Origin of the sequence: Halobacterium jilantaiense (assembly GCF_900110535.1) — an archaeon.
Taxonomy (GTDB): Archaea; Halobacteriota; Halobacteria; order Halobacteriales; family Halobacteriaceae; genus Halobacterium; species Halobacterium jilantaiense.
In genome coordinates this window covers 2,361,444-2,414,469 of the sequence record NZ_FOJA01000001.1, presented here as the reverse complement: position 1 = coordinate 2,414,469, position 53,026 = coordinate 2,361,444, and the positions used below count along the sequence as shown (strand labels likewise).

Below are 53,026 nucleotides of genomic sequence, written 5' to 3'. Positions count from 1 at the left end.
CTCGTCGCTGCTGCGGCGCGTGTCCCTCGACTGGAAGTCGACCATGGCGGGAGTAGGGAGGCCGACGGCAAAAGCGTAGACCCCACAGTTTTGGTCGGTCGCCCCGAGTCGTCGCGCATGGACGCTGTCACGTTCGACGGCCACGGCGACACCGAGGTCATCGGCTACGACGAGGTCCCGGACCCCGAGGTCGGGCGGGACGAGGTACTGGTGGACGTGAAGGCGGGCGCGCTCAACCACCTCGACGTGTGGACGCGCCGCGGGATGCCCGGCCTCGACCTGGAGATGCCCCACGTGCCGGGCAGCGACGGCGCGGGCGTCGTCACCGAGGTCGGCGCGGCCGTCACGCGTTTCTCGGCGGGCGACCGCGTCGCGCTCTCTGCAGGCGTCTCGTGTGGGGACTGTGAGTTCTGTCGGAACGGCGAGTACCCGCTGTGTGCGTCCTTCCACGTCATCGGCGAGCACGTGCCGGGCGTCCACAGCGAGTACGCCGCGATTCCGGCGGACAACCTCGTCCCGGTGCCCGACCACGTCGACTGGGAGACGGCGGCGGCCGCACCGCTGGTGTTCCAGACGGCGTGGCGGATGCTGAACACCCGAGCGGACGTCTCGCCCGGCGAGTCAGTGCTCGTCTTGGGGGCGAGCGGCGGCGTCGGCCACGCGGCCGTCCAGATTGCCGACCACGCCGGCGCGGAGGTGTACGCGACGGCGAGCACCGAGGAGAAACTCCGGTACGCCGAGGAACTCGGTGCCGATCACGTCGTGAACTACGAGGAAGCGGACTTCGCCGACGAGATTCGCGCGGAGACCGGCAAGCGCGGCGTCGACGTGGTCGTCGACCACGTCGGCGAGGCGACCTGGGACGACTCCCTGCAGTCGCTGGCGAAGGGGGGCCGGCTCGTCACCTGCGGCGCGACCACCGGTGGCCGGCCCGAGACTCACGTCCAGCGCGTGTTCTGGAATCAACTGGACATCCTCGGGTCGACGATGGCGACCCCGGGCGAAGTGGACGACGCCCTCGAACACGTCTGGGACGGCACCTTCGACGTCCGAATCCGGGACGTGTTGCCGATGAGCGAGTCGGCGCGCGCCCACGAACTGCTGGAGAACCGGGAGGGCTTTGGGAAGGTAGTCGTTAGACCCGACAGCGAACTCGACTGATGGTCCAGACCCACGAACCCCAGGAGGCCGCCGGTACCGACGACATGAGCAAGCGCGCGCAGTGGCTTCTGGTCGCCGTCCTCGCGCTCTGCGGGCTGGCCGCGCCCGCGTTCATCTACTGGGTGGGGCCCGGGAGCTTCGGGCTCGGGTTCCGCGACACCTACCTCACGATTCCGATGATTCCCGCGGTTCTTCTGGGCCTGGTCGGCGTCTGGACGGCGATTCGCGGCTGACGCGACGCGGTCAGTCCGCGGTCGCGTCGGGCGCGCGGCGCGGCGACACCGACCACGTCTCCTGCGTGTACGCCATCTCCCAGAAGTCGTGTTCGAGGCGCGCGCTCCGGTGGAACGCCGCCCGCATGTCCTCGCGAGCGCCCGGTCGCTCGTCGGCGAGTCGGTCGACCAGTTCTCGCATCCACGCGACGGTCTCGCGGAACGCGTCGCTGGTGTACTTCTCGACGAACGGCGTGTAGCGGTGCTCGTCGACCGCCAGTTCCGCCATGTGGTCGGCGACATCGAGGTAGCCCTGACCGCAGGGGTAGACGGCGGCTGCGACCGTTGGCAGTCCGCCCTCACGGGCGGCGCGGACGAGGTGGTCCGTGTACGCCTGACAGGTCGGCGCTTTCTCGACGGTTTCGAGGTCCTCGGGAGTGAGGCCGTAGTCGGCGGCGAACTCGCGGTGGAGGTCGAGTTCGTCCGCGACCACGCGGTGTGCGGTCTCCGCTAGCCGGGTGGTCGTCTGTTCGTCGTCGGCGCGCGCGGCCGCCAGCGAGAACACGTCGGCGTAGTCCAGCAGGTAGCGGTAGTCCTGCTCGACCCAGTGCCGGAAGGCGTCGTCGTCGAGCGTGCCGGCGGCGAGTTCCGTGACGAACGGGTGGTCGTACTGCGCGTCCCAGACCGGTTCGGCCTCTGCGAGGAGCGTGTCGCTGAACGCCATACGTAGCCCGTGAACGACCAGCGGCAAATAATCTAGTGGTATAACCAAGTAATACACATCGGCTCGCCCGCAGAGCATTCGTGTCGGGGCGGTCGCGGCGTAGCCGCTCAGCGCACGGCGACGGCCTGACGCTCGAACGTCTCGCCGGTCCACAGCCACGCGTCCAGCGTCGGCGGCCGGGCGGCCAGCGACGCCACGACGTAGACGTGGTCCGGCCAGCGCGCGTGCTCGCGGTCGGACGCGCTCGGGTGGCTCGGCCCAGACGGGTGAGAGTGGTAGAACCCGACGACCTCCCGGTCGGTCGCCTCCGCCTCGTCGAACACCGCGAGCGTCGTCTCCGGGTCGAGTTCGTACCGCACTCGGGGCGCGTCGGCGACGTTCGGGACGCGGCGAACGGCCGTCACGCGCCGAACGACGCCGCCGTCCTCGCGCTCGACGCGCTCGCCGACGAACGCCCCGCAGGCTTCGAGGGGCGCGTCCGCTCGCGCGTGGTCGAGCACGGCGTCGTAGGCGGCGCGCGTGAGGACCAGCACGGCTCCGCATTCGCGGTCGGCACTGAAAAATCGGGGGGTCGGGCGGGCGCTGCGTTACTCGCGTTCGCCGTCCGGGACCGGGTCGGCGTCGTCCTCGAAGTCCCGGCGCATCGCGATTTCGAACCACGGGCACAGCCGGAGCTGGCGGTAGTACCGGGGGTTCTCGTAGAGGTCCTCGTAGTCGACCCACATCGCGCCGCCGACCTCCTCGGGGTCGCGGTCGAAGCTCGTGTCGTGGAGCGTCGCCTGCAGGACGGCACAGACCTCCCACTCCAGGCCCTGGTCGAGGTACCGGCGCTTGTACTCGAAGCGGTCCGTGACCTCCAGGTCGCCGTACTGGTCGGCGGTGATGCCGAGTTCCTCCTCCAGGCGCTCCCGGGTAGCCTCCTTCTGACTCTGGCCCTCGACGGGGTGGCTGGCGACGGTGCCGTCCCAGTACGTGTCCCAGAGGCGCTTGCGTTCGGCGCGCTGCGCGAGCAGGATGCGACCGTCCTCGTCGAACAGCAGGCAGGTGAACGCGCGGTGGCGGACGCCGTCGCCGGTGTGGGCGTCGAGGCGGTTGGCCAGTCCCTCGCGCTCGTCGAAGGCGTCGACCGCGACGACAGCCTGCTCGGCGTTCTCGGCCGTCTCGTCGTCCCGTTCGGACTCCACGGGGACGCTCGGCTCGGTCTCGCTCATGTGCTCACGGACGACCACCCTCCCTAATAGCGCTTCGACTCAGCCGAGCTTCTCGTCGAGAATCAGCCGCGTGCGCGTGGAGACGACCGACTCCTGTTCGCGGGCTTTGGTCATCAGGTCGTTGACGCCGCCGGTGTCCGCGGCGTCGACGACGAGCACGATGTCGTCCTCGCCGGAGACCTGCCAGACGTGGTCGACGGCGTCCCACTCCACCATCCGGTCGCCGACCTCGTTCGTGTCGACGTCCATCGCGACCCCGATTTCGATCATCGCCTTGACGTTGCCCGTGGAGGTGGCGACGGTGAAGCGCTCGATGACATCGTCCTCGATGAGCTGGTCGACGCGGTTCCGGACGGTGCCCTCGCTGACGCCGATGTCCTCGGCGATTTCGGTGTACGGCGTTCGGGCGTCTCGCCGGAGCGCGTCCAGAATCTGACGGTCGACGTCGTCCATACCCTCCGTTGTGGCACCCACACAAAAAGGATTGCGAAAATCGTAACTCAGCTTCGAAAGGAAGGTTTATACTTCCGAGCTTCGTGTGAATCTCGTAATGACAGACGCCTACCTCGCGCTGGAGACCGGTGACGTCGTCGAGGCGAACGCCCGCGCGCCAGGCGCGGCGCGGGGCGAACTCGTGTTCACGACCGCCTACACCGGCTACGAGGAGAGTCTCACCGACCCGTCCTACGAGGCACAGGTGCTCACGTTCGCGTACCCGCTCGTCGGCAACTACGGCGTCCGCGAGGACCGCATGGAGTCCGACCGCGTCCACCCGAGCGCCGTCGTCGCCCGCGAACTCACCGACGACGTGGCCGACTGGCTTCGCGACGAGGGCGTCCCCGCCGTCGACGGCCTCGACACCCGCGACCTCGTCCTCGACATCCGCGAGGGCGGCGCGATGCAGGTCGGCGTCTCCGCCGGCCCGGACGCCAGCCCCGCGGAGGCCCGCGCCCAGCTCGCTGACTGTCCGGAACTCTCGGACCTCACGGACATCGGCGCGCGCGTCAGCGTCGACAGCGTCCGGACCTACGGCGACGGCGACACCGACGTGGCGCTCGTCGACTGCGGGGCGAAGCGCTCCATCGTCGACTCGCTCGTCGACCGCGGTGCCACGGTCCACCGCCTCCCCTACGACGCCACGCCCGCCGACGTCGACGCAATCGACCCCGACGTGCTGTTCGTCTCGAACGGCCCGGGGGACCCCGCGAACTTCGACGCCGCCGAACGTCTCGTCGACGAGTACGTCGGCGACGTCCCGGTCGCTGGCATCTGTCTCGGCCAGCAGGTCGTCGCCCGCGCGCTCGGCGGCGACACCGAGAAGATGGCGTTCGGCCACCGCGGCGTCAACCAGCCCGTCCTCGACCACGACTCCGGGCGCGTCGTCATGACCACGCAGAACCACGGCTACACCGTCGCCGACCCCGGCGACCTCGAAGTCACGCAAGTCAACGTCAACGACGACACGCCGGAGGCCCTCGACTCCGACGAACTCGGCGTCCTCACCCGCCAGTACCACCCCGAAGCCAACCCCGGCCCGAACGACACGCTGGACTTCTTCGACGACGTGCTCGCGATGCCCGAGACGCGTCGAGTGACACCCGCCGCCGACTGACGGCGTTTTGACTGCGGCGGTCCACTGCCGGGACGCCCGAAGCCGTCCGTGGAGTCGCGCCCTCTTCTCGATACTGTCTGGCTGCCGCGTTCGTCGCAGTGGCGTTTCAGCCGTCAGCTCCGGGCTTGCTGGACCAGATACCATGCTGCGACGGCGGCTGCGATGGCACCGATGAGGGCTGGCACGAACGAGTCGGGGTTGGACCACGACCAGTCGAAGAGCAGTCGTCCGAGGATTGCGACGGCAACGACAACGATTCCGATGACGGTGCCGAGCGAGGACGTGTCTCGTTGGAATATTGGCGTCATACCCAGACAGTATGAACACGCACACAAAATAGTTGTTCGAGTTACACTACACAGCCACTCCATTTCGGCTTCGGCCGAAGCGCCGAGCGCCGGTCGGCCCCGATCCAGTACCCGGATTTAGCCGTCCGAGCCTCGAATCAGGCCACAACTGCTAACTTGTGTCTCGATTATTAATCTGTCCGAGCGACCGCACCGGGTGAAATCTCGCGCCTGCAGATATACCGCCAGCGCGCCTCAACACCCACATGGAACGCACAGTATCACGGCGTGCCCTGCTCTGCGCAGTACCACCTGCGTCGCTGGCGATGCTCGCCGGCTGTTCGTCTATCCTCTCAGAGACGAACCCCGATGTTGTCGTGTTCAACCAGACCGGCGAGAGCGTCGAAGTCACCATCGAAGTCACGGACCGCTCCACCGGGGAGACTGTCCTGTCGGACACGGCCACCATCGAGCCCAGTCAGGCCTCGGAGTACCCTGACGCACTCCCCGACTCAGGGGATTTCAGCGCCACCGTTCAGACGGCCGGGGAGCTGTCAGGACAACACGCGTGGGCGGTCACCTCCGAAGACCAGTCCCTGCAAGTCCGAGTGCAGAACGATACTGTCGAGTTCGATACGGTCACGCCGTGAACGAGCTGTCGGCGGGGAGGTACTCGGAGCCGAATCGTTCGCCGCCAAACCGGGTACTGGGGACAGCGGCACTCGGGGGACGACAACGAGAGGGACTGCTACCCTGACAGTCGTCCGCGTGCTACTCTGACTACACGTAGGCTCCTCGCTCCCGGAACACGGCTTCGACTGCCGACTCGGTCACGAGGTACGTGGTGTTCGTGCGGCCGTCGCCGTCCGCCGACCGCGTCGAGTAGCCGAATGGCTGCTTCACGCGGACGTAGACGCCGGGCTCGTTGCGCGCGAGGACGGTCTCTTCTCTGCCCGTGACTGTCGCCGCGACCACGTAGGGCTGGACCTTCCCGTTCGTTCCCAGTTCGCGGTCGACGTACGCGCGTTCGTGCCGGGCCGCCGCCTCGATTGCCGATTCGTCGGTGAGCCGGTCGGGGGGCTCGGGGTACGGTTCGAAGTCCTGCTGCTGGCCGCCCCCACCGACGAGCGGACCGCTACCGACGAGCAGGTAGCCGACGGCGAGGACGACGAGGACGACTGCCAACCGCCTGCGACTCCGCCTCACGGCGGGTCCGACGGCGCACTGCTACTACACCGTGTGGCCGGTCGCGTTCAGCCCCAGGTCTCGTCGCGAATCGGGCGGTCACCGACCGGCGCGACATCGAGGTCGCCGTCGGCGGCCGCCAGCCCCTCCAGCATCGCCTCGGCCGCAGCAGCCGTGGAGACGTAGGGAATCTCTTCCTCGACGGCCGTCGTCAGCGCGGCCTGGTCGTCACTCGCGAGGAACTCGACCTCGCCGCGACGGATTGCCGCGGGCACGTCCTCGGTCTCGGCGACCTCGAAGTGCTCGTCGAAGCCCTCGACCGGAAGGTCGACGACCGCCGTCGACCCGGGCTCGGGGGCGTTGAACGCGGCGGTCTGTGCCTTCCAGTACGCCATCCCGGGGTCGCTGGCGGTGCCCATGACCTCGCCCGTGGACTTCATCTCCGGGCCGAGCCGGGGGTCCGACTCCGGCAGGCGGTCGAACGGCAGCACGACCTCCTTGACACTGTACTGCTCGGGCACGCCCTCACTAGCACCCAGGTCGGCCAGTGACTCGCCCGCCATCACCCTCGCCGCGAGCTTCGCGATGGGGACGCCCGTCGCCTTCGAGACGAACGGCACCGTCCGGGACGAGCGCGGGTTCGCTTCGAGGACGTACACCTCGCCGTCCTGCACCGCGAGCTGGACGTTCAGCAGCCCGACCGTGTCCAGCGCCTGCGCGATTTCCTCGGTGACCTCCCGCACCCGGCCGAGGGTGTCGTCGTCGAGGCTCCGGGGCGGAATCACGCACGCCGAGTCACCGGAGTGCACACCGGCGGACTCGACGTGCTCCATCACGCCGCCGAGCAGCACGTCCTCGCCGTCGGAGACGGCGTCCACGTCGAGTTCGACGGCGTCGGCGAGGAACTCGTCGACGAGAATCGGCTTGTCCGGGCTGACGCGGACCGCCTCCTCGACGTAGTGGCGGAGTTCGTCGTCGTCGTGGACGACTTCCATCGCGCGCCCGCCGAGCACGTAGCTCGGGCGAACCAGCACCGGGTAGCCGACCTCGTTCGCGAGGTCGAGCGCCTCGGACTCGCTCGTCGCGGAGCCGCCCCGCGGCTGGCTGATGCCCAGTTCGCCCATGAGGCGGTTGAAGCGGTCGCGGTCCTCCGCGAGGTCCATCGCGTCCACGCTGGTCCCCATGACCTCGCAGTCGAGGCCGCGGCGCTCCAGTTCCGCTTCGAGCGGGTCGCCGACGTCGACGCTCGTCTGGCCGCCGAACTGCACCATCACGCCGTCGGCGTTCGTCGTCTCCACGACGTCCGCGACCTCCTCGGCGGTGATGGGTTCGAAGAACAGGCCGTCGGAGGTGTCGTAGTCCGTCGACACCGTCTCCGGGTTGTTGTTCACGACGTGGGTCTCGATGCCCTGCTCGCGCAGCGCACGGACGGCGTGGACCGTGCAGTAGTCGAACTCGACGCCCTGTCCGATGCGGATTGGGCCGCCGCCGACGATGACGACGCTCTCGGCGTCCCGGTCGGCCTGCACCTCGTTCCGGGTGGACCCCGAGGAGCGCGCCGAGTAGTAGTACGGCGTCGAGGCGGCGAACTCGCCCGCGCAGGTGTCGACCTGCTTGAACGTCCGGTCGGGAGCCGACTCCTCAACGTCCCCGACCGCCACGTCACCGCCGTCGGAGGCGAGTTCGGCGACTTCGCTGTTCGTGTAGCCGAGCTGTGCGGGCGTCGCGAAGTCGCCCTCGCTGGCGGCCGCGGAGGCCGCTGCGACGTTCTGGAAGCGTTCGAGGTACCAGTCGCGGTAGCCGGTGAGGTCGTTCACTTCGTCGACGGTGAAGCCGCGCTCGAACGCCTCGAAGACCGCGTACGGGCGGTCCGGTGTCGGCGATTCGAGGTAGTCGGCGCGGAGCTCGTCATCGCCCACCTCGTTCCAGTCGACGCTCGGGTCGTACTCCGAGGACCGCAGCGCCTTCAGCAGGCTCTCCTCGAAGGTGCGCCCGATGGCCATCGCCTCCCCGGTCGACTTCATCGCCGTGGAGAGTTCGAAGTCGACTTCGGGGAACTTGTCGTTCGGCCACCGCGGCACCTTCGTCACCACGTAGTCGATTGCGGGCTCGAAGGCCGCGGTGGTCTGGCCCGTGATCTCGTTCTCGATTTCGTGGAGGCGCTTGCCGAGCGCGACCTTCGCCGTGACGCGGGCAATGGGGTAGCCGGTCGCCTTCGACGCGAGCGCGGAGGACCGGGAGACGCGCGGATTCACTTCGACGACGCGGTACTCGCCGCCCGGTGTGCCGTCGTCGCGCCACGCGAACTGGATGTTGCAGCCGCCCTGGATGCCGAGGTCGCGGATGACTTCGAGCGCGGCGTCCCGCATCTCCTGGTGGCCGTCGTCCGGGATGACCTGACTCGGCGTGACGACCGTCGATTCGCCCGTGTGGATACCCATCGGGTCGATGTTCTCCATGTTGCAGACGATGATACAGGAGTCGCCGGCGTCCCGCATCACCTCGTACTCCAGTTCCACCCACCCCGAGATGGACTCCGTGACCAGCACCTCGGAGTTCCGGGAGAGCCGCAGGCCCTTCCGCACGCGACTCACCAGCTCCTCGAAGTCGTGGACGACGCCGGAGCCGCTGCCGCCGAGCGTGTACGTCGTGCGGGCGATGACCGGCAGCCCGCCGACCGCCTCGACCGCGTCGTCGACGCGCTCGCGGAGCGCGACCTCGTCCATGTCGGTCACCGTCTCGTCGTCGCCGAGGTCGATGGTCGTCGACGCGGGCACCGGTTGCCCGAGGTCCTCCATGCGCTGGCGGAACAGGTCGCGGTCCTCGGTCGCGTAGATGGTGTCCAGCGGCGTCCCCATCACGTCCACGTCGTGCTCGTCGAGGACGCCCTGCTCGGCGAGCTCGGCCGTGACGTTCAGCCCGGTCTGGCCGCCGAGCCCGGCGATGACGCCGTCCGGGTTCTCCTGTTCGATGACCTCGGCGATGGCGTCGGGCTCGATGGGCTCGATGTACACCGCGTCGGCCATCTCCGGGTCCGTCATGATGGTCGCGGGGTTCGAGTTCACGAGCACGACCCGTGCGCCCTCCTCCTGGAGCGCTCGGCAGGCCTGTGCGCCCGAGTAGTCGAACTCCGCTGCCTGACCGATCTGGATCGGTCCACTCCCGATGAGCAGAATCGTCCGGTCGTCCTCGCTCATGTGTTACTCGACCGAAGTTCGGTCATCGTAATAAGCTACACGGAACTGTGCGATGCTCGGAACTCAATTACGAAAATCGTAGCAATCCGCCGCCCGAATCACGCCAACGACAACCACACCACCCAAACGGCCTTACGCTGCGTCCGTGTCTCCGGTCGCATGAAGCTCGTCCGTCGGTGACGCTGGGGTCACCCCGCCGGGCCCGCACAGCGCGGTAGCGCCGGCTACACCACGTTCTCACTCGCCCAGCGACGGCCACCGCGGCCGCAGCGACAGCCACACACCGACGATGACAGACGACAGCACCACGACGACGACGGCACAGCACACCGACCGACTCACCGAACTCGCAACCCACGCGACCGAACTTCACGGGACGGACCCCGAACTCCCCGCGGACGACCTCGACGCGCTCCGCGACCGCCTCGCCGACGTCCGGTTCTTCGGCGTCGACGCACAGTACACACAGGGCCCCGTCGACGCGCTCCGCGCGTTCTTCGAGACGGTGGACCCGGACTTCCTCGACGGCGTGGGCGGCGACCTCGACGAAGCGGCCGACGGCGGCATCCCGCCCCAGCAGGACGACGATGTCGACGAGCGGGTCGCCGCGGCAGACCGTCTCGTTCCCCGAATTCGGGCCCAGCTCGATGCGCACAGCGGCGAGTACGCCGCCACGACCAGCGAGGACCGCGTGGCGCTCGCACGGCGGCACTGCCGCGTGCTCGAACAGGCAACCGAACGCAAGCGCCACGTCCCCGACGACCCCCGGGAGGCCGACACGCTGGCGCACGCACAGGTCCGGGACGAAGCGATGGCCGAGAACGCCGAGTGGGTGCGGGCGTTCACCGGCACGGACACGCTCTCAGTCTGGGCTCACGACGCGCACGTCGCCCGTACCGGGCTCCAGTACGGCGAGCGCGTCCCCTCGCTCGGCCAGCACCTCGCCGTCCGCCACGGCGACGACTACTGGGCGCTCGGATTCGCGTTCGCTCGCGGCGGCTTCCAGGCCATCGACACCGCCGAAGACACGGAGAACGAGCTCACCGGTCACGAACTCGACGACCCGCTGGACGACACCATCGAGGCCGCGCTCGACGACGCGGTCGACTCGCCAGCGGTCGTCGACCTCCGGTCGGCACGCGACGAGGAACGGCTCACTGACTGGCTCGCTCGCCGCCCGCACTTCGAGACCGGCGCGACGTTCGACCCGGACAGGAACGCCACCGACAGGCTGCTGACCTACGATTACACGGACGCGTTCGACGCCCTGTGCTGGATTCCGGAGACCACCCGCGCACGCCCACTCGGAAACTGACCGAGGCCACTTCGGCGCGCCGGCCGCGTCGCCGCAGTCGGTAACAAGCCGGCCAACCAGTGGCCAGCGAGTCTTATCAGCCGGGGACTCCTCTGTTCGGCCATGTTGGAATCTGAGCCAGGCGGCGAGTTCGACCTCGACGACCTGCCAGACGACGTCAACCAAGCGGCCGTCAAGCGCATGCAAGTCGTGGCGTGGGCCCTCGACGACGCCATTCCCGTCCCCGGCACGAACTACAGGGTGGGTATCGACCCGCTTCTCGGCGTACTGCCGGTCGGCGGCGACGCCGCGTCGGGCGCAATCTCCCTGTACCTCGTCGCCGAGTCCGCGCGCCTCGGCGTCTCCCGGGGGAAACTGGCCGCGATGCTCGTGAACGTTCTCCTCGACACCGGCATCGGCTCCATCCCCGTGGTCGGTGACCTCTTCGACGCGGGGTGGAAGGCGAACAAGCGCAACCTCGCGCTCGCGCTCGAGGACCTCTCGGTCACGGAAATCCGCGTGAGCGACGACTAGAGAGACCCAGTCAGCGCGCGTCGGCGTCCCGCGGCCCGGACTCGTCGTCCCACTCGCGGGCACCCCGGTAGGCGTCGACGAACTCGCTCACGTCGAACTCCGCCATCTGCGCCTCGAACTGTTCGGCCGCCGCGTCGTCGGCGTGACTGACGGCGTGGTCCATCAACTCCACCATCAGCTCCACGACGACCTCGTGGAGTTCCCGGCCGTCCATCTCCGTCACCCACAGCATCGCGTAACCGACGCTGCCGTCGTTGGCGGCCTCAACCGCGGTGACTTCCTCGGGCAGTTGCTCCATCACCGCGCCCATCAGGTGCGGGGTGCCGAACTCGTCGAAGTTGTCGCTCTCGGCGGGCTCGACGGTCTCCCGCAGCACGTCCGCGATGGACTCGGGGAAGAACCGAGACGGCGGGTGCATGTCCATCACGACCGCGTGCGTGTCGCCACACGAGCACGCGTACTCCCGCATCCCCAGGTCGAAGTCCTTCATGTGGGCGCGCTCGCCACACGGCAAGTCGACCCAGTCGTCGTCCTCGTCCGTGCCCGGGACGCGTGGCTCCGTCATCACCGACCAGTTGGCGGCCGCGGTGGTTAAGCCCCGCGGAGCGCAGCCGGTGTACGCGCATCGCCGCCCGGGAAACATTCATGCCGGCGGCTGTCGACCCCTCCGCATGGCAGTCATCGAGGTCGACTCGCTCACGAAGCGCTACGGCGACCTCACCGCAGTCGACGACGCCTCGTTCGGCGTCGAAGCCGGCGAAGTGTTCGGGTTCCTCGGTCCGAACGGGGCGGGCAAGACGACGACCATCCGGACGCTGCTCGGGATGCAGTCCCCCACGTCCGGCGGCGTCGCCGTCCTCGGCCACGACACCACCGTCGAGTCCGAGCGCCTCGAGGCGCTCGCCGACACCGGCTTTCTCCCCTCGAACCCCCAGTTCGACGAGCAGGCGACCGGCCGAGAGATTCTCGACCTCCACGAGTCCATCAAGGGCGGCGGCCGGCGCGCGGAGCTACTGGACCTGTTCGACCCGCCGCTGGACCGCAAGATTCGCGAGTACTCCACGGGGAACGTCCAGAAACTCGGGGTCGTCCAGGCGTTCATGCACGACCCCGAGGTCGTCGTGATGGACGAACCCACGTCGGGGCTGGACCCCCTGCTGCAGGCGCGGTTCAACGACTTCCTCCGCGCGGAACGCGACCGCGGTGTCACCGCGCTGTTCTCCAGCCACGTCCTCAGCGAGGTGCGGCGGGTCTGTGACCGCGTCGCCGTCATCCGCGACGGGAGGCTGGTCGCCGTCGAGGACGTCCAGTCGCTGCTCGACCGCAGCGGGAAGGTCGTCCGGGCTCGGGTCGCGGGCGACCTACCCGCAGACGCTTTCGACCTCCCCGGCGTCTCGGACCTCACGATGGAACGCGTCGACGGCGCGACGCGCGTCTCCCTGACGTACACCGGCGGGATGGACGCGCTCGTCGACGAACTCGACCGGCACTCGCTGCTCGAACTCGACGTCGAGGAAGCGCCCCTCGAAGACGTCTTCCTCCAGTTCTACGGAGGTGACTCGAGTGCTTGAACTCGCGCGGTACAGCGCCCGCAGGCGACTGCTCGGGATGCTCGGGCTGGCCGTCGGCCTCTCGGCGTTCAGCGCCATGTACGCCGCGTTCTTCCCGTCTCTGACGGGGAATCTCGACCTCGCCGAGTACGTGGGCGCGCTCCCGCCCGTCTTCGTGGAGGCGTTCGGGCTGCGCGCGTTCAACACCATCGAGGGCTTCCTCGCGACCGAACTCTACCAGTTCGCGTGGGTCATCCTGCTCGGGCTCTACGTCGCGTACAGCGCCGCCTCCCTCGTCGCGGGCGACGTGGAGTCTGGCCGGATGGACGTCCTGCTGTCGCTGCCCGTCTCGCGCGCTCGGCTGGTCGGCGAGCAGTTCCTCTCGCTCGCACCCGGCATCGTGCTCGTCAACGTCGTCGTCGCCGCCGCGACCTGGGTCGCGACGCGAGCCATCGGCCACCCCGTCGGCGCGGTCGACCTCGCCGTCGTCCACGCGCTCTCGCTGCCGTACCTGTTCGCGTGCGCCGCCATCGGCCTCGCGTTCAGCGTCGTCGCGGGCCGCGCGAGCGTCGCCCAGCGCGGTGCCGCCGGCACCGTCTTCGCGCTGTTCCTCCTCGAATCGCTGCTCACCAGCACGGACTACGCGTGGGTCGGGGCGGTCGCGCCGATGCGGTACTTCGACCCGACGGCCATCCTCGTGGACGGCATCTACGACGTCGCGGGGGCCGCCATCCTCGCAGTCGGGACGGTCGTGCTTGTCGCCGTCAGCCAGCTGTACTTCCGGCAGACGGACGTGAACTGACGCGATACAGGAGAACAGCGGCCGGGTCAGGCGTCGCTCATCCGCTGGGCGAGCGCCTCGCCGCAGCGCCGGCACTCCGTGACGCGGTACGGCTCCCGCGAGAACGACGGGTTCGCTGCACCGTCGCTCTCCGTCCGCAGTTCGACGGTGACCGAGTGTGGCGTCTCGCGGTCGCAGTTCGAGCACGGCTCGACCATCGCCTCGGCGTCGGGTGGGTGACCGGACATCTGTGTCGACCGAACACAGGGCTGCCGCCGCCTTGTCTCGGTCGCCTAAACGAATTGGGTCCGGCGGCGACTCGGGCTACGGCCAGTCGTCGCGGTCGGGCTCACCGGGGAGGGCGTCCGGCTCGTCGTCCTCCGCGAGCTCCCAGTCGGCGTTCTCCGCGGCGTCCTCCAGCGAGAGGTACTCCCAGCCGACTTCCTCGGCGAGCGCGCGGTCCTCGTCGCTCGTGCCGACGAAGACGTGGCGCTCGGTGTCGAACTGGCCTTTCACGGATTCGAGGCTGTCCTTCCGGCTCTTCGGCCCGGAGAAGAAGTCCTGGCGGATGCGGCGCTTGCGCGTGAAGTTCGTGACGACGTACGTGGGTTCGTCCGACACCACGCCGACGTACTCGGTCCACTGTCGCGCCCCGGCGAACGCGGTCCCGGGCTTGGCGAGTTCCTTCAGCGCGGACAGCTCGAACGCGAGTGTCATGTCCGTGCTCCCGCCGGATTGGCTCATGACGAACGCTCGGACGCGAACGGGAAAAACGGCTTCGGTTGGGGTAGGGGTGTGGGACTCGGACCACGAGTCCGGCAGTCGGGCACGGGGTCAGCGCGCGACGGTGATGCGGTAGTAGCCGGTGAACTTTACGACCTCGCCGTCTGTGAACGCCGCGGCGTCCTCGTCGTCGATGAGGGCAGTGCCGTCGGCGGCTGCCTCGTGGAGTACGGCCTGTGCGCGGTCGTCGAGTTCGTCGAAGTCCCTGACCGGCGCGTGGGTGCCGCCGTCTGTGGCGGCCGCGGCGGGGGACTCGGCTTCGGTCGCGTGGATTGTTGCGTTCATCCAATCACCGGCACTAGTGTGCCATGATAACGTACCACATATATAGGCATAAGCCTGTCGGCGGTCGTCGCCCGGATGCAGGCCAGAAACGGAGTGAGTCGTACGCGAGAACCGGGTGCCGGAGGCCGCCTACTGCTGGGTCGCGGTCGCGAGCTCCTCGATGTCGAAGTTCTCCTGCAGCAGGACGTCCTGCTGGTCCGCGACGACCGCCTCGTCCTTGATGAGCTGCTTGTACTTCGACTGCGGCGCGAGGTTCCCGATGAGGACGCCGCCGACGAGCTGGCCGTCCTTGAACGCGAGCTGCCGCCACTCCGTGTCGCTGTACTTCCGCTCGCAGGTCTCGTCGCCCAGCGTCGGGAAGCCGAAGGAGAGGAACGGGAAGTCGAAGTGCGTGATGGAGTACGAGGACACCCAGCGGAACGGCTCGATGTCGACGTCGTGGCCGCTGTCCGCGAGCATCGTCTTCCCCGCGAGCGCGCCCTGCTGCTTCGCGGAGCCCCAGGAACCGTTCTGCGCGCGCTGGTCGAGGATGGTGTCCCAGTACTGCGTGATGTCACCGGCCGCATAGATGTCCTCGACGTCGGTGCGCATGAACTCGTCCACGTGGACGCCGTTCTCGATGGTGGCGTCCGTGTCCTGGAGAATCTCGACGTTGAAGTCCAGGCCGATGGCGACGCCGACGAAGTCCGACTCGTGGCGCTCGCCGTTCCCGTCGACGGTCGCGACGACCTCGCCGTCGTCGTTCGTCTCGAAGTGGTCCGCGCCGGACTCGAAGACCGGCTCGACGCCCTTCTCGCGGAGCCCATCGTGGATGATTTCCGCGCCCTCCTCGCTGAGCGCGTACCGCCACCAGCGGTTCCCGCGCATCAGGTACTTCGCGTCCACGTCCTGCCCGCCGCAGATGGCCGCCAGGTCGATGCCCAGCAGGCCCGCGCCCACGACGACGCCGGTGTCGGCGTCCTCGGCGTGCTCGCGGATGCGGCGCGCGTCCTCGAACGTCCAGAAGTGGTGGACGCCCTCCGCGTCGGAGTTCTCCACGGGGAGCTGGTTCGGCGTCCCGCCCGCCGCGACGAGCAGCTTGTCGTAGCCGATTTCGTCGCCCTCGTGGGTCTCGATGGTGTGGGCGTCGGGGTTGACTTCCGTGACCAGGGTGTTCAGCCGGAGGTCGATGTCGCGCTCGTCGTACCAGTCCGGGTCGTGGATACTGATAGGGGCTTCCGGGAGCTTCCCCTTCGCGAACTCCTTGATGAGGATGCGGTTGTACAGCGTCTCGCCCTCGTCAGTTACGACTGTGATGTCGGCCTCGGGGGCCTCTTCGTGGAGGGCTTCGGCAGCGGAACTACCCGCGATACCGTCACCGATTATCACGTACGACTCGCTCATACCCGAGGCCACGCCTTCTGGGTTAAAGTGGATTGCTATCTCCTCGGCGGCCCGAATTCGGGGGCTTCGCGCCTTGCAAACAGTTGCCGATGTGTGCGGAAGTTACCCGACGGCGCTGACTCACCCGGGCGGTCGCCGAGTACGCCGACACTTCGTCACCGTAGGCTCACCCAGACGCGCTCGACCGGTCGGCGGCGCGTTCCAGCTACTGGCCCTCCGCACGCCAGTAATACCACCTTACGAGGCGTGAGACGGCTGAATTCTCGTGAACCATCTGGCCGCTTTATCACCCGTCGGGTCGTCGGTCCGAGTGTCCCCTCGCGGGGACTGATTCCACAATGCAGCGCCAGCCAAGCTTCCAGCAGCCACAGCTATCGACAGTCGAACAGCAGCCCGACCAGATCGGCCAGCAGTCCCAGGTCCAGCAGCCCAGCCAGCAGCGCCAGGGCACACGACAGCCACCACAGCGCGAGGTCGCACAGCCACAGGGCCCCCGACAGACCCAGCAGCCAGAGCCCCAGCTTCAGCAGCCACAGTCCCAGATGGTCGGCCAGCAGCAGCCAGGCGCTCGGAGCATTCAGCAGCCGCAGTCCGAAATCGGTGGCCAGCAGCGACCGCAGTCCCAGATTCGACAGCAGCCCCACACTCAGGGCGGCCAGCAGCCACAGAACAGCCAGCAGCAGCCACAGTCTCAGCTCCAGCAGCCGCAGTCACAGAGCATCCCACAGCCGCAGTCGCAGTTCCAGCAGCCGCAGTCCCAGATGGGGATTCAGCAGCCACAGTCCCAGATGAGCGGCCAGCCGGTCGAAGAGAACCGCCAGACGCGGCAGTACGTCGAGTCGGCCGACACGAAGCTCCTCGCGGAGACGCTGGGGCGGCGGCTCGGCCTCAGCAGCCAGCAGCTCGCACAGGTCGTCCCGCAGCTGGGCGTCGCTCTCGGAGCCGAACAGGGCCGCCAGCGACACTCCGACGGGCAGCAACAGCGCCAGCCAGTGGGCGGTCAGCAACAGCACCAGCAGCCGGTTGGCAGCCAGCAGTCGACGGGGATGCAGCCGCCGGGCGCTCAGCAGTCGATGCGATGACTGACCGCCACCGGACCACGCAGGGCGTTCCGTACACGGCGGCCGCCTGGGACGCGACCGGACGGACGCCGGTCGGAGCGACGACCCCGTCGCCACAGACCGCCGGTTCCGGCGCGGTCGCGAGCCAGCAGCAGGCGGAGCCGGCGGAGTACCAGCCGCCGGCGGCGACACCGAGCGCCGACGTCGTCGAGTCCGACGACGAACTGGTGGTGTTGCTCGACGCGCCCGGCTTCGAGGAAGACCAGATCACCGTCCACGCGGACGCGAACAACGTCTACGTGACCGCCGACCGGAGCGACGACGCCGCTCCCGCTTCGATCGAGGGGGGGCACGCGCTCCTTCAGGAGCGACCGCTCCGACTGGAGCGCGCAATCGCGCTTCCGGGCCACGTCGACCCCGAACAGGCGACGGCCGAACACGACAACGGCGTCTGCCGCATCAGCGTCCCGAAAGACGAGGACGACCGGCGACACGAGATCGGCTTCCAGTAGCCGACCGGCCGCTCCGATTTTTTTCGATTTCTCGCCCCAACACTGGTAAGCACACCCACACGAGGCGAAACGGTCTTGGTAGGGCGACCGTTACGGCAGCCAGAGTCCGGTACCCGCGGCTTACGCGGGCCGGCAGTCAACCGATGCCACAGGATTACCGCCTCGTCTCCGAACTCGTCCGCCCCGGCGACAGCCTCCCGTGCCCCGAAGACGCCGACCCGGTCGTCCGGCCCGCCGGGCGGCCGGGGTTCGTGTGTGTCACCTACCTCAAGGAAGTGACGCGCGTGCCGTTCACCGGGGGCGGCGACGAGGAGCCCGACCTCGGGTACGTCAGGTAACGACTGCGTACGCGCGGCTCCGGCGGCCATCGGCCGGCGGCGAGTGTCGGTGTCGGTGTCGGGACGTTCTTGAGGACACGCCCCCTAGCGGCGGGTATGAAGCTCCGCCAGAACGTCCGCCACTTCGCGTCGAAGAAGGCCCTCGAAGTCCCGGGGTTGCGCGACGTGGTCAACGACAAGCTCGTCGACCTCCACACCGGTATCTTCCTCGACAAAGCGCCCGAGGCGCGCCGCGAGGAGCGCCGCGACCACCTCGACGGCTTCTTCGACGCGACGATGGACATGTACCTCGCCGCGCTGCAGGCCGGCTATCCCGAGGCGGAGGCCCGCGAGATGACCCACATCGTAGCGAACTTCGACTTCTACAACCACGGCTGGGCGGAGATGATGGAGTTCCCGGGCGACGAACTCGGCGACCACTACGACCGCTACGCCGGGTTCTTCGACGGGCACGGCGTCAGCGTCGACGACCCGCTGGGGGAGTTCCGGCCGGTCGACGGCATCCCGGACGCGCCGGCGACGCCCGAGAAGCTGGACGACGCGGCGTTCGAGAACGCGGCCGGGGGCTACGAGGACGACGTCTACGTCGAGACCGACGACGGCAGCGTCGAGCGCGGCGGTGTCGAGGAGCCCAGCGAGGTCGACCCCGAGGACAGCCCGTTCACCGACTGACCGCGGCGTCGACGCGCTGACAGGGAGTTACTGAACGACGCGGGCGAGCGCCGCCCGGCCGCCGGACCGAATCGGGTCGCCGTGCCCGACGCAGGCCGCCGCGAACGCCGGCGCGCGGTTGAGCACGCGCCGGACGCTCCCCGGAAGCTGGCTCGTGTCACTGGACAGCAGCCACGGCGACAGTTCCAGTTCGCCGTCGTCTGCTCGCACCAGATCCCCGAGGAACGCGGCGTCCAGCCCCTCGTGGTAGTAGGCGACGTGGCCCGGCGTGTGGCCCGGCGTCGCAACCACCTCGAAGCCACCGACCTCGTCCCCGTCGCCGAGCGCGCGCACCGGCGTGTGGACGCTCGGCGTCAGGAGGCCCGCGAGCCGCTGGCTGACGCCCTTCGGAACCGACAGCGGCGGCTTCCGGTTGCCGACGACGAGTTCGGCGTCGCCCGCGCCACAGCACACCTCGACGTCGCCCGCCGAGGACAGCAGGGACCGGAGGCCGCCGACGTGGTCGACGTCGTAGTGCGTGAGCAGCACGCGCTCGACGTCGCGCATCGAGAACCCCGCGACTTCGAGGGCTCGGCGGACGCTGTCGGCCTGCCACGGCAGTCCGGTGTCGACGAGCGCGAGGCCCGCGTCGTCCTCGACGAGGTAGGCGTTGACGCCCCGGAGCGCGACCTGCCAGACGCCCGGCCGCAGTTCCACTGCCATGCTCTCCGATAGGCACCCCGTGGGCTTAGTTCCTCAGTCGTCCGTCACCTCGCCGTCCGCTCCCGCGGCCTCCGGGTCCTCGATGCCGGCTGCGGGGCCGGGCCCCGCTCCCGGGTCGTCATCGTCTACGACGCGCTCCTTCCAGGTGCCGCGGGTGAACCACGCGAGCGCGACGACGGCGGTGGCGACGTTCGACAGCGCGGTCGCCCAGAAGACGCCCGCCGCGCCCATGTCGAAGTACGTCAGGAGGATGTACGCGGGCGGCACGCGGAACACCCACAGGGAGAGGATGGTGAACACCATCGCGGTGCGGGTGTTGCCGCTGCCGCGGAACGCCGACGCCGTGACGCGGTAGACGCCGAGGAAGAGGAAGGAGGGCGCGACGATGTAGAGGTACTGCGCGCCGATGGCGATGACGTCCGGTTCCCCGGGGATGAAGACGGCGACGATGGGTTCAGCAAACGTGAACGCGACGGCAGCGACACCGGCGAGCACGACGGCGATGAGGCCGGCCGCGTAGTAGACCGCGCGCTCGGCGCGTTCGGCCTGGTCCGCGCCGAGATTCTGGCCGACGACGGTCGCCGTCCCCTGCGCGAGGCCGATGGCGGGCAGGAAGACCAGCGAGTTCAGGCGGTTCCCGATGCCGAACGCGGCGACAGCGTCGTCGCCCGCGATGGCGACGATGGCGGTGAGGACGGTGATGCCGAGCGCGCGCGTGGACTGGTCGATGCTCGCGGGCAGCCCGATGCGCACGATTTTCCGGACCGTCGCGAGCTTCAGCCGGAGGTCGTCGACCGTGAGCTGGATGCCGAGCCGGCCGGAGAACAGCAGCGCCATCCCGACGAGCGCAGCCACACCCCGGGAGGCGACGGTGGCGATGGCGGCCCCCTGGACGCCGAACCCGGCGAAGCCCGTGGCGGCGTAGAGGCTGTTCTGGAGCCCCTGGAGACCCAGCACCTCGAAGACGAGGTTGTCATGGAAGCCGAGCACGAGGAACGGGTCGGCGACGACGTTCAACACGACGCCGAACAGCATCAGGTACATCGGCGTCGTGGTGTCGCCCCAGCCCCGCAGCAGCGCCTGGAACATGAAGAAGCCGAACACGAAGAACACGCCCAGCAGGATGGTGCGCGTGTACTCGACGGCGAGGACGTACTCCCGGGAGCCGGGCGCGGCACCGATGAGTTCGACGAGCAGCGGCGCGAGCAGCCACCCGACGACCGACAGGACGGCCGACGTGAGCACGACGAACGCGATGGTCTGGCCGGCGACGTGGTTCACGCGGTCGTCGTTGCCCGCCCCCTTGTTCTGGGCGACGAGCGTGGTTCCCGCCACGGAGAAGCCGCCGGCGACGCTGATGACGAGGAAGACGATGGGCCACGAGTACGACAGCGCGCTCACGGGTGCCTGTCCGAGCTGGCCAACCCAGAAGGTGTCCGCGAGGTTGTACGCGACCTGCATCAGCTGGCTGGCGACGATGGGCAGCGACAGCACGAGCAGCGGCTTCAGGAGGCCGCCGCCGGTGAGGTCGACGTCCCGCTGGCTCATTGCTCGACCCCCGGTCCGTCCCGGCGCTCGGGCGCGCCGGGTTCGTCGGTTTCGAGGTCGGCGAGGACGTGGTCGAGGAGAGCGTCGTGGACCACCTCGGGCGTGTCGTCGTCGACGACGACGCGGTCGACGCGGGCACCATCGACGGCCGCGAGCACGAGCCGGGCGACGGCGTCCGGGTCGACGTCCCGGAACTCGCCGGCGTCGACGCCGTCGCGGACGATGTCGGCGACGTGGTCGCGCATGAACGCCTCGTTGCGCGCGAGCTGGTCGCGGTAGGCGGCGTCGTAGGGTGCTTGCGCCTGGAGTTCCAGCAGCGCGGTGGCAAACGCCCAGTCCTCGTCGTCGTTGTCGACGAGCGCGCCCCCGACGAACTTCCGGAGGTGTTCGGGCGCGGGCTCGTCCTCGTGTTCGGCGGCCCGGGCCTTCCCGCGCTCGATGAGGTGGTCGAGGAACGCCACGAGGAGGTCCTGTTTGGTGTCGTAGTGGTAGTGCAGCAGGCTCTTCGAGACGCCCGCTTCGTCGGCGATATCCTGCATCGTGAGGTCGGCGAACCCGTCGGCGACGAGCGCGTCGTAGACGCCGTCCATGACAGCGCCGTGCGCCTCCGGCTTGCCGTCGTCGTCTCCCCCGTTCATTGACTGACCAGTTAGTCAGCGCGCGGGTAAGGGCTTCGGAACGCCGAACCGCTCGCCGGAACGCCCAGTAGATTTACACGGCCGAAAACGAGACCACGTGGCGTGAGTCGACCGCCCTCCCCCGACAGCGTCGGGATGTACGTCGAAGACGGTGCCCGCATCGCCGCCATCCTCCTCGTGTGGGGCGTCGTCGCAGCGTTCTTCCTGTACGGTGCCACCGAACTCGGCGTGTTCGGCCGCGCGTTCGCCCGCCTCGGACAGGTGTTCGTCTACGCGGGCGTCCTGAACGCGATTCTGTACGTGGCGTACCGCACGCTCGACTACCACCACGCGCTCGCCGCAGACCGGTAGCCGGCGCACCCCGCGGAACCGACGCTCACCCGGCGTGGCCGACTCGCCGGCCGCGTCGGGCCGCAACCCAGCCGCCGACTCTCGCGCCGAGGACACCGACAACTGCGGCGAGCGCGAGCACGAGCGCTGCGACCGTGCTGGTGGCTCCGACGGCGAACGCGAGACCAGCGACCTCGAACCAGGCGGGCCCGGACAGCGCCGTCGCGCCCCCGAGAATCGTCGCGAGCAGCCACGCGACCGCAGGGAGGCCGCCGACGACGCCGGCACGCAGGCCGACGGCGTCCGTGTCGGCAGCGCGACCGGCGGCCAGGTACCCGGCGACGAGTCCGGCGACCGCGACGGCGTTCAGTGGGAACTCGCGGCCGCCACCGGACAGCCAGTAGAGCGCGGCCGTCACGGGCATCGACGCGACGCCGCCGAGCAGGGCGTCCCGCCACGTCTCGGAGAGGCGACCGTCGTCGGGGCTGCGTCGGACCATACGGCGGTGAACGGCAGCGGCGACAAAAAAGACCAGTGTGAGTTCGCCGCACGCGAAGTCGACCGGGCGAGACTACGCGCCGTCCAGAATCCGGTCGGCGGCCTCGTAGCCGGCGACGATGCCGCCGTTCAGCGACCGCTCGGGGTACTGGGCGCGGCTCGCCATGCCCGCGTAGTAGACGCCCTCGTGGCCCTCGCTCGCGAGGTCGTAGGGCACCACCATGTCGAGGTAGCCGCGCTCGTAGACGGGCGCGGTCCGGGGGTTCCGCATCGTCTCCACCCAGTTCACGGCGTCGCGGTCGAACCCGGGGAAGAGGTCCCCGATGCCGGACAGCCAGTGGTCGCGGACCTCGTCGTCGCTCATCTGCCAGACCTCGTCCTCGCGGCTCTGGACGTACTTCGGGACGTACAGCAGGTGTTCGCCGCCGTACTGCTCCGGGCCGATGAAGTTCGTGTGCTCGATGAGCGCGCCGAACGGTGCCTCGTCGGCGATGTTCAGCCAGTACGTGTCCGTCAGCGGCTCGTCCATCGAGACGATGGAGCAGACCGTCCCCTGGAAGGTGATGTCGCACTCGTAGCCGGTGAGGGCTTCGAGGACGTTCGGCATCGCCGCGACCACCACGCCGTCCGCGTCGACGGACTCCGGGCCTGCGTCCGTCCCGCGGTCGACGGTCACAGTCTCGACGCTCCCGGTCTCGTCGCGCTCGATGCCCGTCACGCGCGTCCCGGTCTCGATGTGCTCGCGGCCCACGTCCTCGACGAGCGCGTCCAGCAGGCGGCCGAAGCCGCCGTCGAGGTAGCCCAGCGGCTCCCCGCGCAGCAGGTCGCGCTCCCCCCGGAACTTGACGCGCCCGAGCAGCCACGCCGCGCTCACGTCGTCCATCCGGCTCCCGAACTTCGCCTCCAGCAGCGGCTCGAAGAACTGCTCGTAGACGCCCCGCGTCGTGTGGTCGACGATGAACTCCTCGACGCCCACGTCCTCGTAGTCCTCGATGTTGTCGTAGGAGTCGAACCTCGGGACGCCGCCCCGCACGTCGACTGTCTGCGTGAGCATCGCCAGCCGGAACGTGTCGTACGTCGAAAGGTACGGGAACGCCAGAATCTCCCAGGGCTTGTCCATCGGGTGGACCGTGCCGTCCACGTAGTAGGCGTTCTTCCCGATGGGCCAGTGCAGGTCGTCGCCCAGTCCGAGTTCCTCGATGACCTCCACGATGGTCTCCTCGGACGCGGAGAGGTGGTGGTAGAACGCCTCGATGGGGTCGCCAGCCGTCTCGTGGGTCGCCGCGAGCCCGCCGACCTGGTCGGACGCCTCGAACACCCGGGCGTCCACGCCGCGGGCCTGCAGGCGTCGCGCGGCCGCCAGCCCCGCGATGCCGCCGCCGACGATGGCAATCATGTCGAATCGTCCGACACCGGACCGGGTTAGCGTTACGGTCGCTGGCCGTTACCTCTATCCGCGGTGGGCGCTCACCGGAATTTATGGCACTCCAGGTGACGCCGTACACGCCGCCGCTCGCAGCCGCAGGCGTGGCGTTCCTCGTCACCGCAGCCTGGGTGAGCCGCCGCACCGACCCCGGCATGCGCTCGACCTGGCTCGCCGTCCCGCTGTTCCTCGCGACCGGGTTCTGGACGCTCACCTACGCCGCCGAACTCACCGTCACCGGCTACGAGGCGCAGCTGTTCTTCGGGAGACTGCAGTACGCCGGGACCGCCACCGTCCCCGTGCTGTGGCTCGCGTACGTGACGGCGTACGTCGGCTACGACGACATCGTTCCGCGATGGGCGTGGGGCGCGCTCGCAGTACCGCCCGCGTTCTTCGTGGCGTTCGTCGCGAGCTATCCCGCGACGACGCTCTTCTGGACGGCCACGACGCAAGTGACCGTCGACGGGTACGTCCTGTTCGACACGGCCGGTGGCCCGCTGTTCGACGTGTTCATCGTGTACGTGTACGCCCTCGTGTTCGTCGCCACGGCGATGCTCGCCGAACGCGTCTGGTTCACACAGGGCGTCTACCGCCGGCAGGCGATGGCACTGCTCGCTGGCTCCCTCGTCCCCGCGGTCGCCGGCGTCGTCTACATCACGGGAATCAGCCCCATCCCCGCGCTCAACCTCCCCGCGCTCGGATTCGTCGCGACGGGCACTGTCGTCGCGTACAGCGTCGTGAGCAGCGACCTGTTCACGCTCGAACCGGTGGCCTGGGAGACCGCGGTCGCCGAACTCGACGACCCCGTGTTCGTGGTGGACAGCCGCGAACGCATCGTCGCCGCCAACCCCGCGGGCCGCGCGTTCGCGGGCGCAGACATCGGCACGCCCGCCGCCGACGCGCTCGGCCACGTCTTCGAGGAGCCGTACTGGCGACAGCCCGGCGACCACACCGTCGCACACGACGGCTGCGACGGCACGCGAGCGCTGTCGGTGTCCGTCACGCCCGTCGACCGGGACGGCGCGACCGCCGGCCACGTCCTCGTCGTTCGGGACGTCACCGAACGCGAGCGCCGCGAGCAGCGCCTCGCGGAGTTCGCGAGCGTCGCCAGCCACGACCTCCGGAATCCGCTGAACGTCGCACGCGGCCACCTGCAGCTCGGCCGGGAGTCGGGCGACGAGCAGCACTTCCAGGAGGTCGACGGCGCACTCGACCGCATGGAGGACATCATCGACGACCTCCTCACGCTCGCCCGCGAGGGCGAGACGGCACCGGACGCCGAACCGGTGTCGCTGGCAGCGGCCGCCCACACCGCCTGGGAGTTCGTGGCGGCCAGCGACGTCGACGCCACCCTAGACGTCGAGGAGGACACGACGGTTACTGCCAACGAGACCGCACTGATTCGCCTCCTGGAGAACCTCTTTCGGAACGCTGTCGAACACGGTTCGAACCCCGAGGTGGAGACGACAGGGGAGCCGCCCGACGACGGCGGCTCCGGAGTCACCGTCCGAATTGGCGCGACCGCGGACGGCTTCTACGTCTCCGACGACGGCCCGGGCGTCCCGGACACCGACCGCGAGACCGTGTTCGAGTCGGGCTACACGACCAGCGCCGACGGCACCGGGTTCGGGCTGTCCATCGTCGCGGAGATCGCGGACAACCACGGGTGGACAGTCGACCTCGTCGACGACGACGCGGGCGGCGCGCGCTTCGAGTTCGACACGTAGTTGCGTCGTCCGCTACCCTTTTGACCGGCCCCGAGAGAGAGTGCGCCATGATTTCGGTGCGCGCACCCGCCACGAGCGCGAATCTCGGCAGCGGGTTCGACGTCTTCGGCGTCGCGCTCGACCGGCCCGCCGACGTCGTGCGCGTCGAGCGCGCCGACGAGACCACCATCGACGTGACGGGCGCTGGCGCTCAGTACATCCCGGAGGACCCCGGAAAGAACACCGCCGGCGTCGTCGCCCGGGAACTCGACGCGCCCGCCCACATCCACATCGACAAGGGCGTCCGGCCGTCCTCGGGGCTCGGGTCGTCGGCCGCCAGCGCCGCCGCGGCGACGGTGGCGCTCGCCGACCTCTACGACCGCGACCTGACCGACGAGGCACTCGTCCGGGTGGCAGCCGAGGGCGAGGCCGCCGTCTCTGGGGATGCCCACGCCGACAACGTCGCGCCCGCCATCCTCGGCGGGTTCACCATCGTGCGCGAGGACGGCGTCGAGTGCGTCGACGCCGACCTCGCGCTGGCCGTCTGCCTGCCGGACATTGTCGTCTCCACGCGTGACGCCCGCGGCGTCGTGCCCGAATCGGCCGCGATGGCGGACCTCGTGGACACGGTCGGGTCCGCCGCGACCCTCACGCTCGGCATGTGCCGGGGCGACCCCGAGCAGGTCGGGCGCGGCGTCGAAGAGCACCTCGTCACGCCTGCCCGCGCGGCGCTCGTCGACGGCTACGACGCGGCCTGCGACGCCGCCCGCGCCGCGGGTGCGACGGGCGTCACAGTCAGTGGCTCCGGCCCGGGCGTGCTCGCGGTCTGCCGGCGCGCGGACCGAAAACAGGTCGCGGCCGCGCTCGTCGACGGCTTCGAGGACGCCGGCGTCGACGCGACCGCCTACCCGACCGAGGTCGGCGACGGCGCGACGTTCGTCTGACCCAGACCCACGCCGTCTGCCACGGTTCTGTGCCCTCGGGGACTCGGGAGACACCGCGAGCCCTATATTGTTCTCGGTAGCTGAGCCGGCCGAAAGGACTGCCTGAACCGGCGCAGGCGGGCGATTTCGGCGTGAAACATCGCCGGGGTTTTTGTCGGGCCGGAGCGAGCGCCACGTATCCGCTGGGTCGGCGGCCTGGAACCCCCGTCGACCCCGGATGGCTGCTCTCTGCCCACGAGGGACATCTCTAACGATGAAACGACGACAACTCCTGCTCGGAATCGGTGCGACAGTCGGTGCCGGCGCGGCAATCAGCTCCGGCGCGTTCTCGAACGCCTCCGCGGACCGCCAGGTCGCCGTGACCGTGTCTGACGACGCGGCGGGCCTGCTCTCTCTGGAGCCCGCAGCGGGCCCCAACGGTGAGTACGTCGACGGCGGCGGCGACCGTGTGGCTGTCGCGCTGGGCGACGCTCAGGCGGGCCTGACCGAAGGTGCCACCTACGAGTTCGACCGCACGCTGCGCGTCGGCAACCAGGGCACTCAGCCGGTCTACGTCTGGGCGGAGCTCTCGTCGGCCGCGTTCGCCGGCGACGACCTCTACGTCTATCGGGGCGAGACCGGCACGCCGCTGAACGCCGCGAACGCCGCGGAGGTCGGCATCGGCGGCAGCCTCGACCTCGGTTTCTTCGTGGACACCGGGAACGTCGACACCGACACGTACAACCCCACCATCACCCTGCACGCCAGCGACGAACCGCCGAACGGCGGCGAAGACCCGGAAGCACCGCCGGACGACCCGGTCGAAGACCCGATTCCGGCCGTCCAGCTCGACTCGGTGTCGAGCCTGCTGGACGCGAACCAGCAGCCGCTCACCGACGACGACACGGTCGCCATCTGGGCCGAGCCGACGGCAGCCATCCAGGACAGCGACGGCAACGGTGACGCCGTCTCCTATCCCGACGACGCCGACATCCCGGTGGCGGCAGTCGACGGGGACGTGGTCGGTATCACCGGGCCGTTCGTCCCGACAACCACGCAGTTCGGGGACTACGGTAACGAGGAGTTCCTCCTGAACGTCTACGACGACCTGCTCGGTGGCAGCGGGACGGTGCGCCACGACGAAGGCCACGGCCAGTTCTACACCCGCTCCCCGAACGGCGGGGACGACTTCCAGGCGTTCGCCAGCTACGCCGAATCCAACGGCTACACCTACGAGGCCACCGAGAGCGTCCCGAGCAGCACCGACGACGCCGACGCGTTCGTCGTCACGACGCCCAGCGAGGCGTTCACGGACACGGAACTGGACGCCGTCTCGTCGTTCGTCGACGACGGCGGTGTCGTCTTCCTCCACGAGCAGTCCGATTACAACGACTTCGACGCACCGGGCAACTCGAACGAGATTGCGGCCGCCCTGTCGGCGTCGTTCCGCTTCAACGACGCCCAGATCGTCGACAACGAGAACAACACCGGTGCGCCCTTCGTTCCGGCGACGTCGAACTTCAACACCGACGACTTCGCCGCGTACTTCGAGAACCGCGAGGGCCTCGGAATCGACCTCGACCCCTCCGAGGAGTACGAGGTCGACGTCGTGAGCGTCGCCGACGGCGACACGGTCGACGTCCAGTTCTCGAACGGTCAGACGGACACCGTCCGCATCGTCGGCATCGACACCCCGGAGACGGGGTCGACCGACGAACGCATCGCGGAGTACGAAGGCATCACCGACGAGGCTGCACTGAAAGCGAAGGGCGACGAAGCGACGACGTACGCCGAGAACCACCTCGGTGGCGAGACGGTGACGCTGTCCTTCGACGAGAACGAGCCGACGCGCGGGAACTTCGGTCGGCTGCTGGGCTTCCTCGAACTCCCGAACGGGGACGTCTACAACCGCGAAGCGGTCGCAGACGGCTGGGCGCGCGTCTACTCTTCGGGCTTCGACGCCCACGACGACTACTGGGACGCCGAGGACGCCGCGCAGGCCGCCGGGAGCGGTATCTGGGAAATCTCGGACCCCGCGAATATCCCGGAGTCCGGCGACGACCCGGTGGAGTCGCTGTTCTTCCCGAGTCCGGTCGCCGTCGAGGGCGGCGAGACAGTCGTCGCGTCAGAGGGCGGCGACCCGCTCGTGGCCGTCGACGAGTCGGCGGGCGTCGCCGCGGTGGGCGGTCCGCTCGTCGACGAGGGCTACGAGCCGGCCGAGGCGGGCGACGGGCCGACGAACGACGGCCAGCAGGTGTACCCGTTTGTCACGAACGTCGTCGACTACCTCGCCGACGGCGGCATCGAGGGGCCGGTGCTGTTCGACGGCGGTCACGGCCAGTTCAACAGCGACTTCGCGCTGTCCGCGGAGGACGTGGCGTACTTCCAGCGCTACCTGGAGGGGCAGTCGACGGACGCCGCCGACAGCATCGCTCTGGAGGGGACCGTGAATCTCACCGACGACGAGGGTCCGGCCCTGCTCGACGACGACGGTGAGCCTGCAGCGAGCGCGCTCGTCGTCACCACCCCCGTCGACGCCTTCACGGCCGACGAGCGGAGCGCAGTCGCGGACTTCGCGGCCGCCGGCGGCGCAGTCGTACTCGTCGGCACGGCCGAGGACACCGACGCGCTCTCGAACTTCGACAACCTCACCGCCGACCTCGGGACGAGCGTCGGCTTCACCGGGAACGCGGTCACGGACGCGACGAACAACATCGGCGGCGACGAGTCGCTGCCCGCGACGACGAACTTCCCCGGCCCGGCCGACCTGTTCACGGCGTTCACGCCCGACGGCGGGTCGACGGCGAGCGTCGAAATCACCGAACTCGACGACGGCAGCGAGTACGTCGTCGTCGAGAACACTGGCGCGGAAAGCGTCGATGTGACCGACTGGACGCTCTCCGACGAGGCGGACAAGACGTTCACGTTCCCTGCGACCACCCTCGCGGCCGGAGAGACGGTCGCAGTCACGACGAACGAGACGCCGGACGACGCGACGCCGTCGGTCGACTACACCTACAACTGGGACCAGGGCTACGTCTGGAACGGCGGTGGCGACACGGCCACGCTGGCCGACGCGGACGGCGTCACCGTGGACGTGTACAGCTACTGACCCGAGGAGGCGGTGGCAACACCGCCTGCCACGACAACGATTAGTACACGCCACTGAAACGTCGGGGGTGTGTCAGAAGCGGAGGACGCTGTCGGTCACCACGACGGCCAGACGACGCCCCGGAGTACAGGGACCGAAACCGTTCGCGGCACTATCGCCGGCCTCGCGCGGCGCGCGAACCCCGCGTTCGCGGTCGGCGTCGTGCTGGTGCCGGTCGCGGCGCTCGCCTACGCGGCGACGGTCGGCGGCCAGCAACTCCACACGTACGTCCACGTGATGACGGGCGTGCTGTGGACGGGCATCGACGTGTTCATGGCGGCCGCGCTCGGCCCCGCAGTCGGCGGCCTCGCGGTCGAGGACCGGGCGAAGTTCTTCCGGCAGCTCACCCCGAAGACCGCGTTCCTGCTGCCGTCGCTGGCGGGGGTCACCATCGCCGGCGGCATCACGCTCGCGCTCCGCATGAACGGCCTGTTCTCGCACGCACAGGTCTGGCTCGCCATCTTCACCGCCGTCTCCCTCGTTCCGACGCTCGTGCTCGTCGGCTGGCAGTTCGACGCCTTCGACGACTGGCGCTGGCAGGCCTGGTTCGGCGTCGTCGCCCTCGGGAGCGGCGCGTACCTCGCCGCCACGCTGCCGGACTTCGCGTGGACCGAGCCGGTCTTCGTCGTCGCACTCGCTGTCGTCGCGGTCCTGAACGTTCTCGGCTTCGGCGTGCTGATGCCCGGCGAAGTCAGGATGTACAGGGAGATGACCTCGGAGAACCCGGACGAAGAACTCATCGCGGACATCGGCATGCGGAACGCGAAACTGGGCGGCGTTCAGGGGGCCTTCCAGCTAGTCGTCGTCGGGACGATGGTGCTGATTCGGTGGCGCGTCCTCGGCTTCGACGCGCTGCTGTAGCCGTCAGTTCCCGCGGCCCTGCATCTTCTCGTCCTCGGGCAGGTCGACGTTCGGGTCGCCCTTCATGCCGTCGCCGATGTTCGACGCGATTTCGGTGAGGCGCTCGGGGTCGTCCCAGTTGTTCACGGCGTCCACGATGGCGCGGCCCATCGCCTCGGGGTCCTCTGCGCCGAAGATGCCGGAGCCGACGAAGATGCCGTCACAGCCGTGGTGCATCATCAGCGCGGCGTCGGCGGGCGTCGCGATGCCGCCAGCAGCGAAGTTCACGACCGGCAGCCGACCCATCTCGGCGGTCTCGTGGACGAGGTCGGCGGGTGCCTCGTGCTCGCGGGCCCACATGTTGCGCTCCTCGTGGCTCATGCCCTCCAGCTTCCGAATCGCGGACTTGATGTTGCGCTGGTGGTGGACGGCCTGGTTCACGTCACCGGTGCCGGCCTCGCCCTTCGTGCGAATCATCGCCGCGCCCTCGTCGATGCGACGCAGGGCCTCCTGGAGGTTCCGCGCGCCGCACACGAACGGAGCAGTGAACTCGCGCTTGTCGATGTGGTACTCGTCGTCGGCGGGCGTCAGGACCTCGCTCTCGTCGATCATGTCCGCGCCGACGGCCTCCAGAATCTGGGCTTCCTTCGTGTGGCCGATGCGGGCCTTCCCCATCACGGGAATCGACACCTCGTCGATGACGCCTTCGAGGCTCGCCGGGTCGGCCATCCGGGCGACGCCGCCGCGCTTGCGGATGTCCGCCGGCACCGCTTCGAGGTTCATCACGGCGACCGCGCCGACGTCCTCCGCGATGCGCGCCTGCTCGCGGTCGACGACATCCATGATGACGCCGCCCTTCTGCATCTTCGCGAACCCTCGCTTCACCAGCTCACTGCCGCGCCGCAGTTCCTCGAGGTCGGTCTCCGTAGCCATACCTGAACGTTAGCGCGGCGCTGCTTAATTGGGTCGGTCGCGGCACGCGCCCCAGACTGCCTGCGGGATGCCGAGCGAGCACCGCGAACCTAAACCACTTAGGCCCCGCCAGCGGTACGCTCCGGGTAATGACAGCCGACGACGCGCCGGCGGACCTGTCGGGGACGTCTCCGAGGGGCGAGCCGGACGACGAGGAAGGCATCCGGGACGCCGTCGAGCGCTCGCGGGCCGGCGCGCCGGCCGTCGGCTCGGTGGTCAGAGACCGGTTCACGTCGGACGAGATCTTCCAGCGCATCATCGCCGCCGCCGACGAGGAGATTACGTCCGGGAGCCGCGAGCTGTTCTTCAGCGCGCTCGCAGCCGGCTTCGCCATCACCATCACGTTCATGCTGTACGTCTCGCTGACGGCTTCGACCGGCGGCGACCCCGTCCTGAGCGCGCTGCTGTACCCGCTGGGGTTCATCTACATCATCATCGGCGGCTACCAGCTGTACACCGAGAACACGCTGCCACCGGTCGCACTCACGCTCGAACGGCTCGCCAGCGTCCCCGCGCTGTTACGGAACTGGGTCGTCGTGCTCGCTGGGAACTTTCTGGGCGGCGCGCTCGGTGCGCTCGCACTCGCGTACGGCGGCGTCATCTCCCCCGAGGCCGCCGCAGTCGCGGTCTCCCTCGGCGAGAAGGGCGTCTCGACGGCGTGGTGGAGCCTGTTCTCGAAGGCGGCGTTCGCGGGGCTCATCGTCGCGGGCGTCGTCTGGGTGGAGTACGCCGCCCGCGACACCATCTCGCGGCTGGTCGTCGTCTACATCGCCTTCCTCGCCATCCCGCTCGGCGGGCTCTACCACTCCGTCGTCTCCTTCACGGAGATGGTCTACCTCGTGCTGCAGGGCGACCTCCTCGTCTCGACCGGGCTCTACGAGTTCGTGCTCCCAGTGTTGCTCGGGAACACCGCCGGTGGCGTCGTGCTGGTCACGGTCGTGAACTACTTCCAGACGACCGAACACCGCCTCGCGTCGGCGCGCTTCGAGGGCGCGGACCGCCAGCTCTCGGTCCGCGAGTGGCTACTCGGCGGCCTCGTCGGGCGGTCCTACGTCCCCCTCATCGACACCGCCGAGACCGAGGCGGGCGGCGACGACTACCGCATCGTCGTCCCCATCTCGAACCCCCGCACCGAGACTCGGCTCGTCGAGTTGGCGTGTACGCTCGCCAGCCAGACGCCGGACGCCACCGTCCACGTCGTCCACATCGTCCAGATGCCCGACCGCAAACCCCGGGGGTACCGCCTCGACCAGCGCGAGCGCATCGTCGAGAACTCCGACGAACTCATGGGCGACATGCGCGAGGTCGCGGCGGACTTCGACGTCCGATGCGAGACCTCGACAGTCGTCTCCCACCGCTCGTTCCAGGAGCTGTTCGACGTCGCCGAGCGCAAGCGCGCGGACCTCGTCGTGATGGGCTGGGGCGAGGATCGCCTCTGGTCGAACGGCCGCGCCGAGCGCCCGCTCGACGAACTCACGAACAGCCTGCCGGCGGACGTGCTGGTGTTCCGCGACCGCGGTCTCGACGCCTCCCGCATCCTCGTTCCCGTCGCCGACAACGCCCACGCCGACCTGAACGCCAGGGTCGCGCGAGCGCTCCGCGAGACCGCGCAGTCCGAAATCACGCTGCTCCGGGTCGCTCCGGACCCCGACGGCCGCGAGGAGGCCCGTAATTTCCTCGACGCGTGGGCCGCCGAACACGACCTCGGGGACGCCGAAATTGTCGTCGACGACTCCGGGGACGTCGAGGGCGCTATCGCCGCGCGCTTCGACGACCACACGATGCTGCTCGTCGGCGCGACCGAACAGGGCCTGCTGTCGCGGCTGCTCACCGACTCCCTGCACTTCGGCGTGGTCGCCGACTTCGACGGCTCCGTCGTGCTCGCGGAGGCCGCGACCGCCCGGAGCATCCGGCGTCGCATCTTCGGCCGGTAGCTCGCTCCGGCGACGCCGCCCGCGACCGCAAGCGATATGCAGCGGTCGCGTGACGCCCGAGGTATCGATGTCGACCCGCGACGCCGCCGCCGAGTCCTCGTCCCGCGGCGACGGCCTCCCCTGGTACGTCGCGCCGCTCCCCGAGCGACTGGAGGACCTCGCGCTCCGGCTGGCGTGGGTCATCGCCGCAATCAACTTCGCCGGCACCGCGTTCGGCTTCTGGTACTACCGGTTCCAGCTCGCGGACACGCCGCTGGCGGCGTGGGTGCTGGTCCCCGACAGCCCGGTCGCGACGCTGTTCATCGCGCTCTCACTGACGGCGTACAAGCTCGACTGGGACGCCGACTGGCTGCACGCGCTGGCGTTCTTCGGCTGTCTCAAGCTCGGGCTGTGGACGCCGTTCGTCCAGCTCGTCGTGAACGGACAGGGCGCGCTCTGGTGGGGGATGTACTGGTTCCTCGTCGTGAGCCACTTCGGAATGGCCGTCGAGGCGTTCGTCGTCCACCGCTACGCCACCTTCTCGGTGCCCGCCGTGGGGCTGGCGCTCGCGTGGTACGGCGGCAACGACCTCGTGGACTACTTCCTGCGCGTCCTCGACGGCCCGCATCACACGGTGCTGCGCGGCGAACAGGTCGTCGGTAGCGGCTTCGACCACTCGCTGTACGCCCACGACCTCGCGGCGGCCTGCGCCGTCGCGCTCACGATGCTCGCCGTCTTCCTCGCGCTCGCCACTCGCGTCGCGTATCTGCGGCGCGGTGACTGACTGTTCGCGCCCGGCTTTTTGTCAGTCGCTCACGTCGAGAAGGGTATGTACGACGCAGTCGCCGACCTCCCGCTGACCGTCGAGTCCGTCGACCTGAAGCGACGGGCGCGCCAGACGCCCGCCTTCGAGCGCGTGTCTACAGTCGTCGCCCTGCGCGGGGACGGGACGACCGGTCGCGGTGAGGACGTGACCTACGAGATCGAGCACCACGACGACCTGCTGGACGCCGACCCCGACCTGGGCAGCGCGCTCGCCGGCGACTGGACGTTCAGCGAGTTCTCCGAGCGCCTCGACGAGGTGGACCTCTGGCCGGCCGGGCAGCCCGAGCGCCGGGACTTCGTGGACTACCGGCGCTGGGGGTTCGAGGCCGCCGCGCTCGACCTGGCGCTCCGGCAGGCCGGCGAGACGCTCGCCGACCGCCTCGACGCGACCCACGACCCCGTGCGGTTCGTCGTCAGCAGCCGGCTCCCGGAGGGCGACACCGAGCGCGTCGAGACACTGCTCTCGCGCTCCCCGGACGCCGAACTCAAGCTCGACCCCACGAGCGACTGGCCCGAAGCGACGTTCGACTACCTCCGGGAGACCGACGCCGTCCGCATCCTCGACCTCAAGGGAGCCTACGAGGGGACGGACGTCGACCAGGCCCCCGACCCCGACCTCTACCGGCGCGTCTTCGAGGGCTTCCCGGACGCCGTGGTGGAGGACCCGGCCGTGACCGACGACACTCGCGCGGTCGTCGAACCGCACGCCGACCGCGTCTCCTGGGACGCCCCCATCCACAGCCTCGACGACGTGCGCGCACAGCCAGTCGCGCCGGACTGGCTGAACGTCAAGCCCTCGCGGTTCGGCACGGTCGAGTCACTGTTCGAGACGGTTTCGTGGGCCGACGAGCACGGCGTCACGATGTACGGCGGCGGCCAGTTCGAACTCGACGCCGGCCGCGGCCAGATTCAGGAACTCGCGGCCCTCTTCTACACGGACGGCCCGAACGACGTCGCGCCCGGCGTCTTCAACGACCCCGAACTCCCCGAGGAACCGCCAACGAGCCCGCTTGCGGTCCCGAGCGACCACGTCGGCTTCGGCTACTGACTGCCGCGTGCCGGAGCCGGCCGGTCGCACCGGCTACGGGAGCTTCAGGTAGTTCGCGCCGTGCTGCTGTGCGCGCACTACCTCCGCGACGCCGGAGCCGATGGCGTCCACGCCCTCGGCGAGGTCGGCTTCGTCGTGGTCGAACCGCTCCAGGGAGTTGCCACAGACCTTCAGCACGACCCCGGCCTCGGCCATCCGCCGGACGCTCGGGGCCTCCGGCGAGGTCGCGAGCAGGAACCGCACCGCGGGTCCGTTGACCACGAGCTGTATCTGTTCGGGTCGCAGTTCGACGGTGTCGTCCCGGACCAGATTCGCGAGGTTCCGGAGGGCCGTCTGCCAGTCGCTCGCCTCGTCGCTCGTGACGTGGACGACGACTCCGTGTGGAGCGTTCATTCGACCGACTGGTCGGCCCGCCGAGAGATAACTGTGGGGGTGTGGACGCCGTCCGAGCCGTCAGTTCCCGTCTTGGTGGTGCGCGCGCACCCAGAGTTCGCCGATTCGGGAGAGCCGCGTCCGGTACGACTTGCCGTGTTCCTCGCGCTCGACGTACCCCTTCCCGCCCGGGCCGAGCTTGTCGACGGTGTACGTGACCTTCGACCGGAAGCTGTCCGTGTACTCCTCGTTCAGGTCGTCGGCGAGCGCGGACGCGAGTTCGCTCACGGACTCGAACTCGCCGTGCTCGCCGAGCGTGAACAAGATGAGCTCCTCGAACGGTTTGACGTTCGAGAACGACGCCACCGGCAGTTCCACGATGTGGCTGCCGCCGATGCGTTTCGCTCCGATGGTGGTCCCTCGCTCGTCGAACTCCGAGAGCAGGTCGCGGGCGGCCGTCAGGCGCTCCTCGAGGTCCGCCCCGTCGATGCCGTCCCCGAGGCCGCCGTCTGCGACGGCCTCCAGCAGGTCGGCGCTCGCCCGCAGCTCCTCGGCCAGTTCGGTCTCCAGGTACTTCTCGGGGGCCGTGTAGTACGTGTGGATGCGGTCGCGGTCCTCCGGGCGCTCGACCATCATCGAGTGGGCGGCCGTCGCGAACGCGAACGAGACGGTGCGGGGCATCGACGCGATGTTCACCCAGACCTCGCCCTCCGGGTCGGCGTCGAGTTCGTCCTCGATAAGCGCGAACGCCTGCTCGAACGCGGCGTCGTAGTCGTAGACGTCCACGACCGAGACGCGCTCGGTCTCCGCCCCGAGCAGGTTCCGGAAGTCCTGTTCGAGTTTCTCGGAGATGCGCTGGCTGTACTCCACGTTCGCCTGACTCCCCACCGCGCCCTCCAGGAGAATCACGCGGTCGACGGTCAACTGCTCGCGCACGAGTGGCGCGATGAGCCGGTCGTAGTCGAAACCGACCGGCACGACGTGCGTCTGCATGCCTCCGCTTTGGAGCATCGACGGCAAAAGGCTACCCGTGGCGGCCGACACCGCCAGCAGTAATACCCGCGCGTACCCACCGTCGGCTATGAGCAAGTGGCTGGAGTCCGGGCTGCGGCGAGACATCTGCGTCGTGGTGGCTGGCGAAGGGAACCCCACCCAGCAGTCCGTGAAGCGCGCGGTCGAGCGGAAGAACGACGACCGCATCGACCCGAAGCGGTTCCGCGGCGCGGTCCAGAAGCTGGAGTCCGGGGGGCTCGTGGAGCGCGAACAGGACGGCCTCCACGACCGGCTCTCGCTCACGGACGGCGGCGAGAAACGGCTGCGCGCGCACCGCGAGTGGGTGGCCGAGTACCTCGGAGATTAGTCGGCGCGCAGCGCGTCGACGTAGGTGGTCGGGTTCTCGGTGGTGGCCGGAGTCGTGACGGCGGAGACGCCGGCAGTGAGCACGAGGCCGAGGCCGAGCCCGACGACCTGCGCGAACCACCCGAAGTACGACGACGCGAGTATCGGGACGCCGCCGAGCGTGACCGTCGGGCCGAAGACGGTCGCGAGGTAGAACGCCTGTGTGCCGGCGATACCCGCGAACATGCCGGCCTTCGTGGTGCGCTGCCAGTACATCGCGAGCGCGACCGGCGGCGCGAGCTGCGCGAACCCGCCGAACGCGGTCGACCCGACTTCGAGCAGGCTGCCCGGGCGGAGGAGGCTGCCGCCGAACGCGGCGATGGCGAAGACGGCGACGCCGACCCGCCCGAGCACGTCCTCGCGGCGCTCGGAGGCGTCGGCGTTGACGAACGGCCGGTAGATGTCCCGCGTGAAGTACGACGAGCCCGACAGCAGCATCGAGTCGCTGGAGGACATCATCGCGGCGAGCGCGCCGGCGACGACGAGCGCCGCGAACCAGCCGGGCGTGTACTCGTTCAGGAGGATGGGGACGATGTTCTCGTTGGCCGGGAGCGCGAGGCCGACGCCGTTCGCCCACGCGCCCATCAGGAACGCCGGGACGAACAGGAGCACGACGAGCAGCGGCCAGACAGCGAACGTGCGTTTGAGGGTGCGCTCGGAGTTCGCGACGAAGAACCGCTGGTTCACCTGCGGGAACATCGCGACGCCGACGGCGATGCCGATGGCCTGCGAGAGCATCCACTGCGGTGAGTACGCGCCGCCGCCGAGCGCGCGGAACTCCGCCGGGAGCGCGCCGGCGAGGCCGCCGCCGGTGCCCGCGATTTCGGTGGCGACCCAGAGGAACGCCACCCACGTGATGCCGAGCATGAACACGCCCTGCAGGGTGTCCGTCCACGCGACACCGCGCATCCCCGAGATGCCGACGTAGACGACCATGAACAGGGTGATGAGACCCGCGCCGGCCCAGTAGGGGACAGCCCCGCCGGTCAGGCCGACGAGGGCTTCGCCCGCGCCGATCTGCTGGAGCATCACGTACGGGAACAGCCAGAAGATGCTGACGCCCGCGACGAGTCCGCGGAGCCCACGGGAGCCGAAGCGGTCGCCGAGCATCTCGCCGAGCGTGACGTAGCCGTTCTCCCTGCCGAGCAGCCACTGCCGGTAGCCGAGGAAGTACCACAGCAGGCCGAACAGGACGCCGTCCATGAGGCCCATGACGAGAATCCACTCGGGGCCGTTCTGGTACGCGATGTTCGGGCCGGCGAAGAACGTGAACGCGGACAGGAGCGTGGCAAACGTCGTGAACAGGAGGACGCCGGTACCGAGGCCGCGGCCCGCGAGGTAGTAGTCCTCGGCGCTGCGGTCGGTGACGCGGTACGCGACGAGCCCGACGGCGAGCGCCACCAGCATGTAGGCGGTGACGACGCCGAGTTCGACGAGCGAACCGCCAGTCATCGCTGGTCCACCTCGACGAACAGCCCCCAGTCGCGGCGCGCGAACGCGGCGAACGCGACGGCGGTGACGCCCATCCAGGCGACGTGCCACCACAGCCAGACCGGGAGGCCGGCGACGAGCGCGTCGCTGCGCCAGAGGAACCACGGGATTGCGAGTGCGAGCAGGACGGCGAAGCAGGCCGCCCACGCCAGTGCGCTCCGAGACACCATTGTGCCACTTCGTCTGTCTCTTTCTCGGTTAAGTGTTGGTATTGGTGTCGTACCGCGCCGGTTGTAGAGAAATATTCTTCGAACGGCTCGGTCCGTCGCTCCCACGACAGGTATTTGACGGGCGCGTTCCTACCAAACCACAACTACGTACCGATGGAGGACACCGCCAAGTACCTGATCCACGCGGACTTCGTCGTCGACGGCGTCGTCGAACGCAGCGACGTCGTCGGTGCCGCGTTCGGGCAGACGGAAGGCCTGCTCGGCGACGACCTCGCCATCCCGGACCTGCAGGACTCCGCGAAGCTCGGACGCATCGACGTCTCCGTGGAGAGCGAGGGCGGGCAGTCCTTCGGTCACATCACCATCGCGTCGAGCCTCGACCGCGTCGAGACCGCGACGCTCGCGGCCGCGCTCGAAGCCGTCGAACGCATCGGCCCGTGCCGGGCGGACGTCGAAGTCGAACGCATCGAGGACGTCCGGGCGGCCAAACGCCGGGAGGTCGTCGACCGCGCGAAAGAGCTGCTCGCGACCGCCTTCGACGAGGGCGCAATCGACTCCGACGACATCTTAGAGGAGGTCCGGGAGAGCGTGCGCGTCGAGGACATCACGGAGTACGCCGGCTACCCCGCCGGCCCGAACGTCGAGTCCAGTGACGCCGTCGTCGTCGTGGAGGGGCGCGCCGACGTGGTGACGCTGCTGGGGTACGGCATCAAGAACGCCGTCGCCGTGGAAGGCACGAACGTCCCCGAGGAGGTCGCGGACCTCACACAGGGCAAGACGACGACCGCGTTCCTCGACGGCGACCGCGGCGGCGACATGATTCTCCGCGAACTCGACCAGGTCGGGGACGTCGACTTCGTGGCTCGCGCGCCCGACGGCGAGTCCGTCGAGGACCTCTCGCGGTCGGCCGTCGACGCCGCGCTCCGCGAGAAGCGTCCGGCGTCGGTCGTGGACGACGACGAGGGCGATGCGGACGAGAACGCGACCGCGGCCACAGACGGCAGCGCGACGCCGGCCCCACCGGCCGACACCGACGCGACGACGGCAGGCGGGACAAACGGCGGCGAGACCGAGACGGCCTCCGCGCCCGATTCGGCCGGCGAGCGAGCAGACGCCGACGGTGTGACCGATACGCCGGACGGCGCGACGGACGACGAGAGCGACTCCGGGACGGCCACCCCGGACACCGAGTCGGGCGAGTCCGAGGACGCGGGCGTCGCGGACGTCCCGATGACGCTCGCCGACCACGTCGACGAGGTGGTGGGCGGCGGCACGGTCCGTCTGCTCGACGACGACCTCGACGTGCTCGCCGAGTCGCCGGTCGACGAGGCCTTCGACACGCTGGAGGGCGCGGCGGCGACACCGAAGGCGGTCGTACTCGACGGCACGGTCACCCAGCGGCTGCTCGACCTGGCCGCCCAGCGCGGCGTCGCGTCGCTCGTCGGGACGGCGACCGGCGAGTTCGTGAAACAGCCCGTCGGCACGCGCGTCCACACGGCCGACGAAATCTGATTCGGAAGCAGGACTCGGCGGCGGGCAGACGACCGGACAGGCCGCGCTACGCCAGGCCGACGGCGAGCGCGAGCAGCCCGCCAGCGACGCCACCCGTGAGCGTCGCGAGGAAGTTCACGCTCTGGTTGCCGAGCCGCCGACCCTCGATGGTCGCACCGGCGAGGCTGTCGGCGGTCATCCCGACGACGCCGGCGGCGACGACGACGACCGCGCCCGTGGTCCCGATGTCGAACAGGAGGAAGGACAGCCCGGCGATGACGCCGGCACCGGTCAGGCCGGCGAGTTCGCCCTGCCAGGTGACGGCACCGTCGGTCCCGGGGTCGACGCGCTCGAGCGTCGTGACCAGCCGAGGCGCGTCGAACAGCCCGCCGACCTCCGAGGAGAGCGTGTCCGCCAGCGCCGTCGCGACGCTGCCGGTGTACGCGTAGAGGAAGACGTCGCCCGACAGCGGCACATGCGCGTGTGCGGCGTACAGCAACAGCGCGATGAGTGCGGCCGCCGAGTTCCCGAGAACGTTCCCGGTGCCGCGCGCGCCGTCGTTCGGCTCTGCGACGCCGCGGTCGGCCTTCTGCTCGTAGCGGAACTTCGTGGAGAGGCTGCCGACCGCGAAGAACGAGACGAGCACGATGAACCAGCCGTAGTCGCCGAGTACGACCGCGAGCAGCCCGAGGAAGACACCGGTGAACATCCCCGCGACGGACGTCGCGCCGAGCGCCCGGGACACCCACCCGAACGCCGAGGTGACGGCGAGCGCGACGAGCACGCGCTCCCACGCCAGCGCAGTCGGGAGTTCCGACAGCGGCGCGAGCACGGCGAACAGCCACAGCAGGAGCGCGACGGTCGCGAGCACGAGCGGGTCGTCGCGCGCGACGAAGAACGCCCGCATGATGCCGGCGAGCAGCGCCGCGCTCGCCGCGACGAACACGAACTCCGGGTAGCTCGCAGCGCCGTCGGTGAACGACGCGACCGCGGCCTGGCCGGCGAACGCAGCGGCGGCCGCCACCACCACGAATCCGACCATCGAGAGCGTGCGGTTCTCCCGCACCTGCAGGACGAGCCGGCGGCCGAGGTCGCCGTAGCCGACGACGAGCACGGACGCCACGAACACGCCGACCGGCACCTCGAACAGGGGGACGAGCAGGCCGACGACGGCCGCCGCGAGCGCGAACGCGACGAGCGTCCGCAGTCGCTCCTCGCGGCGGTCCTGCGCGGTCGAGAACACCTCGAACAGCCAGCCGTCGGTGACGACGGCTCCGAGCACGGCGACGACCGCGAACGGCACCGCGGCTGCCCGGCCCAGGAAGGGGGCGGACAGCGACAGCGTCGCCACCAGCGCGAACGCCAGGGCGCGACGCAGACTCCAATTCACGTCTGCCACCGATTTGCCGGCCCCGCACTTAACTTCCCCGAACCCGCGACCCGCAACGTTTTGGACGGCGGCGGGCGTCGACCCCGACGTGGCCCTCTACGACTACTATCTCGCTGCCCGGGTTCGCCGTCACCCCGCCGCCGGCCCCGACCACGTCGCGGTGGTCATCACGGAACGCGACCTGCTGGAGGCCGGTGCGTACGACACGCTCGCGGACTTCTACGGCTGGGCGTTCGACTACGGTGCCGACCGCGTCACTGTCTACGTCAGCGTCCTCGACGAGGCCGCCGTCCCCACGCTGGAGCGCGAACTCGCGAGCGTCGACACTCCCCGGGAGATGGCCGTCCGGGGACCGGACGACGACGAGCGCGCCGACGCCCCCATCCAGGTGAGCGTCGGGCACGGCGGCAAACAGGAGTTCGCGACCGCCGTCAGGAACGTCGCCGAGGCCGTGGATTCGGGCGACCTCGACCCCGAGGACATCGACGAGGACGTCGTCGAGTCCGAACTCGTCTTCCCCGCCGAGCCGGACCTCGTCATCAAGACCGGAGCCGAGCGCCTCTCAGATTTCATGATCTGGCAGTCCGTCTACTCTGAACTCTACTTCACGGACGTGAACTGGCGGGACTTCCGGAAGCGGGACTACCTGCGGGCGGTGCTGGACTACCAGAACAGACAGCGGCGGTTCGGACGGTGACTCGGTCGGGCAGCGTCAGTCCGCCGACTGCGTCTCCGCCTCGACGTCCTCGGGCGGGTCGGGCAGCGTCCCCTTGAAGCGGTCGAGGATACGGCGAGCCTCTTTCACTTCGGAGCCGAGCGCGCGAACGAGCGCGAGCGACCGCTCGGCCCGCGTCCGACGCCACGACGCCTCCCGGGACTCGTAGGTGCGGACCGCACGCAGGAAGTCGACTTTCGAGAACTCCGGCCAGTACGGCGTGCAGAAGAAGACGGCGGCCTCGCTGCCGTTGGCGTGCCACGGCAGGAAGTTCGAGGTGCGCTCGTCGCCCCCCGTGCGGATGATGAGGTCGACGTCCGCGACGGGGCTGGTGTGCAGTCGGGATTCGATAGCCTCGAAGTTCACGTCCGCGGGGTCGAGGTCGCCGGTGTCGACCGCCTCGGCGACGCCGCGGGCGGCGGTCAGCAGTTCGTCGCGGCCGCCGTACGCGAGCGCGACGTTCAGCGCGAAGCCGTCGTAGCCCGCGGTCCGGGATTCGGCGTACCGGACGGCCTCCTGGACGCGCTCGGGGAGGCGGTCGGTGTCGCCGATGGCGCGGATTCGGACGCGCTCGTCGTGGACGCGGTCGGCCTCCGCGAACTCCGTGAGCTTCTCTTCGAGGAGGTCGAAGAGGTGTTCCTGCTGCTCTTCGGGCCGCTCGAAGTTTTCCGTGGAGAACGCGTAGAGGGTGAGTTCCTCGACGCCGAGGTCGGCACACCAGTCCAGCACCTGCTCGGTAGTCTGCGCGCCGGACTGGTAGCCGTCGCTGGCGTCGTCGCCGTGCTCGCGGGCGTACCGACGGTTCCCGTCCTGAATGACGGCGACGTGGGCGGGCGCGCCGTCGATTTCCCGGCGGAGCACGCGCTCGTAGACGGCGCTGGCAGCGTCTCGCAGCCGGTCTCGCATCGTCGGAGACGACAACGCTCTCACGTATCAGCTTTCCGTTCGCTGGGGGTATCCGTGCAACCGAACGAGTTCGGCCGGCTGCGGGGGCGACAGCCGGGCAATCGCCACACGTAAGCCGGCGAGCCGAGACGTCTCGGGTATGAGCGAGACGGCGAACGCCGACCTGTACCGGCAGACGGTCGAGTTGCTGCAGCCCGGCGACATCGAGCTCGCGGGCGCGGTCGTCCACACCGCCTACGACAACGACGAGGAGAGCAAACTCCACCAGCTCACGCTGGACGCGGGGACTGCCATCGCCAGCCACGCCGAGAAGGGCGACACGTACGTCTACTCGGGCAACGACAGCAACGAGTTCGGCGTGAACCAGCACCAGGGACTCACCATCGACGGCGACGAGTTCGTCTGGGAGTGCCAGCAGCTGCTTCGCGAGGGCGTCTTCTCGGTGGTGCTGTACTGGGAGGCGACCGGCGACCACGAGGCGGTCCTCGACGACATCCGGGCGGTCGACGGTGTCGAGGAAGTCGTCGCCGTCACCGAGGACGGCTTCGACGCGTAGGGAGTTCCAGCGAACTGGGAGGCATTCGGGCTGTTTATTGGGCGTGACTCCCGAGAACCGTGCATGGAAATCGGGGAGCTAGACGACCGGGACCGTGCCGTCCTGAACGCGTTCCAGGGCGGGTTCCCGGTCGTACAGCGACCGTTCGAGCCCGCGGCACAGGCGCTCCGGTCGCGCGGCGTGGAGATGGACGAGGAGGAACTGCTCGAACGGGTACAGCACCTGAACGACGAGGGCGTGCTGACGCGGTTCGGCGCGCTCATCAACGCCGAGGAGATCGGCGGTGCGGCGTCGCTGGTGGCGATGCACGCTCCCGAGGAGCGCTTCGACGAGATTGCGGAGACCGTCAACGACGTGCGGGCGGTCGCGCACAACTACGAGCGCGAACACCCGCACCTGAACATGTGGTTCGTCGTGTCCGTCGCCGACCGGGAGGTCGAGGACGTCCTCGCCGAAATCGAGGAGGAGACCGGCCAGGAGACGTACAATCTCCCGAAGCAACAGGAGTTCCGCGTCGAGGCGAAGTTCCTCGTCGACGGCCCGGTGTCGGACGGGGACGTGGACCTCTCCCACCTGGGGACGGCTCCCGAGCCGACCGACCGCGACAGTCTGTCGCCGGCGGAGCGCGACCTCGTGGTCGCCATTCAGGACGGGCTGCCGGTCGTCGAGACGCCGTTCCGCGCGGTCGCCGACGACCTGGGTCGGGACCCTGAGTGGGTCGTCGAGACCATCCGGCGGTTCAACGCCGAGGGGAAGGTGCGGCGTGTCGGCGTCATCCCGAACCACTACGCGCTCGGGTACACGGAGAACGGGATGACCGTCTGGGACGTGCCCGACGAGGTCGTCGACGAGGTCGGGCCGGCGGTGGCGAGCATGGACTTCGTCACGCACTGCTACGAGCGGCCGCGCCACGAGGGCGTCTGGGAGTACAACTTCTTCGCGATGACCCACGGCCGCAGCGAGGAAGAGAGCGCCGAGCGCGTCGAACAGGTCCGCGAGGTGATGGACGAGTACTGGGACGTGGGCGAGGACGACTGGGACACTCTGTTCTCGACGCGCATCCTGAAGAAGACCGGCATTCGACTGGAGGAGCGCGCGACGGCGAACACCGCGTGAGCATGATTCCCCTGTTCCACGACTTCCGCGACGAGTCGGTGCTGGTCGTCGGCGGCGGCAGCGTCGGCGCTCGGAAGGCCCGGCGGTTCGCCGCGGAAGCCGACGTGACCGTGCTGTCGCCCGAGTTCGGCGACCGCGAGTTCGGCGACGCGGCCCTCGTTCAGGCTGCGCCGAGTCCCGACGAGGCCGCGGAGTGGGTCGCCAGGGTCGACCCCGCGCTCGTCGTCGCAGCGACCGACGTTGCCGCGGTGAACGCGGCGTTCGCGGACGCGGCCCGCGACGCCGGCGCGCTGGTGAATCGCGCCGACTCGTCGGCGCGCGACAGCGGCGAGGCGGAGCGGAGCGTCGACGACGTCGTCGTTCCGGCGACGACGGGCGAGGACCCCGTAACCGTCGCGGTGTCGACCGGCGGGCGGAGCCCCGCGCTCTCGAAGTACCTCCGTGAGCGGGTGGACGCCGAATTCGCCGGTGCCGGTGAGATGGCCGAGCTTACCGCGGACCTCCGGGCGGAGCTGAAGGCGTCGGGAACGCCGCCGGCGGAGCGCCGCGATGCGGTACGGGCTGTCGTGCGTTCGGAGCCGGTTTGGAAGGCTTTACGTACCGGAGATGCTAACGCTCGGAAGAGAGCCGAGGCCGCCGTAGGGCGCGCCGTCGGCGACGTAGAGTGGTCGACATGAATGGAAACACTGGTGTCGTCTCCGGCGTCCGCGTCTCGCACGAGACGGCCTCACTCGACGAACTGGCTGCCGCGAGCGCCGCGTCCACGCAGGCAGCACTGGACGCCCTGCTCGAGCAGCCGCCCGTCGAGGAGGCGTTCGTGCTCCAGACGTGTCACCGCGTGGAAGCCTACGTCGTGACCGCAGACCAGGCGTCCGGCCGGCGGGCACTGGGAACGGCTGGCTTCGACCCGGCCGGTGCGGGCGCGGTGTCGATGGGGCACGAGCAGAGCCTGCGTCACTTGTTGCGGGTGGCCGCCGGTCTGGAGTCGCTCGTGGTCGGCGAAGACCAGATTCTCGGCCAGCTCCGGGACGCCTACGACACCGCGAAGGACGCGGGCGGCATCGACCGGGTGCTTCGGGAGGCGGTGACGAAGGCGATGCACGTCGGCGAGCGCGCCCGCACCGAGACCGCAATCAACGAGGGCGCGACCTCGCTGGGGACGGCGGCGGTGCGGCTCGCCAAGCGGAAGACCGACCTGGAAGACGCTCGCGCGCTCGTGGTCGGTGCCGGCGAGATGGGGGCGCTGGCGGCGAAAGCGTTCGCGAGCGCGGACGTGGCCGAGGTCGTAGTGGCGAACCGGACGCCCGAGCGCGCCGACCGGGTCGCCGACAGCGTGGACGCGCCGACCGAGACGACCGACCTCGCCGACGCCCGCGGTCGCCTCGGCGCGGCCGACGTGGTGGTGACGGCGACCAGCAGCCCCGAACACGTGTTCCCGGGGCAGGCGTTCTCGGACGCGGGCGAGACGGTCGTCGTCGACCTCGCGCAGCCGCGTGACGTCGCGCCGGCTGCGGGCACGCACGATGCGGTATCCATCCACGACCTCGACGACCTGGAGGCGGTGACGGCGGCGACCCGGGAGCGCCGCGAGGACGCCGCCCGCGAGGTCGAGGCGATGATAACCGAGGAGTTCGAGCACCTGCTCGCGCAGTACAAGCGCAAGCGCGCAGACGAGGTCATCGCGCGGATGTACGAGAGCGCGGACCGCCTGAAGGGGCGCGAGGTCCAGACGGCGGTGCAGCGCCTGGAGGCCGAGCGCGGCGAGGACCTGGACGACGCGGAGCGCGAGGTCGTCGAGTCGATGGCGGACGCGCTGGTGAGCCAGCTGCTGGCGGCACCCACCCGGAGTCTTCGGGACGCGGCCGCGGAGGACGACTGGTCGACCATCGCGACCGCGCTGGAGCTGTTCAATCCGGACTTCGAGGACGAGATGCCGTTCGAGGTGCCGGGCGGCGACGTGGCTCCGGCCGAGTCCGAGGACTAAGCCTGTTCTGCCGGCGTGGTTCCCGGCGACTAGGATTATGTGGCTGGACGGAGAGTACTCGCGTATGGCAGAACTCCTCGACGACGACACCATCGAGTCCCGACTACCCGAGCACTGGCACCTCGACGGCGACGAGATTACGCGCACCTACGAGTTCGACGACTACCTCGAAGGGGTGGCGTTCGCCTCCGAGGTCGGCGAAATCGCCGAAGAGCAGTTCCACCACCCCGAAATTCGCATCCGGTACGGGAAGGTCGACGTGCGGTTCACGAGCCACGAGGAGGGCGGCGTCACCGACCAGGACATCGACATGGCCGAGCGAACCGACGCGCTCCGGTAGATGGACGCGGCGTACGTGTTCGCGGTGCGGTTCCGGCTCGACCCCGACCGCGGCGTCGCCGTCGAGCCGGAGACGTTCGAGACGCGACTGCGGCGGCCGGCCGACGACCCCGGTGAGTCGGGCTGGCTGTTCTTCCGGGACAACCTCTGGCGCGGTGACCTCGCGGACGCCGAGTCGTTCCGCGGGCTGACTGCCGACGCGCTCGGCGTTCTCGTGGAATCGGTCGAGTACCGCGCGCTGGAGACCGACCGCGAGTACTACGACGCGCTCCGCGAGGCTATCGCGGCGGACCTCGCGCCGTTCAACGCCGACAGCGTCGACGAAGTCGTCTCGAAGTACCTCGGGAGTTCGGTGGAGATTCGGCGATAAGGACCGGCTAACCAGAATACGTCGCCGGTAGTGGGTGAGATTACCGACCCAACTGGTAACAACGCGTTTTCCGGGGTCTCCCCAACCCACAGACGATGCGTCGTGAGTACCTCGTCGTCGGCGTCGCGCTCCTCCTCGTCACCGCGGGATTCGGTGTCGTCAGCGCGCAGTCTCCCGCGGCCGTCGGTGGAGCGACCGGTGCACAGTCCGCCGATACCACCCAGCAAGCACAGCAGGCGTCGTGTGACTACGCCGCGCTGTACGACCAGACAATCGACTCCGTCGTCGGCGTCCGGACGTCGTCCGGGCAGGGCTCCGGGTTCGTCTATCAGGGCGCGTCCGGCGACGACGCGAGCTACGTCGTGACGAACGCCCACGTCGTCGGTGACGCGAACTCGGTCACCATCCAGTTCTCGAACGAGGCGTCCAGCACGGGCGAAGTCGTCGGCACCGACGCTATCGCGGACCTCGCGGTCGTCCGTGTCGCCGACGTGCCGAGCGGCGTCGAAGCGCTCTCGGTCGCGTCGTCGACGCCAGACCCCGGCGAGAAGGTCGCCGCCATCGGGAGCCCGTTCGGCCTCGACGAGACCATCACGCACGGCATCGTGAGCGGCGTGAACCGCTCGCTGCCGACCGGCCAGAACGCCGCCGTCCCGACCGTCCTCCAGACGGACGCGCCGATCAACCCCGGGAACAGCGGCGGCCCGCTGGTCACCTGTGATGGCACCGTCGTCGGCGTCAACACGGCCGGCCTGCAGGCGTCACGAGCAGACAACATCGGCTTCGCGATTCCGTCGACGCTCGTCGAGCGCGTCGTCCCGGCGCTCGTCGAGAACGGGAGCTACGACCACTCGAACCTCGGGGTCTCCGTGCGCCCGGTCACTCCACAGCTCGCGTCGGCAAACGACCTGGACACGATGGAGGGTGTCTACGTCCACCAGGCCAGAGCCGGGTCGCCCGCGGCCGACGTTCTGCAGGGGACGACTGAAATCACCGTCGTCGACGAGAGTCGCGTCCCGGTCGGCGGTGACGTCATCGTCGCTATCGACGACCGCCAGGTGAACACCACGAAGGACCTCGGTGCGTATCTGTTCACGGAGACCCGGCCCGGAGACACGGTCACGCTCACAGTCGTTCGCGACGGCGAGCGCCAGCAGGTCGAGGTGACGCTGGGCGAGTGGCCGGAGCCGGACGCGGCCTGACTGCCGACCCGTCGGCACGCGTCCCCGGGACGCCGTCCCGACCACCCAAAACGCTGATATTCTCCGCGTCCGTACCTTCCAGCCCTATGGGTTCCCCGTCCCCGGACTACGACGTGTGGCTGTTCGACTTCGACGGGACGCTCGTGGACACCGAGTGGGCGTACACGCGGGAGGTCTTCGACCGGGTCGGCGACCGACTCGGACGGCGGTTCACGGACCGCGAGGCCGAAGTGCTCTGGCACGGCCTCGGCGGCAGCCGCGACGTCCGCCTCCAGAACTGGGGAATCGACCCCGCGGAGTTCTGGCCGGCGTTCCACGCCGTCGAGGACCCGATGGAGCGCGCGGAGGCCACGTATCTCTACGACGACGCCCAGTCCGTCGGCGACATCGACGCGCCGACCGGCGTCGTGACGCACTGCGCGGAGTTCCTCGCCGACCCCATCATCGACCACCTCGACGTCGGCGACTGGTTCGACGTCGTAGTGTGCTGTGACGACGACACCGGCTGGAAGCCCGACCCGCGCCCCATCGAACTCGCGCTCCGAGACATCGGTACCGACCGTGACGCCCGCGGGGTCTACGCGGGCGACGCCGTCAGTGACGTCGGCGCTGCGAAGAACGCGGGCCTGGACGCGGTCCACGTGGAACGCCACGACCCCGGGAAGCGCGGCCACTGCGTGCTCGGTGACCACCGCGTCACGTCCTTCGACGGCTTCCTCGGCGCTGGAGCACCGGATAATTCGACTTAATCGGGCTGAATTCGGTGTCAGCGAGCCACCAGTTCAATACCCCGGCGTGCCACGACTCAGATGGCGACGACCGCTCGTCGCCTGTCAGGGCACGGTTCAGAGCACACCACGCCGGCGCTGTTCCCCCTTCCAGTCGCCGGCTGTCGGCCGCACTCGCCGGACCCCCTTCGTGCGGCCTCCCCCGGGGCGGGAACCACACCCGTACTCCCACCATCTCGCCCCGCCCGCTCTCGTTCTGCCGTCCGCTTCGGGCCACTCGACACCGAGTGCCGAGACCACCGGCTTTAACGCCTCGCCGTCCCAACCTGCGTCCATGTCCCGCCTGCGCGAAGCGCTGGGGAATCTACCCGACGCGGTGTTCGCCGACGTCCACGAACGCGACGACGAGTACCTGTTCGTCGTGGACGTCCCGGGTGTGTCCGCTGCCGACCTGGACGTGCGTGTGAGCGCTCGGACGGTCGTCGTCGACGCTCACCGCCGGAAGTCGGTGCCGGACGGGTTCGACTACCGCGAGGAGGAGCGGCCGCTGTTCCTCGACCTCGAACTGCCGCTGCCGCCGGACGCTACCGCCGACGGCGCGACGGCGTCCGTCGACGACGGCGTCCTCGAAGTCCACCTGCCGCGGCGCGGGGAGTCCGGTCAACGCGTGCCGGTCGAGGGGTGACCGGTGGCGGTACTCAGGTCGTACCGGCGGTTCGTCGTCGTCTTCTGGCAGTTCCTCCCGCTGCTGTGGGGGTGGGCACGCGACAAACGCCGGTTCCTGCTGTTCGGTGGGAGCCGGTCTGTCACGCCCGAGATGCGCCGGGAGCGGGCACAGATACTGCTGGACTCGCTGCTCGCGCTCGGGCCGACGTTCATCAAGCTCGGGCAGTTGCTGTCGACGCGCCCCGACGTGCTGCCGCCCGAGTACATCGACGTCCTCGAAGAGCTCCAGGACCGCGTCCCACCGGCTGACTGGTCGGCGGCGAAGGTGGTCATCGAGGACGAGCTCGGGCCGGTCGACGAGGTGTTCGACGACTTCGACCGGGAGTCCATCAGCGGCGCGAGCCTCGGGCAGGTGTACACCGCGAAGGTCGACGGCGACCCGGTCGCCGTGAAGATTCGGCGGCCCGGCATCGAGGAACTCGTGGAAGCCGACCTCCGTGTCATCCGGTGGTCGATTCCGCTCATCGTCCGGTTCGTCGGACAGGGCCAGGCGTTCAGTCTGGAGAACCTCGCCGACGAGTTCGCGAAGACCATCCGCGAGGAGATGGACTACGCCCGCGAGGGCCGGATGCTCCAAGAGATTCGGGGGAACTTCACCGACAACCCCGACATCGTGATTCCGCGCGTGTACGACGACTACTCGGACGCTCGCGTCCTCACGATGGAGTACATCTCCGGGACGAAGATATCGAGCGTCTCCGAGCTCGAGGCGCGGAACGTCGACCGGTCGGAGGTCGCCGAGACGCTCGAAGAGGCGTACCTCCAGATGATTATCACGGACGGCGTGTTCCACGCCGACCCCCATCCGGGGAACCTCGCCGTGCAGGACGACGGCTCCATCGTCTTCTACGACTTCGGGATGAGCGGCCGCGTCGACCCGTTCGTCCAGGACAAGATCGTGGAGTTCTACATCGGGGTGGCGAACCAGGACATCGACGGGATTCTGGACGCGCTCATCGAGATGGGGACGCTCTCACCCGAGGCCGACCGCGCGGTGATGGCCGACGTGATGGAACTCGCCATCCAGGACGCGCGCGGCGAGGACATCGAGACGTACCGCGTCCAGCAGATCATCGGGAAAGTCGAGGACACCATCTACGAGTTCCCGCTGCGGCTGCCGCCGAACCTCGCGCTCGTGTTGCGCGTCGCGACGGTCGTGGAGGGCGTCTGTGTCACGCTCGACCAGGACTTCGACTTCATCACGGTCGCGACGGACTACCTCGCCGACGAGGGCTACCGCGAGGAGTCCATCAAGCAGTTCGTAGAGGGTACCGCGGAGGACTTCCAGGCGGCGGCCACGTCGGCGGTCCGCGTACCGCCGAAACTGGAGCGCGCACTGGACAGAGTCGAACGCGAGGACCTCCACATCCGGGCAGACCTGGAGGACGACAACCGCGTCATCGACAAGCTCGGCCGCCGGGTCGTCCTCGGGCTGGTGCTGGCGACGAGCGTGCCGACGACGGCGTTCCTGTACGTGACCGCGGACCTCCTCTCGGCGGGCGTGTCGGCCGCGTTCACGACCGCAATCGCGCTCGCGCTCTATCGGTCGTTCCGGCGGCGGAAGAGCGGGCTGCGGGCGAGCCCGCAGTTCACGCGCCAGAACCTCCGGGAGCGCGACTGAGGGGAGTGACGCGAACGCTGGTTTCTTGCTCGTGCCGGCCCGCCTGTGAGCCATGTACCTCGCCGACGAAGCGTGGCCGGAGCTAGAGGAGTACTTCGCCGAGGAGTCGCTGGCGCTCGTGCCGCTGGGGTCGACCGAACAGCACGGCCCGCACCTGCCGGAGTCGACCGACCACACCATCGCTGAGGCGTTCGCTCGCGAGGCCGCCGAGCGCACCGGCTTCCTCTGCACGCCGACCGTGAACGTCGGCGTGAGCCCGCACCACCGCCAGTTCCCGGGGACGATGTGGGTCGACCCGCCCGAGTTCCGGGACTACGTCGAGTCGTTCACGCGGAACCTCGCGTACCACGGAATCGACCGCGTCGTGTTCGTGAACGCCCACGGCGGGAACGTCCAGCACCTCCGCGAGGTCGGGCGTCGGGTGCGCGACGACGGCACGGCGTACGCCGTCGAGTGGATGTGGGACGAGTCGATTCCGGAACTGGTCGACGAGGTCTTCGAGCAGAACGGCCCCCACGGCGGCCCGAAGGAGACCGCGATGATGCAGTACCTCGACGGCGAGCACGTCCACGACGACCGCCTCGAAGCAGCGCGGGACGGCGGCGTCGCGAGCGTCGCGGACGCCGACACCGTCAAGCACGGCTCCCGGACGTTCTACGACGCCATCGACAACACCGACAACGGCGTGCTCGGCGACCAGACGGACGCGACCGCGGAGAAGGGCGAACGGCTGTTCGAGGCCGCCAGCGACCAGCTCGTCCAGCTCTGCGAGTGGCTCGACGACCAGCGCTTCGAAGACCTGCTGCCGAAGGACCGGGTGTAGCGAGGGAGCGCCCTACCGACGCTCGTGGGTGCGACGGTCCACGAAGTCCCGAATCGGCTCCCACCACCACCGCCACTTCCACACCCACAGCACGGCACCGAGGACGAGAGAGTACACTATCGGGTCGGACCGCTGGCCTGTGACCAGGCCGTAGCCGGGAATCACGACCAGCAGCAGGACGAGCAGGAGAAGTCGGTTCGGAACGAACTGCGAGCGAGGCATGGCGGGTCGTCCGGCGCTTCGACCGGTGCCCGTATCTGTGTTGTGGCGGAGCGGCGGGCCGGTCCGAGTCACTGGGTTCCGCCGCCCGCGCTGTTTTCACGGCCGCC

The 53,026-nt window shown here is 69.4% G+C and carries 61 protein-coding genes (1 of these 61 running past the window's edge); 34 read left to right on the top strand and 27 right to left on the bottom strand.

Translation table 11 applies throughout. From position 1 onward, the window contains the following. Nucleotides 1-45: the 5' portion of a MogA/MoaB family molybdenum cofactor biosynthesis protein gene (locus BMW35_RS12595; protein ID WP_089669891.1), read on the bottom strand. Its footprint begins 594 nt before the window's first position; the window shows 45 of its 639 coding nt (coding positions 1-45); its start codon is at nt 43-45; its stop codon lies beyond the left edge, outside the window. Nucleotides 46-117: 72 nt separating this feature from the next. On the opposite strand from BMW35_RS12595, the gene BMW35_RS12590 reads away from it, so the two are divergent. Together BMW35_RS12590 and BMW35_RS12585 are read left to right on the top strand one after the other, a co-directional pair. Then, nucleotides 118-1,161 carry a zinc-binding dehydrogenase gene (locus BMW35_RS12590; RefSeq protein WP_089669890.1) on the top strand — a complete coding sequence of 348 codons (1,044 nt, stop codon included), beginning with the start codon at nt 118-120 and terminating at the stop codon, nt 1,159-1,161. Then, nucleotides 1,161-1,394, top strand: coding sequence for a DUF7977 family protein (locus BMW35_RS12585; RefSeq protein ID WP_089669889.1), 234 nt, complete (start codon nt 1,161-1,163; stop codon nt 1,392-1,394). The genes BMW35_RS12590 and BMW35_RS12585 overlap by 1 nt, the downstream gene beginning before the upstream one ends. Nucleotides 1,395-1,404: 10 nt before the next feature. On the opposite strand, the gene tenA is transcribed toward BMW35_RS12585, so the two are convergent. The 4 genes from tenA to BMW35_RS12565 all read right to left on the bottom strand — a co-directional run bounded on the left by tenA (nt 1,405) and on the right by BMW35_RS12565 (nt 3,761). Then, nucleotides 1,405-2,097, bottom strand: a complete 693-nt coding sequence (gene tenA, locus BMW35_RS12580; RefSeq protein WP_089669888.1) for a thiaminase II — start codon at nt 2,095-2,097, stop codon at nt 1,405-1,407. 107 nt (nt 2,098-2,204) lie between these two features. Further along, nucleotides 2,205-2,630, bottom strand: a complete 426-nt coding sequence (locus tag BMW35_RS12575) for a desampylase (protein ID WP_089669887.1) — start codon at nt 2,628-2,630, stop codon at nt 2,205-2,207. 54 nt (nt 2,631-2,684) lie between these two features. Further along, the gene (locus tag BMW35_RS12570; RefSeq protein ID WP_177170840.1) at nt 2,685-3,308 is read right to left on the bottom strand and encodes an isopentenyl-diphosphate Delta-isomerase; all 624 of its coding nucleotides are present in this window, start codon (nt 3,306-3,308) and stop codon (nt 2,685-2,687) included. 39 nt (nt 3,309-3,347) lie between these two features. Continuing rightward, entirely contained in the window at nt 3,348-3,761 is a 414-nt protein-coding gene (locus BMW35_RS12565) for an Lrp/AsnC family transcriptional regulator (protein ID WP_089669886.1), read from the bottom strand. A 97-nt stretch (nt 3,762-3,858) separates the two neighbouring features. Here BMW35_RS12565 and carA point away from each other — a divergent pair, with 97 nt between their 5' ends. Next, entirely contained in the window at nt 3,859-4,920 is a 1,062-nt protein-coding gene (carA, locus tag BMW35_RS12560) for a glutamine-hydrolyzing carbamoyl-phosphate synthase small subunit (RefSeq protein WP_089669885.1), read from the top strand. 113 nt (nt 4,921-5,033) lie between these two features. Here the strand turns inward: carA and BMW35_RS12555 are convergent, their stop codons facing one another. Further along, nucleotides 5,034-5,228 carry a hypothetical protein gene (locus tag BMW35_RS12555; protein ID WP_089669884.1) on the bottom strand — a complete coding sequence of 65 codons (195 nt, stop codon included), beginning with the start codon at nt 5,226-5,228 and terminating at the stop codon, nt 5,034-5,036. 245 nt (nt 5,229-5,473) lie between these two features. On the opposite strand from BMW35_RS12555, the gene BMW35_RS12550 reads away from it, so the two are divergent. Then, nucleotides 5,474-5,857: an Ig-like domain-containing protein gene (locus tag BMW35_RS12550; protein WP_143052202.1), complete on the top strand. Its 384-nt coding sequence runs from the start codon at nt 5,474-5,476 to the stop codon at nt 5,855-5,857. 130 nt (nt 5,858-5,987) lie between these two features. On the opposite strand, the gene BMW35_RS12545 is transcribed toward BMW35_RS12550, so the two are convergent. Together BMW35_RS12545 and carB are read right to left on the bottom strand one after the other, a co-directional pair. After that, nucleotides 5,988-6,413 carry a hypothetical protein gene (locus BMW35_RS12545; protein WP_143052201.1) on the bottom strand — a complete coding sequence of 142 codons (426 nt, stop codon included), beginning with the start codon at nt 6,411-6,413 and terminating at the stop codon, nt 5,988-5,990. A gap of 47 nt (nt 6,414-6,460) precedes the next feature. Further along, entirely contained in the window at nt 6,461-9,589 is a 3,129-nt protein-coding gene (gene carB / locus BMW35_RS12540) for a carbamoyl-phosphate synthase large subunit (RefSeq protein ID WP_089669881.1), read from the bottom strand. Between the two features lie 289 nt (nt 9,590-9,878). On the opposite strand from carB, the gene BMW35_RS12535 reads away from it, so the two are divergent. After that, nucleotides 9,879-10,904: an erythromycin esterase family protein gene (locus BMW35_RS12535; protein WP_089669880.1), complete on the top strand. Its 1,026-nt coding sequence runs from the start codon at nt 9,879-9,881 to the stop codon at nt 10,902-10,904. Nucleotides 10,905-11,006: 102 nt separating this feature from the next. After that, entirely contained in the window at nt 11,007-11,417 is a 411-nt protein-coding gene (locus BMW35_RS12530) for a DUF4112 domain-containing protein (protein WP_089669879.1), read from the top strand. A 10-nt stretch (nt 11,418-11,427) separates the two neighbouring features. Here the strand turns inward: BMW35_RS12530 and BMW35_RS12525 are convergent, their stop codons facing one another. Beyond that, nucleotides 11,428-11,982, bottom strand: a complete 555-nt coding sequence (locus BMW35_RS12525) for a DUF5815 family protein (protein WP_089669878.1) — start codon at nt 11,980-11,982, stop codon at nt 11,428-11,430. Nucleotides 11,983-12,088: 106 nt separating this feature from the next. Between BMW35_RS12525 and BMW35_RS12520 the strand changes: the two genes are divergently transcribed. Then, nucleotides 12,089-12,988, top strand: a complete 900-nt coding sequence (locus BMW35_RS12520) for an ABC transporter ATP-binding protein (RefSeq protein ID WP_089669877.1) — start codon at nt 12,089-12,091, stop codon at nt 12,986-12,988. Then, entirely contained in the window at nt 12,981-13,769 is a 789-nt protein-coding gene (locus BMW35_RS12515; RefSeq protein ID WP_089669876.1) for an ABC transporter permease subunit, read from the top strand. Before BMW35_RS12520 ends, BMW35_RS12515 begins: the two co-directional genes overlap by 8 nt. Before the next feature lie 26 nt (nt 13,770-13,795). Here BMW35_RS12515 and BMW35_RS12510 read toward each other — a convergent pair whose 3' ends face one another. The 5 genes from BMW35_RS12510 to BMW35_RS15390 form a co-directional block, all read right to left on the bottom strand. Then, complete coding sequence (locus tag BMW35_RS12510) at nt 13,796-13,996, bottom strand: DUF7835 family putative zinc beta-ribbon protein (protein WP_089669874.1); 201 nt, start codon at nt 13,994-13,996, stop codon at nt 13,796-13,798. A 76-nt stretch (nt 13,997-14,072) separates the two neighbouring features. Continuing rightward, complete coding sequence (locus BMW35_RS12505; protein ID WP_089669871.1) at nt 14,073-14,492, bottom strand: DUF7124 domain-containing protein; 420 nt, start codon at nt 14,490-14,492, stop codon at nt 14,073-14,075. 90 nt (nt 14,493-14,582) lie between these two features. Then, nucleotides 14,583-14,816, bottom strand: a complete 234-nt coding sequence (locus BMW35_RS12500; RefSeq protein WP_089669868.1) for a DUF7979 domain-containing protein — start codon at nt 14,814-14,816, stop codon at nt 14,583-14,585. A 129-nt stretch (nt 14,817-14,945) separates the two neighbouring features. Continuing rightward, the gene (locus BMW35_RS12495; RefSeq protein WP_089669866.1) at nt 14,946-16,199 is read right to left on the bottom strand and encodes an NAD(P)/FAD-dependent oxidoreductase; all 1,254 of its coding nucleotides are present in this window, start codon (nt 16,197-16,199) and stop codon (nt 14,946-14,948) included. A gap of 371 nt (nt 16,200-16,570) precedes the next feature. Next, nucleotides 16,571-16,843 carry a hypothetical protein gene (locus BMW35_RS15390; RefSeq protein WP_143052200.1) on the bottom strand — a complete coding sequence of 91 codons (273 nt, stop codon included), beginning with the start codon at nt 16,841-16,843 and terminating at the stop codon, nt 16,571-16,573. Between the two features lie 144 nt (nt 16,844-16,987). On the opposite strand from BMW35_RS15390, the gene BMW35_RS15385 reads away from it, so the two are divergent. From BMW35_RS15385 to BMW35_RS12475, 4 genes are all read left to right on the top strand, one after another. Continuing rightward, on the top strand, nt 16,988-17,281 hold the full coding sequence (locus BMW35_RS15385; protein ID WP_143052199.1) for a hypothetical protein: 294 nt from the start codon (nt 16,988-16,990) through the stop codon (nt 17,279-17,281). Further along, nucleotides 17,278-17,772, top strand: coding sequence for an Hsp20/alpha crystallin family protein (locus tag BMW35_RS12485; protein WP_089669862.1), 495 nt, complete (start codon nt 17,278-17,280; stop codon nt 17,770-17,772). The genes BMW35_RS15385 and BMW35_RS12485 overlap by 4 nt, the downstream gene beginning before the upstream one ends. Before the next feature lie 143 nt (nt 17,773-17,915). Further along, nucleotides 17,916-18,110 (top strand): hypothetical protein, encoded by a 195-nt coding sequence (locus BMW35_RS12480; RefSeq protein ID WP_089669859.1) that lies wholly within the window; start codon nt 17,916-17,918, stop codon nt 18,108-18,110. A 96-nt stretch (nt 18,111-18,206) separates the two neighbouring features. Beyond that, the gene (locus BMW35_RS12475) at nt 18,207-18,782 is read left to right on the top strand and encodes a DUF6149 family protein (RefSeq protein WP_089669857.1); all 576 of its coding nucleotides are present in this window, start codon (nt 18,207-18,209) and stop codon (nt 18,780-18,782) included. Nucleotides 18,783-18,809: 27 nt separating this feature from the next. On the opposite strand, the gene BMW35_RS12470 is transcribed toward BMW35_RS12475, so the two are convergent. From BMW35_RS12470 to BMW35_RS12460, 3 genes are read right to left on the bottom strand one after another with little or no spacing between them, the layout of a single operon-like run. Next, on the bottom strand, nt 18,810-19,484 hold the full coding sequence (locus BMW35_RS12470; RefSeq protein WP_089669855.1) for an MBL fold metallo-hydrolase: 675 nt from the start codon (nt 19,482-19,484) through the stop codon (nt 18,810-18,812). Between the two features lie 33 nt (nt 19,485-19,517). Beyond that, the gene (locus BMW35_RS12465) at nt 19,518-21,032 is read right to left on the bottom strand and encodes an MATE family efflux transporter (protein ID WP_089669852.1); all 1,515 of its coding nucleotides are present in this window, start codon (nt 21,030-21,032) and stop codon (nt 19,518-19,520) included. Then, nucleotides 21,029-21,670, bottom strand: coding sequence for a TetR/AcrR family transcriptional regulator (locus tag BMW35_RS12460; protein ID WP_089669850.1), 642 nt, complete (start codon nt 21,668-21,670; stop codon nt 21,029-21,031). Before BMW35_RS12460 ends, BMW35_RS12465 begins: the two co-directional genes overlap by 4 nt. Nucleotides 21,671-21,772: 102 nt before the next feature. Here BMW35_RS12460 and BMW35_RS12455 point away from each other — a divergent pair, with 102 nt between their 5' ends. Next, nucleotides 21,773-22,021 carry a hypothetical protein gene (locus BMW35_RS12455; protein WP_218138606.1) on the top strand — a complete coding sequence of 83 codons (249 nt, stop codon included), beginning with the start codon at nt 21,773-21,775 and terminating at the stop codon, nt 22,019-22,021. A 25-nt stretch (nt 22,022-22,046) separates the two neighbouring features. On the opposite strand, the gene BMW35_RS12450 is transcribed toward BMW35_RS12455, so the two are convergent. Together BMW35_RS12450 and BMW35_RS12445 are read right to left on the bottom strand one after the other, a co-directional pair. After that, nucleotides 22,047-22,499: a DUF5518 domain-containing protein gene (locus BMW35_RS12450; protein ID WP_089669846.1), complete on the bottom strand. Its 453-nt coding sequence runs from the start codon at nt 22,497-22,499 to the stop codon at nt 22,047-22,049. Between the two features lie 72 nt (nt 22,500-22,571). Beyond that, on the bottom strand, nt 22,572-23,894 hold the full coding sequence (locus tag BMW35_RS12445) for an NAD(P)/FAD-dependent oxidoreductase (protein WP_089669844.1): 1,323 nt from the start codon (nt 23,892-23,894) through the stop codon (nt 22,572-22,574). A gap of 83 nt (nt 23,895-23,977) precedes the next feature. Between BMW35_RS12445 and BMW35_RS12440 the strand changes: the two genes are divergently transcribed. The 4 genes from BMW35_RS12440 (at nt 23,978) to BMW35_RS12425 (ending at nt 30,562) form a co-directional block, all read left to right on the top strand. Next, nucleotides 23,978-25,648, top strand: a complete 1,671-nt coding sequence (locus BMW35_RS12440) for a sensor histidine kinase (RefSeq protein WP_089669842.1) — start codon at nt 23,978-23,980, stop codon at nt 25,646-25,648. A gap of 47 nt (nt 25,649-25,695) precedes the next feature. Beyond that, nucleotides 25,696-26,571, top strand: coding sequence for a homoserine kinase (locus BMW35_RS12435; protein WP_089669840.1), 876 nt, complete (start codon nt 25,696-25,698; stop codon nt 26,569-26,571). Between the two features lie 253 nt (nt 26,572-26,824). Continuing rightward, complete coding sequence (locus BMW35_RS12430) at nt 26,825-29,662, top strand: lamin tail domain-containing protein (protein WP_089669838.1); 2,838 nt, start codon at nt 26,825-26,827, stop codon at nt 29,660-29,662. A gap of 153 nt (nt 29,663-29,815) precedes the next feature. Next, the gene (locus tag BMW35_RS12425; protein ID WP_089670425.1) at nt 29,816-30,562 is read left to right on the top strand and encodes a hypothetical protein; all 747 of its coding nucleotides are present in this window, start codon (nt 29,816-29,818) and stop codon (nt 30,560-30,562) included. Nucleotides 30,563-30,565: 3 nt separating this feature from the next. Here BMW35_RS12425 and pdxS read toward each other — a convergent pair whose 3' ends face one another. Continuing rightward, the gene (gene pdxS / locus BMW35_RS12420; protein WP_089669835.1) at nt 30,566-31,474 is read right to left on the bottom strand and encodes a pyridoxal 5'-phosphate synthase lyase subunit PdxS; all 909 of its coding nucleotides are present in this window, start codon (nt 31,472-31,474) and stop codon (nt 30,566-30,568) included. Between the two features lie 128 nt (nt 31,475-31,602). Here pdxS and BMW35_RS12415 point away from each other — a divergent pair, with 128 nt between their 5' ends. The 3 genes from BMW35_RS12415 to BMW35_RS12405 all read left to right on the top strand — a co-directional run bounded on the left by BMW35_RS12415 (nt 31,603) and on the right by BMW35_RS12405 (nt 35,299). After that, the gene (locus BMW35_RS12415) at nt 31,603-33,447 is read left to right on the top strand and encodes a formate/nitrite transporter family protein (protein ID WP_089669832.1); all 1,845 of its coding nucleotides are present in this window, start codon (nt 31,603-31,605) and stop codon (nt 33,445-33,447) included. A gap of 67 nt (nt 33,448-33,514) precedes the next feature. Further along, nucleotides 33,515-34,210, top strand: a complete 696-nt coding sequence (locus BMW35_RS12410; protein WP_089669831.1) for a DUF1405 domain-containing protein — start codon at nt 33,515-33,517, stop codon at nt 34,208-34,210. Between the two features lie 45 nt (nt 34,211-34,255). Then, the gene (locus tag BMW35_RS12405; RefSeq protein WP_089669829.1) at nt 34,256-35,299 is read left to right on the top strand and encodes an enolase-like domain-containing protein; all 1,044 of its coding nucleotides are present in this window, start codon (nt 34,256-34,258) and stop codon (nt 35,297-35,299) included. Nucleotides 35,300-35,332: 33 nt separating this feature from the next. Here the strand turns inward: BMW35_RS12405 and BMW35_RS12400 are convergent, their stop codons facing one another. Both BMW35_RS12400 and BMW35_RS12395 read right to left on the bottom strand, forming a co-directional pair. Further along, a complete protein-coding gene (locus tag BMW35_RS12400) occupies nt 35,333-35,692 on the bottom strand; it encodes a DsrE family protein (RefSeq protein ID WP_089669827.1) in 360 nt (119 codons plus the stop codon). Nucleotides 35,693-35,752: 60 nt separating this feature from the next. Further along, complete coding sequence (locus BMW35_RS12395; protein ID WP_177170839.1) at nt 35,753-36,664, bottom strand: HFX_2341 family transcriptional regulator; 912 nt, start codon at nt 36,662-36,664, stop codon at nt 35,753-35,755. A gap of 88 nt (nt 36,665-36,752) precedes the next feature. Here BMW35_RS12395 and BMW35_RS12390 point away from each other — a divergent pair, with 88 nt between their 5' ends. Further along, nucleotides 36,753-37,031: a helix-turn-helix domain-containing protein gene (locus BMW35_RS12390; protein ID WP_089669823.1), complete on the top strand. Its 279-nt coding sequence runs from the start codon at nt 36,753-36,755 to the stop codon at nt 37,029-37,031. On the opposite strand, the gene BMW35_RS12385 is transcribed toward BMW35_RS12390, so the two are convergent. Continuing rightward, entirely contained in the window at nt 37,028-38,521 is a 1,494-nt protein-coding gene (locus BMW35_RS12385) for a sodium:solute symporter family protein (protein ID WP_089669821.1), read from the bottom strand. The genes BMW35_RS12390 and BMW35_RS12385 overlap by 4 nt on opposite strands. Further along, nucleotides 38,518-38,730: a DUF3311 domain-containing protein gene (locus BMW35_RS12380; protein ID WP_089669819.1), complete on the bottom strand. Its 213-nt coding sequence runs from the start codon at nt 38,728-38,730 to the stop codon at nt 38,518-38,520. The genes BMW35_RS12385 and BMW35_RS12380 overlap by 4 nt, the downstream gene beginning before the upstream one ends. A 153-nt stretch (nt 38,731-38,883) precedes the next feature. On the opposite strand from BMW35_RS12380, the gene dnaG reads away from it, so the two are divergent. Continuing rightward, nucleotides 38,884-40,242, top strand: coding sequence for a DNA primase DnaG (gene dnaG / locus BMW35_RS12375; protein ID WP_089669817.1), 1,359 nt, complete (start codon nt 38,884-38,886; stop codon nt 40,240-40,242). 46 nt (nt 40,243-40,288) lie between these two features. Here dnaG and BMW35_RS12370 read toward each other — a convergent pair whose 3' ends face one another. After that, nucleotides 40,289-41,611, bottom strand: coding sequence for a DUF92 domain-containing protein (locus tag BMW35_RS12370; protein ID WP_089669815.1), 1,323 nt, complete (start codon nt 41,609-41,611; stop codon nt 40,289-40,291). Between the two features lie 88 nt (nt 41,612-41,699). On the opposite strand from BMW35_RS12370, the gene BMW35_RS12365 reads away from it, so the two are divergent. Beyond that, complete coding sequence (locus tag BMW35_RS12365; protein WP_089669813.1) at nt 41,700-42,308, top strand: undecaprenyl diphosphate synthase family protein; 609 nt, start codon at nt 41,700-41,702, stop codon at nt 42,306-42,308. A 15-nt stretch (nt 42,309-42,323) separates the two neighbouring features. Here BMW35_RS12365 and uppS read toward each other — a convergent pair whose 3' ends face one another. Then, the gene (gene uppS / locus BMW35_RS12360) at nt 42,324-43,232 is read right to left on the bottom strand and encodes a polyprenyl diphosphate synthase (RefSeq protein WP_089669810.1); all 909 of its coding nucleotides are present in this window, start codon (nt 43,230-43,232) and stop codon (nt 42,324-42,326) included. A gap of 139 nt (nt 43,233-43,371) precedes the next feature. On the opposite strand from uppS, the gene BMW35_RS12355 reads away from it, so the two are divergent. The 11 genes from BMW35_RS12355 (at nt 43,372) to BMW35_RS12305 (ending at nt 52,697) form a co-directional block, all read left to right on the top strand. Continuing rightward, entirely contained in the window at nt 43,372-43,788 is a 417-nt protein-coding gene (locus BMW35_RS12355; RefSeq protein WP_089669807.1) for a DUF5778 family protein, read from the top strand. 63 nt (nt 43,789-43,851) lie between these two features. Further along, a complete protein-coding gene (gene ahbB / locus BMW35_RS12350; protein WP_089669805.1) occupies nt 43,852-44,904 on the top strand; it encodes a siroheme decarboxylase subunit beta in 1,053 nt (350 codons plus the stop codon). Between the two features lie 2 nt (nt 44,905-44,906). After that, entirely contained in the window at nt 44,907-45,581 is a 675-nt protein-coding gene (locus BMW35_RS12345; RefSeq protein WP_089669803.1) for a precorrin-2 dehydrogenase/sirohydrochlorin ferrochelatase family protein, read from the top strand. Continuing rightward, on the top strand, nt 45,578-46,888 hold the full coding sequence (gene hemA, locus BMW35_RS12340) for a glutamyl-tRNA reductase (protein ID WP_089670424.1): 1,311 nt from the start codon (nt 45,578-45,580) through the stop codon (nt 46,886-46,888). The genes BMW35_RS12345 and hemA overlap by 4 nt, the downstream gene beginning before the upstream one ends. Nucleotides 46,889-46,952: 64 nt before the next feature. Continuing rightward, complete coding sequence (locus tag BMW35_RS12335; RefSeq protein ID WP_089669801.1) at nt 46,953-47,228, top strand: 4a-hydroxytetrahydrobiopterin dehydratase; 276 nt, start codon at nt 46,953-46,955, stop codon at nt 47,226-47,228. Next, nucleotides 47,229-47,597, top strand: coding sequence for an LWR-salt protein (lwrS, locus tag BMW35_RS12330; RefSeq protein ID WP_089669799.1), 369 nt, complete (start codon nt 47,229-47,231; stop codon nt 47,595-47,597). Between the two features lie 95 nt (nt 47,598-47,692). Next, nucleotides 47,693-48,799, top strand: coding sequence for a S1C family serine protease (locus BMW35_RS12325; protein WP_089669797.1), 1,107 nt, complete (start codon nt 47,693-47,695; stop codon nt 48,797-48,799). A gap of 86 nt (nt 48,800-48,885) precedes the next feature. After that, the gene (locus BMW35_RS12320; RefSeq protein WP_089669794.1) at nt 48,886-49,548 is read left to right on the top strand and encodes an HAD family hydrolase; all 663 of its coding nucleotides are present in this window, start codon (nt 48,886-48,888) and stop codon (nt 49,546-49,548) included. A gap of 313 nt (nt 49,549-49,861) precedes the next feature. Then, the gene (locus tag BMW35_RS12315; protein WP_089669792.1) at nt 49,862-50,212 is read left to right on the top strand and encodes an Hsp20/alpha crystallin family protein; all 351 of its coding nucleotides are present in this window, start codon (nt 49,862-49,864) and stop codon (nt 50,210-50,212) included. A 3-nt stretch (nt 50,213-50,215) separates the two neighbouring features. After that, nucleotides 50,216-51,874, top strand: a complete 1,659-nt coding sequence (locus tag BMW35_RS12310) for an ABC1 kinase family protein (protein WP_089669790.1) — start codon at nt 50,216-50,218, stop codon at nt 51,872-51,874. A 52-nt stretch (nt 51,875-51,926) separates the two neighbouring features. Continuing rightward, a complete protein-coding gene (locus tag BMW35_RS12305) occupies nt 51,927-52,697 on the top strand; it encodes a creatininase family protein (RefSeq protein WP_089669788.1) in 771 nt (256 codons plus the stop codon). Between the two features lie 12 nt (nt 52,698-52,709). Here the strand turns inward: BMW35_RS12305 and BMW35_RS12300 are convergent, their stop codons facing one another. Next, nucleotides 52,710-52,919, bottom strand: coding sequence for a hypothetical protein (locus tag BMW35_RS12300; RefSeq protein WP_089669786.1), 210 nt, complete (start codon nt 52,917-52,919; stop codon nt 52,710-52,712). Nucleotides 52,920-53,026 lie beyond the last annotated feature (107 nt).

What these genes read in the sequence shown, in the direction of transcription:
- BMW35_RS12555 (WP_089669884.1), bottom strand. Translation starts at nt 5,228, where the DNA reads ATGACGCCAATATTCCAACGAGACACGTCCTCGCTCGGCACCGTCATC.
- BMW35_RS12395 (WP_177170839.1), bottom strand. Translation starts at nt 36,664, where the DNA reads ATGCAGACGCACGTCGTGCCGGTCGGTTTCGACTACGACCGGCTCATC.
- BMW35_RS12445 (WP_089669844.1), bottom strand. Translation starts at nt 23,894, where the DNA reads ATGATTGCCATCGTCGGCGGCGGCATCGCGGGGCTGGCGGCCGCGCGA.
- BMW35_RS12590 (WP_089669890.1), top strand. Translation starts at nt 118, where the DNA reads ATGGACGCTGTCACGTTCGACGGCCACGGCGACACCGAGGTCATCGGC.
- BMW35_RS12585 (WP_089669889.1), top strand. Translation starts at nt 1,161, where the DNA reads ATGGTCCAGACCCACGAACCCCAGGAGGCCGCCGGTACCGACGACATG.
- BMW35_RS12550 (WP_143052202.1), top strand. Translation starts at nt 5,474, where the DNA reads ATGGAACGCACAGTATCACGGCGTGCCCTGCTCTGCGCAGTACCACCT.
- BMW35_RS12460 (WP_089669850.1), bottom strand. Translation starts at nt 21,670, where the DNA reads ATGAACGGGGGAGACGACGACGGCAAGCCGGAGGCGCACGGCGCTGTC.
- ahbB (WP_089669805.1), top strand. Translation starts at nt 43,852, where the DNA reads ATGGAAATCGGGGAGCTAGACGACCGGGACCGTGCCGTCCTGAACGCG.
- BMW35_RS12525 (WP_089669878.1), bottom strand. Translation starts at nt 11,982, where the DNA reads ATGACGGAGCCACGCGTCCCGGGCACGGACGAGGACGACGACTGGGTC.
- BMW35_RS12440 (WP_089669842.1), top strand. Translation starts at nt 23,978, where the DNA reads ATGGCACTCCAGGTGACGCCGTACACGCCGCCGCTCGCAGCCGCAGGC.
- BMW35_RS12505 (WP_089669871.1), bottom strand. Translation starts at nt 14,492, where the DNA reads ATGAGCCAATCCGGCGGGAGCACGGACATGACACTCGCGTTCGAGCTG.
- BMW35_RS12535 (WP_089669880.1), top strand. Translation starts at nt 9,879, where the DNA reads ATGACAGACGACAGCACCACGACGACGACGGCACAGCACACCGACCGA.
- BMW35_RS12475 (WP_089669857.1), top strand. Translation starts at nt 18,207, where the DNA reads ATGAAGCTCCGCCAGAACGTCCGCCACTTCGCGTCGAAGAAGGCCCTC.
- carA (WP_089669885.1), top strand. Translation starts at nt 3,859, where the DNA reads ATGACAGACGCCTACCTCGCGCTGGAGACCGGTGACGTCGTCGAGGCG.
- BMW35_RS12355 (WP_089669807.1), top strand. Translation starts at nt 43,372, where the DNA reads ATGAGCGAGACGGCGAACGCCGACCTGTACCGGCAGACGGTCGAGTTG.
- BMW35_RS12325 (WP_089669797.1), top strand. Translation starts at nt 47,693, where the DNA reads ATGCGTCGTGAGTACCTCGTCGTCGGCGTCGCGCTCCTCCTCGTCACC.
- pdxS (WP_089669835.1), bottom strand. Translation starts at nt 31,474, where the DNA reads ATGGCTACGGAGACCGACCTCGAGGAACTGCGGCGCGGCAGTGAGCTG.
- BMW35_RS12530 (WP_089669879.1), top strand. Translation starts at nt 11,007, where the DNA reads ATGTTGGAATCTGAGCCAGGCGGCGAGTTCGACCTCGACGACCTGCCA.
- BMW35_RS12400 (WP_089669827.1), bottom strand. Translation starts at nt 35,692, where the DNA reads ATGAACGCTCCACACGGAGTCGTCGTCCACGTCACGAGCGACGAGGCG.
- BMW35_RS12480 (WP_089669859.1), top strand. Translation starts at nt 17,916, where the DNA reads ATGCCACAGGATTACCGCCTCGTCTCCGAACTCGTCCGCCCCGGCGAC.
- BMW35_RS12405 (WP_089669829.1), top strand. Translation starts at nt 34,256, where the DNA reads ATGTACGACGCAGTCGCCGACCTCCCGCTGACCGTCGAGTCCGTCGAC.
- BMW35_RS12470 (WP_089669855.1), bottom strand. Translation starts at nt 19,484, where the DNA reads ATGGCAGTGGAACTGCGGCCGGGCGTCTGGCAGGTCGCGCTCCGGGGC.
- BMW35_RS12380 (WP_089669819.1), bottom strand. Translation starts at nt 38,730, where the DNA reads ATGGTGTCTCGGAGCGCACTGGCGTGGGCGGCCTGCTTCGCCGTCCTG.
- BMW35_RS12485 (WP_089669862.1), top strand. Translation starts at nt 17,278, where the DNA reads ATGACTGACCGCCACCGGACCACGCAGGGCGTTCCGTACACGGCGGCC.
- BMW35_RS12430 (WP_089669838.1), top strand. Translation starts at nt 26,825, where the DNA reads ATGAAACGACGACAACTCCTGCTCGGAATCGGTGCGACAGTCGGTGCC.
- BMW35_RS12335 (WP_089669801.1), top strand. Translation starts at nt 46,953, where the DNA reads ATGGCAGAACTCCTCGACGACGACACCATCGAGTCCCGACTACCCGAG.
- BMW35_RS12345 (WP_089669803.1), top strand. Translation starts at nt 44,907, where the DNA reads ATGATTCCCCTGTTCCACGACTTCCGCGACGAGTCGGTGCTGGTCGTC.
- BMW35_RS12435 (WP_089669840.1), top strand. Translation starts at nt 25,696, where the DNA reads ATGATTTCGGTGCGCGCACCCGCCACGAGCGCGAATCTCGGCAGCGGG.
- lwrS (WP_089669799.1), top strand. Translation starts at nt 47,229, where the DNA reads ATGGACGCGGCGTACGTGTTCGCGGTGCGGTTCCGGCTCGACCCCGAC.
- BMW35_RS12565 (WP_089669886.1), bottom strand. Translation starts at nt 3,761, where the DNA reads ATGGACGACGTCGACCGTCAGATTCTGGACGCGCTCCGGCGAGACGCC.
- BMW35_RS12315 (WP_089669792.1), top strand. Translation starts at nt 49,862, where the DNA reads ATGTCCCGCCTGCGCGAAGCGCTGGGGAATCTACCCGACGCGGTGTTC.
- BMW35_RS12305 (WP_089669788.1), top strand. Translation starts at nt 51,927, where the DNA reads ATGTACCTCGCCGACGAAGCGTGGCCGGAGCTAGAGGAGTACTTCGCC.
- BMW35_RS12465 (WP_089669852.1), bottom strand. Translation starts at nt 21,032, where the DNA reads ATGAGCCAGCGGGACGTCGACCTCACCGGCGGCGGCCTCCTGAAGCCG.
- BMW35_RS12500 (WP_089669868.1), bottom strand. Translation starts at nt 14,816, where the DNA reads ATGAACGCAACAATCCACGCGACCGAAGCCGAGTCCCCCGCCGCGGCC.
- BMW35_RS12570 (WP_177170840.1), bottom strand. Translation starts at nt 3,308, where the DNA reads ATGAGCGAGACCGAGCCGAGCGTCCCCGTGGAGTCCGAACGGGACGAC.
- BMW35_RS12520 (WP_089669877.1), top strand. Translation starts at nt 12,089, where the DNA reads ATGGCAGTCATCGAGGTCGACTCGCTCACGAAGCGCTACGGCGACCTC.
- BMW35_RS12385 (WP_089669821.1), bottom strand. Translation starts at nt 38,521, where the DNA reads ATGACTGGCGGTTCGCTCGTCGAACTCGGCGTCGTCACCGCCTACATG.
- tenA (WP_089669888.1), bottom strand. Translation starts at nt 2,097, where the DNA reads ATGGCGTTCAGCGACACGCTCCTCGCAGAGGCCGAACCGGTCTGGGAC.
- BMW35_RS12415 (WP_089669832.1), top strand. Translation starts at nt 31,603, where the DNA reads ATGACAGCCGACGACGCGCCGGCGGACCTGTCGGGGACGTCTCCGAGG.
- BMW35_RS12450 (WP_089669846.1), bottom strand. Translation starts at nt 22,499, where the DNA reads ATGGTCCGACGCAGCCCCGACGACGGTCGCCTCTCCGAGACGTGGCGG.
- hemA (WP_089670424.1), top strand. Translation starts at nt 45,578, where the DNA reads ATGAATGGAAACACTGGTGTCGTCTCCGGCGTCCGCGTCTCGCACGAG.
- carB (WP_089669881.1), bottom strand. Translation starts at nt 9,589, where the DNA reads ATGAGCGAGGACGACCGGACGATTCTGCTCATCGGGAGTGGACCGATC.
- BMW35_RS12300 (WP_089669786.1), bottom strand. Translation starts at nt 52,919, where the DNA reads ATGCCTCGCTCGCAGTTCGTTCCGAACCGACTTCTCCTGCTCGTCCTG.
- BMW35_RS12495 (WP_089669866.1), bottom strand. Translation starts at nt 16,199, where the DNA reads ATGAGCGAGTCGTACGTGATAATCGGTGACGGTATCGCGGGTAGTTCC.
- BMW35_RS15385 (WP_143052199.1), top strand. Translation starts at nt 16,988, where the DNA reads ATGAGCGGCCAGCCGGTCGAAGAGAACCGCCAGACGCGGCAGTACGTC.
- BMW35_RS12320 (WP_089669794.1), top strand. Translation starts at nt 48,886, where the DNA reads ATGGGTTCCCCGTCCCCGGACTACGACGTGTGGCTGTTCGACTTCGAC.
- dnaG (WP_089669817.1), top strand. Translation starts at nt 38,884, where the DNA reads ATGGAGGACACCGCCAAGTACCTGATCCACGCGGACTTCGTCGTCGAC.
- BMW35_RS12510 (WP_089669874.1), bottom strand. Translation starts at nt 13,996, where the DNA reads ATGTCCGGTCACCCACCCGACGCCGAGGCGATGGTCGAGCCGTGCTCG.
- BMW35_RS12390 (WP_089669823.1), top strand. Translation starts at nt 36,753, where the DNA reads ATGAGCAAGTGGCTGGAGTCCGGGCTGCGGCGAGACATCTGCGTCGTG.
- BMW35_RS12410 (WP_089669831.1), top strand. Translation starts at nt 33,515, where the DNA reads ATGTCGACCCGCGACGCCGCCGCCGAGTCCTCGTCCCGCGGCGACGGC.
- uppS (WP_089669810.1), bottom strand. Translation starts at nt 43,232, where the DNA reads ATGCGAGACCGGCTGCGAGACGCTGCCAGCGCCGTCTACGAGCGCGTG.